The 57,671-nt window shown below is 54.2% G+C and carries 52 protein-coding genes and 1 pseudogene (1 of these 53 cut by a window edge); 17 read left to right on the top strand and 36 right to left on the bottom strand.

What is annotated here, in order from left to right:
• The 3 genes from lysS to ACQKLP_RS02095 form a co-directional block, all read left to right on the top strand.
• Positions 1-403, top strand: partial view of a lysine--tRNA ligase gene (gene lysS, locus ACQKLP_RS02105; protein WP_427319600.1) — the end only. 1,136 nt of this gene lie to the left of the window's left edge; only the last 403 of its 1,539 coding nucleotides appear in the window; its start codon lies beyond the left edge, outside the window; it ends in the stop codon at positions 401-403.
• A 148-nt stretch (positions 404-551) separates the two neighbouring features.
• Positions 552-932 carry a hypothetical protein gene (locus tag ACQKLP_RS02100; protein ID WP_427319598.1) on the top strand — a complete coding sequence of 127 codons (381 nt, stop codon included), beginning with the start codon at positions 552-554 and terminating at the stop codon, positions 930-932.
• Between the two features lie 230 nt (positions 933-1,162).
• Entirely contained in the window at positions 1,163-3,289 is a 2,127-nt protein-coding gene (locus ACQKLP_RS02095) for a S9 family peptidase (RefSeq protein ID WP_427319596.1), read from the top strand.
• A 640-nt stretch (positions 3,290-3,929) separates the two neighbouring features.
• On the opposite strand, the gene ACQKLP_RS02090 is transcribed toward ACQKLP_RS02095, so the two are convergent.
• The 6 genes from ACQKLP_RS02090 to ACQKLP_RS02065 all read right to left on the bottom strand — a co-directional run bounded on the left by ACQKLP_RS02090 (position 3,930) and on the right by ACQKLP_RS02065 (position 8,947).
• Positions 3,930-4,268 (bottom strand): tRNA-binding protein, encoded by a 339-nt coding sequence (locus ACQKLP_RS02090; protein WP_427319594.1) that lies wholly within the window; start codon positions 4,266-4,268, stop codon positions 3,930-3,932.
• A 250-nt stretch (positions 4,269-4,518) separates the two neighbouring features.
• Positions 4,519-5,508 (bottom strand): potassium channel beta subunit family protein, encoded by a 990-nt coding sequence (locus ACQKLP_RS02085; RefSeq protein WP_427319592.1) that lies wholly within the window; start codon positions 5,506-5,508, stop codon positions 4,519-4,521.
• A 200-nt stretch (positions 5,509-5,708) separates the two neighbouring features.
• Complete coding sequence (gene lptC / locus ACQKLP_RS02080) at positions 5,709-6,263, bottom strand: LPS export ABC transporter periplasmic protein LptC (RefSeq protein ID WP_427319590.1); 555 nt, start codon at positions 6,261-6,263, stop codon at positions 5,709-5,711.
• 4 nt (positions 6,264-6,267) lie between these two features.
• The gene (locus tag ACQKLP_RS02075; RefSeq protein ID WP_427319588.1) at positions 6,268-7,425 is read right to left on the bottom strand and encodes a hypothetical protein; all 1,158 of its coding nucleotides are present in this window, start codon (positions 7,423-7,425) and stop codon (positions 6,268-6,270) included.
• Between the two features lie 133 nt (positions 7,426-7,558).
• On the bottom strand, positions 7,559-8,302 hold the full coding sequence (locus ACQKLP_RS02070) for a type III pantothenate kinase (protein ID WP_427319586.1): 744 nt from the start codon (positions 8,300-8,302) through the stop codon (positions 7,559-7,561).
• A gap of 9 nt (positions 8,303-8,311) precedes the next feature.
• Entirely contained in the window at positions 8,312-8,947 is a 636-nt protein-coding gene (locus tag ACQKLP_RS02065) for an LON peptidase substrate-binding domain-containing protein (protein WP_427319584.1), read from the bottom strand.
• Positions 8,948-9,081: 134 nt separating this feature from the next.
• On the opposite strand from ACQKLP_RS02065, the gene meaB reads away from it, so the two are divergent.
• From meaB to ACQKLP_RS02050, 3 genes are all read left to right on the top strand, one after another.
• Positions 9,082-9,981, top strand: coding sequence for a methylmalonyl Co-A mutase-associated GTPase MeaB (gene meaB / locus ACQKLP_RS02060; protein WP_427319582.1), 900 nt, complete (start codon positions 9,082-9,084; stop codon positions 9,979-9,981).
• Between the two features lie 175 nt (positions 9,982-10,156).
• Positions 10,157-10,483 (top strand): DMT family transporter, encoded by a 327-nt coding sequence (locus tag ACQKLP_RS02055; protein WP_427319580.1) that lies wholly within the window; start codon positions 10,157-10,159, stop codon positions 10,481-10,483.
• Positions 10,484-10,908: 425 nt separating this feature from the next.
• Positions 10,909-11,520, top strand: coding sequence for a MarR family winged helix-turn-helix transcriptional regulator (locus ACQKLP_RS02050; protein WP_427319578.1), 612 nt, complete (start codon positions 10,909-10,911; stop codon positions 11,518-11,520).
• A 9-nt stretch (positions 11,521-11,529) separates the two neighbouring features.
• Here ACQKLP_RS02050 and ACQKLP_RS02045 read toward each other — a convergent pair whose 3' ends face one another.
• From ACQKLP_RS02045 to ACQKLP_RS01975, 15 genes are all read right to left on the bottom strand, one after another.
• Entirely contained in the window at positions 11,530-11,745 is a 216-nt protein-coding gene (locus ACQKLP_RS02045; protein WP_427319576.1) for a hypothetical protein, read from the bottom strand.
• A gap of 50 nt (positions 11,746-11,795) precedes the next feature.
• On the bottom strand, positions 11,796-12,362 hold the full coding sequence (locus ACQKLP_RS02040) for a DUF420 domain-containing protein (RefSeq protein WP_427319574.1): 567 nt from the start codon (positions 12,360-12,362) through the stop codon (positions 11,796-11,798).
• Positions 12,363-12,377: 15 nt separating this feature from the next.
• Positions 12,378-13,025, bottom strand: coding sequence for an SCO family protein (locus ACQKLP_RS02035; protein WP_427319572.1), 648 nt, complete (start codon positions 13,023-13,025; stop codon positions 12,378-12,380).
• Between the two features lie 169 nt (positions 13,026-13,194).
• Entirely contained in the window at positions 13,195-13,587 is a 393-nt protein-coding gene (locus tag ACQKLP_RS02030; RefSeq protein WP_427319570.1) for a cytochrome C oxidase subunit IV family protein, read from the bottom strand.
• A 56-nt stretch (positions 13,588-13,643) separates the two neighbouring features.
• On the bottom strand, positions 13,644-14,321 hold the full coding sequence (locus ACQKLP_RS02025; RefSeq protein ID WP_341842388.1) for a cytochrome c oxidase subunit 3: 678 nt from the start codon (positions 14,319-14,321) through the stop codon (positions 13,644-13,646).
• A gap of 54 nt (positions 14,322-14,375) precedes the next feature.
• Positions 14,376-14,939 (bottom strand): cytochrome c oxidase subunit 3, encoded by a 564-nt coding sequence (locus ACQKLP_RS02020; RefSeq protein WP_126245825.1) that lies wholly within the window; start codon positions 14,937-14,939, stop codon positions 14,376-14,378.
• Between the two features lie 4 nt (positions 14,940-14,943).
• A complete protein-coding gene (gene cyoE / locus ACQKLP_RS02015; protein WP_427319567.1) occupies positions 14,944-15,825 on the bottom strand; it encodes a heme o synthase in 882 nt (293 codons plus the stop codon).
• An 86-nt stretch (positions 15,826-15,911) separates the two neighbouring features.
• Entirely contained in the window at positions 15,912-17,744 is a 1,833-nt protein-coding gene (locus ACQKLP_RS02010; protein ID WP_427319565.1) for a cytochrome c oxidase subunit I, read from the bottom strand.
• A gap of 97 nt (positions 17,745-17,841) precedes the next feature.
• On the bottom strand, positions 17,842-18,882 hold the full coding sequence (locus tag ACQKLP_RS02005) for a cytochrome c oxidase subunit II (protein ID WP_427319563.1): 1,041 nt from the start codon (positions 18,880-18,882) through the stop codon (positions 17,842-17,844).
• Between the two features lie 65 nt (positions 18,883-18,947).
• Complete coding sequence (locus ACQKLP_RS02000; RefSeq protein ID WP_427319561.1) at positions 18,948-20,147, bottom strand: quinol:cytochrome C oxidoreductase; 1,200 nt, start codon at positions 20,145-20,147, stop codon at positions 18,948-18,950.
• 46 nt (positions 20,148-20,193) lie between these two features.
• The gene (locus ACQKLP_RS01995; RefSeq protein WP_341842384.1) at positions 20,194-20,835 is read right to left on the bottom strand and encodes a cytochrome c; all 642 of its coding nucleotides are present in this window, start codon (positions 20,833-20,835) and stop codon (positions 20,194-20,196) included.
• Positions 20,836-20,942: 107 nt separating this feature from the next.
• Entirely contained in the window at positions 20,943-21,515 is a 573-nt protein-coding gene (locus ACQKLP_RS01990) for a DUF3341 domain-containing protein (RefSeq protein ID WP_341842383.1), read from the bottom strand.
• 41 nt (positions 21,516-21,556) lie between these two features.
• Complete coding sequence (gene nrfD, locus ACQKLP_RS01985; protein WP_427319559.1) at positions 21,557-22,993, bottom strand: NrfD/PsrC family molybdoenzyme membrane anchor subunit; 1,437 nt, start codon at positions 22,991-22,993, stop codon at positions 21,557-21,559.
• A 121-nt stretch (positions 22,994-23,114) separates the two neighbouring features.
• The gene (locus ACQKLP_RS01980) at positions 23,115-26,222 is read right to left on the bottom strand and encodes a TAT-variant-translocated molybdopterin oxidoreductase (RefSeq protein ID WP_427319557.1); all 3,108 of its coding nucleotides are present in this window, start codon (positions 26,220-26,222) and stop codon (positions 23,115-23,117) included.
• Between the two features lie 64 nt (positions 26,223-26,286).
• The gene (locus ACQKLP_RS01975) at positions 26,287-27,528 is read right to left on the bottom strand and encodes a c-type cytochrome (RefSeq protein ID WP_427319555.1); all 1,242 of its coding nucleotides are present in this window, start codon (positions 27,526-27,528) and stop codon (positions 26,287-26,289) included.
• 565 nt (positions 27,529-28,093) lie between these two features.
• Here ACQKLP_RS01975 and purN point away from each other — a divergent pair.
• Together purN and ACQKLP_RS01965 are read left to right on the top strand one after the other, a co-directional pair.
• A complete protein-coding gene (purN, locus tag ACQKLP_RS01970; protein ID WP_427319553.1) occupies positions 28,094-28,657 on the top strand; it encodes a phosphoribosylglycinamide formyltransferase in 564 nt (187 codons plus the stop codon).
• A 52-nt stretch (positions 28,658-28,709) separates the two neighbouring features.
• Entirely contained in the window at positions 28,710-29,363 is a 654-nt protein-coding gene (locus tag ACQKLP_RS01965; protein WP_427319551.1) for a hypothetical protein, read from the top strand.
• On the opposite strand, the gene ACQKLP_RS01960 is transcribed toward ACQKLP_RS01965, so the two are convergent.
• From ACQKLP_RS01960 to ACQKLP_RS01950, 3 genes are all read right to left on the bottom strand, one after another.
• Positions 29,364-31,613: a TonB-dependent receptor gene (locus ACQKLP_RS01960; protein ID WP_427319549.1), complete on the bottom strand. Its 2,250-nt coding sequence runs from the start codon at positions 31,611-31,613 to the stop codon at positions 29,364-29,366.
• 177 nt (positions 31,614-31,790) lie between these two features.
• Positions 31,791-33,023 (bottom strand): GTP-binding protein, encoded by a 1,233-nt coding sequence (locus tag ACQKLP_RS01955; protein WP_427319547.1) that lies wholly within the window; start codon positions 33,021-33,023, stop codon positions 31,791-31,793.
• A gap of 489 nt (positions 33,024-33,512) precedes the next feature.
• Positions 33,513-33,926, bottom strand: a complete 414-nt coding sequence (locus ACQKLP_RS01950; RefSeq protein WP_427319545.1) for a MerC domain-containing protein — start codon at positions 33,924-33,926, stop codon at positions 33,513-33,515.
• A gap of 150 nt (positions 33,927-34,076) precedes the next feature.
• Between ACQKLP_RS01950 and ACQKLP_RS01945 the strand changes: the two genes are divergently transcribed.
• The 5 genes from ACQKLP_RS01945 (at position 34,077) to ACQKLP_RS01925 (ending at position 37,758) form a co-directional block, all read left to right on the top strand.
• Positions 34,077-34,718: an ABC transporter ATP-binding protein gene (locus ACQKLP_RS01945; RefSeq protein ID WP_427319543.1), complete on the top strand. Its 642-nt coding sequence runs from the start codon at positions 34,077-34,079 to the stop codon at positions 34,716-34,718.
• Positions 34,715-36,061: an ABC transporter permease gene (locus tag ACQKLP_RS01940; RefSeq protein WP_427319541.1), complete on the top strand. Its 1,347-nt coding sequence runs from the start codon at positions 34,715-34,717 to the stop codon at positions 36,059-36,061. The genes ACQKLP_RS01945 and ACQKLP_RS01940 overlap by 4 nt, the downstream gene beginning before the upstream one ends.
• On the top strand, positions 36,054-36,623 hold the full coding sequence (locus ACQKLP_RS01935) for a hypothetical protein (protein WP_427319539.1): 570 nt from the start codon (positions 36,054-36,056) through the stop codon (positions 36,621-36,623). The genes ACQKLP_RS01940 and ACQKLP_RS01935 overlap by 8 nt, the downstream gene beginning before the upstream one ends.
• Before the next feature lie 68 nt (positions 36,624-36,691).
• On the top strand, positions 36,692-37,318 hold the full coding sequence (locus tag ACQKLP_RS01930) for an SCO family protein (protein ID WP_427319537.1): 627 nt from the start codon (positions 36,692-36,694) through the stop codon (positions 37,316-37,318).
• An 11-nt stretch (positions 37,319-37,329) separates the two neighbouring features.
• A complete protein-coding gene (locus ACQKLP_RS01925) occupies positions 37,330-37,758 on the top strand; it encodes a Fur family transcriptional regulator (protein WP_427319535.1) in 429 nt (142 codons plus the stop codon).
• A gap of 65 nt (positions 37,759-37,823) precedes the next feature.
• Here the strand turns inward: ACQKLP_RS01925 and ACQKLP_RS01920 are convergent, their stop codons facing one another.
• From ACQKLP_RS01920 to ACQKLP_RS01905, 4 genes and pseudogenes are all read right to left on the bottom strand, one after another.
• Positions 37,824-39,548 carry a M3 family oligoendopeptidase gene (locus ACQKLP_RS01920; RefSeq protein ID WP_427319533.1) on the bottom strand — a complete coding sequence of 575 codons (1,725 nt, stop codon included), beginning with the start codon at positions 39,546-39,548 and terminating at the stop codon, positions 37,824-37,826.
• A gap of 131 nt (positions 39,549-39,679) precedes the next feature.
• Positions 39,680-40,171, bottom strand: coding sequence for a DUF5606 domain-containing protein (locus ACQKLP_RS01915; protein ID WP_427324351.1), 492 nt, complete (start codon positions 40,169-40,171; stop codon positions 39,680-39,682).
• A 9-nt stretch (positions 40,172-40,180) separates the two neighbouring features.
• Positions 40,181-40,315: pseudogene (locus ACQKLP_RS01910) on the bottom strand (DUF5606 domain-containing protein); the annotation flags it as partial.
• Between the two features lie 90 nt (positions 40,316-40,405).
• A complete protein-coding gene (locus tag ACQKLP_RS01905; RefSeq protein ID WP_427319531.1) occupies positions 40,406-42,076 on the bottom strand; it encodes a lamin tail domain-containing protein in 1,671 nt (556 codons plus the stop codon).
• A gap of 99 nt (positions 42,077-42,175) precedes the next feature.
• Between ACQKLP_RS01905 and ACQKLP_RS01900 the strand changes: the two genes are divergently transcribed.
• Both ACQKLP_RS01900 and ACQKLP_RS01895 read left to right on the top strand, forming a co-directional pair.
• The gene (locus tag ACQKLP_RS01900; protein ID WP_427319529.1) at positions 42,176-43,165 is read left to right on the top strand and encodes an aspartate-semialdehyde dehydrogenase; all 990 of its coding nucleotides are present in this window, start codon (positions 42,176-42,178) and stop codon (positions 43,163-43,165) included.
• Positions 43,166-43,645: 480 nt separating this feature from the next.
• Positions 43,646-43,897: a hypothetical protein gene (locus ACQKLP_RS01895; protein WP_341842368.1), complete on the top strand. Its 252-nt coding sequence runs from the start codon at positions 43,646-43,648 to the stop codon at positions 43,895-43,897.
• A gap of 94 nt (positions 43,898-43,991) precedes the next feature.
• On the opposite strand, the gene ACQKLP_RS01890 is transcribed toward ACQKLP_RS01895, so the two are convergent.
• The 4 genes from ACQKLP_RS01890 to uvrB form a co-directional block, all read right to left on the bottom strand.
• Positions 43,992-44,654 carry a DUF2461 domain-containing protein gene (locus ACQKLP_RS01890; protein ID WP_126245847.1) on the bottom strand — a complete coding sequence of 221 codons (663 nt, stop codon included), beginning with the start codon at positions 44,652-44,654 and terminating at the stop codon, positions 43,992-43,994.
• Between the two features lie 174 nt (positions 44,655-44,828).
• Positions 44,829-45,878: a porin gene (locus ACQKLP_RS01885; protein ID WP_427319526.1), complete on the bottom strand. Its 1,050-nt coding sequence runs from the start codon at positions 45,876-45,878 to the stop codon at positions 44,829-44,831.
• Between the two features lie 211 nt (positions 45,879-46,089).
• Positions 46,090-47,487, bottom strand: a complete 1,398-nt coding sequence (locus tag ACQKLP_RS01880) for an ammonium transporter (protein ID WP_427319524.1) — start codon at positions 47,485-47,487, stop codon at positions 46,090-46,092.
• A 415-nt stretch (positions 47,488-47,902) separates the two neighbouring features.
• Entirely contained in the window at positions 47,903-49,951 is a 2,049-nt protein-coding gene (gene uvrB, locus ACQKLP_RS01875) for an excinuclease ABC subunit UvrB (RefSeq protein ID WP_427319522.1), read from the bottom strand.
• A 92-nt stretch (positions 49,952-50,043) separates the two neighbouring features.
• Between uvrB and ACQKLP_RS01870 the strand changes: the two genes are divergently transcribed.
• Positions 50,044-50,841: a S1/P1 nuclease gene (locus ACQKLP_RS01870; RefSeq protein WP_427319520.1), complete on the top strand. Its 798-nt coding sequence runs from the start codon at positions 50,044-50,046 to the stop codon at positions 50,839-50,841.
• Positions 50,842-50,914: 73 nt separating this feature from the next.
• On the opposite strand, the gene ACQKLP_RS01865 is transcribed toward ACQKLP_RS01870, so the two are convergent.
• Positions 50,915-51,838, bottom strand: coding sequence for a PfkB family carbohydrate kinase (locus ACQKLP_RS01865; RefSeq protein WP_427319518.1), 924 nt, complete (start codon positions 51,836-51,838; stop codon positions 50,915-50,917).
• Between the two features lie 224 nt (positions 51,839-52,062).
• Here ACQKLP_RS01865 and ACQKLP_RS01860 point away from each other — a divergent pair, with 224 nt between their 5' ends.
• Positions 52,063-52,563 (top strand): hypothetical protein, encoded by a 501-nt coding sequence (locus tag ACQKLP_RS01860; RefSeq protein ID WP_427319516.1) that lies wholly within the window; start codon positions 52,063-52,065, stop codon positions 52,561-52,563.
• Between the two features lie 183 nt (positions 52,564-52,746).
• Here the strand turns inward: ACQKLP_RS01860 and ACQKLP_RS01855 are convergent, their stop codons facing one another.
• The 3 genes from ACQKLP_RS01855 to ACQKLP_RS01845 all read right to left on the bottom strand — a co-directional run.
• On the bottom strand, positions 52,747-54,717 hold the full coding sequence (locus ACQKLP_RS01855) for an OmpA family protein (RefSeq protein WP_427319514.1): 1,971 nt from the start codon (positions 54,715-54,717) through the stop codon (positions 52,747-52,749).
• A gap of 66 nt (positions 54,718-54,783) precedes the next feature.
• Positions 54,784-55,794 carry a PorP/SprF family type IX secretion system membrane protein gene (locus ACQKLP_RS01850; RefSeq protein WP_427319512.1) on the bottom strand — a complete coding sequence of 337 codons (1,011 nt, stop codon included), beginning with the start codon at positions 55,792-55,794 and terminating at the stop codon, positions 54,784-54,786.
• A gap of 94 nt (positions 55,795-55,888) precedes the next feature.
• Positions 55,889-57,671, bottom strand: a 1,783-nt coding sequence (locus tag ACQKLP_RS01845; protein WP_427319510.1) for a gliding motility-associated C-terminal domain-containing protein, incomplete at its 5' end; no start/stop codon positions are given.

Below are 57,671 nucleotides of genomic sequence, written 5' to 3'. Positions count from 1 at the left end.
CGAGAAATGCGAGCACCATTACGTGCAGCCCACTTTCATCACCGATTACCCCGTCGAAATGAGCCCCCTGACCAAGCGCCACCGCAGCAAAGCAGGCGTGGTAGAGCGTTTCGAACTGATCTGCAACGGCAAGGAAATCGCCAACGCCTACTCCGAGCTCAACGACCCCATCGATCAGCGGCAGCGTTTCGAAGACCAGGTAGCCCTCATGGAACGTGGAGACGATGAAGCCATGTACATCGACTACGACTTCCTCCGCGCCCTCGAATACGGCATGCCCCCCACTTCCGGGATCGGTATCGGCATCGACCGTTTGACGATGCTCATGACCAACCAGCCTTCCATCCAGGACGTGCTGTTCTTCCCGCAGATGCGGCCGGAAAAGGTGCAATCCGCAGAATAACGGAATGATTTTCAATAGCGAGCCCGGCACCTGTGGTGCCGGGCTCTTTTTTATCGTGGAAATCCCCCCAAAGCGGGAAAAGGATGTCAGCAGGTGCGTTCGTTGAACAAAAGCCGGGCGGCATCGTTAAGTTGTAAACCCTTTGCTCATGCGTATCCATATACCCACGTTCGTAGCCGTAGTCGTATTCGCGCTTGTCTGGATTTTCTTCGGCATCGCCCATCTCGTCAATGCAAAAGCCCTCAGTCCGCTGGTGGCCCGCATTCCCGGAGGCGTTTTCTGGATCTATTTCACCGGGGCCGCCATGATCCTCGCCGGTTTCGCCATCATCCTCAACAAATGGGCGAAAGCCGCCTGTTACTTCCTGGCGCTCATGCTTTTCATCTTCATCCTCGTCATCCACCTCCCTTCACTCGTTCGCGGAGATTTTGCCGCGCCCGTCAACATCCTCAAAGACCTGGGCTTCATCGCCGCATCCATCGTCATCGGCAATATCCGGGACCATATCAGGCAACTGGGCCAGCTGTAGACATAACCGGCCCGTTGCCTGACGACCATATCCTATGAAAAACCATACGGTAAGGTACGCGCCAGGCCCACGCCACTGCAGCTCCGTTTCACGGACGCGCGGTTCTGCCGCATGACCGGTCGTTTTCTGTAAACCGCCGGTATAATTGATTGTCATAATTGATAATTGATCTTTATTTTCGCTCCACTCCGGGAATTCCGGATTTGAACCTGTCAAAAATTATGAGAAATATGCATAAGTCCATTCCGGCATGGACAGCCGGCCTGTGCATCATGGCCGCTTTGCCAACTTTCGCCCAGGAGAAAAAAACGTTAAGTTTCGACCAGATCTTCACCAAACCCGTTTCCATCACCGAACCGCTGCCCGGCGTAAGAGGCTGGGCCGATAAAGCGCATTACATCGAAATGCGCAATGGCAAGCAGGTAGCTGTTGACGTGAAATCCGGCACCGCAACGCCTTACACGCCGCCACCCGCCACCGGCAGCACCGTGAGCGTGAAGGAAAACGACATCTACCTCCAGCGGCCGGACGGCAGCGCGCCCATCCGCCTCACCACCACCGAAGCGGAAGAAAAGAACCCCACCCTTTCGCCCGACGAAAAATACGTCGCCTTCACGCGCAACAACAACCTGTTCGCCATCGAAGTGGCCACGCAGAAAGAAATACAATACACTACCGACGGGTCTGACGTGATCTACAACGGCTGGGCTTCCTGGGTGTATTATGAAGAGATCCTCGGCCGCCCGTCGCGCTACCGCGCTTTCTGGTGGAGCCCTGACAGCCGGAAGATCGCGTTCATGCGGTTCGACGATTCCCGCGTGCCCGTGTTCCCCATCTACAGCGAAAAAGGCCAGCACGGCTACCTGGAGAACACCCGCTATCCCAAAGCCGGCGATCCCAACCCGGAAGTTCGCCTCGCCATCGTTCCCGTAACCGGCGGCAACATCACCTGGGCCGATTTCAACGAGAAAGACGACCAGTATTTCGGCCAGCCCTTCTGGACGCCCGACGGCAGCACCCTCTGGGCCCAGTGGATGCCCCGCGAACAGAACCAGCTCTTCCTCTACGCCATCGACTCCCAGACCGGGGCCAAGAAAGTGGTGTACCAGGAACAGCAGAAAACCTGGATCGACTGGTTTACCGATATTTATTTCCTGGCCAACAGCAAAGGTTTCATCGTGAAAAGCGACCGCTCCGGCTGGGACCACCTTTACCTGCATAACATGGACGGCAGCCTGAACAAACAGCTGACTTCCGGTAACTGGCGGGTGAAAGACCTGCTGCAGATCAACGAAAAGAAAGGCGCCATTTACTTTACGGCCCGGAAAGAAGCTACTACCCGGTACGACCTTTACAAAGCCGATCTGAAAGGCGGAACGCCCCGGCGCCTCACTTTCGGCGAGTTCAGCCACGATGTGAAGCTGGCGCCCGAGGGCGACTGGTTCGTGACTACCTACAGCAACCTGAACACCCCTCCGCGGATGGCCCTCGTGTCCGACAAAGGCAAGGTAGCCCGCGAACTGGGGAACGCCCGCGGAGCAACGTACGACAGCTACAAACTCGCACCCACCGAGCTGAAAACCTACAAAACCCGCGATGGCCTGGAACTGCCCATCACCATTATCTGGCCCTTCAATATGGAGCCCGGTAAAAAATATCCCGTGCTGATCTCCATTTACGGCGGTCCGGACGCTGGAACGATCTATGATACCTACCGGCCCAATATGCCGGGACAATGGTTTGCGCAGGAAGGGCTCATCCAGGTGGTGATAGACAACCGCGCGGCGGGGCACCTCGGCAAAGTGGGCATGAACTACATCCACCGCCAGCTCGGCAAATACGAAATCGAAGATTATATGGACGCCGCCCGCTGGCTGGCCACCCAGCCCGGTGTGGACGCTTCCCGTATGGGCATTACCGGCGGCAGCTTCGGCGGGTATATGACCTGTATGGCGCTGACCTATGGGGCAGACGTGTTCACCCACGGTATCGCGAATTTCAGCGTTACCGACTGGCAGCTGTATGACAGCCACTATACCGAGCGGTATATGGACCTTCCGAAAGACAATAAAGAAGGCTACAAGATAACTTCTGTAATGACCCATGCAGAGAAGTACAAAGGCTTGCTGCGGGTGGTGCATGGTACGATGGACGATAACGTGCATTTGCAGAACTCGGTCCAGCTGGTGGATAAGTTCGAAGACCTCGGGAAGCATTTCGAGTTTATGGTGTACCCTGGCGAGCGTCATGGCTGGGGCGGGCCGAAAGCGACGCATTCCCGCAACGAAAACTACCGTTTCTATTACCAGAACCTGCTGCAGAAGCCGCTGCCTGATTTTTTCAAGGGCACGAATTGATGCGCGGGCGATAAACGCACGAAAAATGGCCGTCCTTTACCGGGACGGCCATTTTTCTTTATAGGCGATGAAACGGGACAACCACGGCTGTTTATCCGTAAGCTGGCGTTCAAAATCAAATAGTGGGAAAGTGTAGAAGGAAGAAGGTTCCGTTGAGGTAGGGGCAAAAAAACAGGGCTGCAAGAATACAGCCCCGAAAAATTTTAACCATATCTTTATTGAAAAACCTGTTACAAATTTCCATAATTTAGAAACAACTCCCATCTGCAAACTAGCGAACGCTATATTTTTTCCAGTAAACGTATAGAAAATCCCCCTGAACGATGAGAGCAGTGAGCGAAAACCCCCTGCATCGTACAACCAGCGTATACTATGCAAATATCAATCAGTGATTATTTATATATGATGTTATAACGGCGAATTTGCCCGGAATGGCGCGTGGGGAAAAGAAAAAAGGCGGTAAGAATACCGCCCTTGTAATAATTTTAACCATATCCTATGAAAAACCTAAGTCAAAGATAAGGCGGTTCTTTACCATCGCAAGTTCATTTCCGTGAACGCATGGTTTTAGTTCGTGAAGCGCGAAAAACCGTCTTTTTCTTATCATATTATTAATTTTCTCATATTAATATTTTCATTACTATGCAATCCTGTGGCCATTCTTGACAGGGCGGTCTGGCTGCAGCAGCACGATTTCCTTCCCATCGCCTACAACGCCCAGCACGAGGCATTCCGAGAAGAAATTGGCGATTTGTTTCACGGGGAAATTCACGACGGCCACCACTTGTTTCCCGACAAGTTCATCTGGCTGGTAAAGCACGGTAATCTGGGCGGAGGATTTGCGGACCCCGATCACAGGGCCAAAGTCGACTTCGAGCTGGTAAGCGGGATTGCGCGCTTTTTCGAAAACTTTTGCGGAGAGGACGGTGCCTACATGTATATGCACCTTTTCGAAATCATTCCAGGTGATGGTTTCCATGATTTGAAATTTGAAGAACGGGTTGAATGACTAAAAAAGGGAAGTTAACGGCTTTGGGGCGAAATCAAAAAAAATTGGGCGGTAAGAATACCGCCCACAATATTTTTAACCATATCCTATGAAAAACCAATACAAATATACTGGAGTCCCACATTGCAGGATACGGCATTTGGTAAACGCAAGATTTTGCCTCGTGAACGTATAGAAATAATGTCTATTAACATCAATTTAACGCACTCCCGATCACCCATTAATGCCTGATGGCCATCGGTGCATTTTCCATGATGGCGTCGATTTCCTTCATGATTTCGGGCGTAAGTTGCTGATATACATCGATCGCCTTGAGGGTTTCGGTCAATTGCGCCTCTTTCGTAGCTCCCAGGATGGTGCTCGACACGTTCGGGTTGCGGATCGTCCAGGCCACGGCGAACGTTGCCAGGCTGGTACCCAGCTCCTTAGCCACCTTTTCCAGCTTCACCACCTTGGCGATGTTCGCCTCCAGCAGGTTGCGGTTCCGCAGCCACTCGTAGCCCTCCAGGCTCAGCCGGGAGCCCTCGGGCACCCCGTTGTTATATTTCCCGGTCAGGATCCCCGACGCCAGCGGACTAAAGATCGTCGTCCCCAGTCCCACACCGCTGAAAACCGGCAGATACTCCAGCTCGATCTTTTCGCGGCGGAACAGGTTGTATTCCGGCTGCTCCACCACCGGCGCGATGAGGTTATACTGGCGCGCCACCATGTGCGCTTCCATGATCTCGGCGGCCGTCCACTCGGAAGTGCCCCAATACAGGATTTTCCCCTGCTGGATGAGGTTGGTCATCGTCCACACCACTTCCTCGATGGGCACGTTCCGGTCTGGCCGGTGGCAGTAGTACAGATCGAGGTAATCGAGCTGCATGCGCTGCAGGGCTTCGTGGCAGGCTTCCATGAGGTGCTTGCGGCTCAGGCCGGTCTGGTTAGGCTTGTTATTGGCCCCGCGCCAGCCGAAAAACGCCTTGCTCGACACGATGATCGATGTCCGGTCCCAGTTCTTGCTCTTCAACACACGGCCCATCATCTTTTCGGATTCGCCGAGGGCATACACCTCTGCATTGTCGAAGAAGTTGATGCCGTTATCGTACGCCAGCCCCATGAGGCGGTCGCTGGCCGAATCGTCTACCTGGCCGTGGAAAGTAACCCAGCTGCCGAAAGACAGTGCGCTGATCTGGAGGCCGGATTTGCCTAGTCTTCTGTATTCCATATTGAAAGATTTTAACGGTTTGCTTGAAGGGGTTAAAATAATACTTTGGCATGGTTGTTGGATCAATAGGCGCAGGAAATTTTAGGTTAAAAATAGCGTTTGATCTTTCCAGATCGTACACAAACAAACAATTAGGTTAAAGCAAAAGAACCCGGTCGCCTGACCGGGTTCTTTTGTTATGGTATCTTTCGAAACTTCGTTTATTCGAGGATGAAGGAGCTGTCTTGCGGAACGAACGTCCCGTTCGCTTTCAGGAACTCCGTGCGCGACAGGTCTTGCGTAGCACGGATGCCGCTTGCATAGATCGTATCGGTGATGGTGGAGATGCGGCAGAAACGGTCTGTCATGAACATCGCCGTTTTGGAATCGAAGCGGAGGTCTTTACAATCGAGCCGCTGTGCGGTGGTGAGACTGATGAATACCACGGAATCGCGGAGATAGATGTCGTTCGTCCCTTCGTCCAGCCGTCCGAAATTAGCCGTCAGGATGCTTTCTTTCCTGCCTACGCTGTCGTAGAATATTACCTGCAATCCTTTCGGGAAATCGGTGTGTGGGGGGTGCGTCACGTAGCGTTCCATGTATTTGCTGGTGAGCACGCCTTTAACGGTGGCCGACTGGCTGAGGATGGTTTCTACGTCGAACGCCTGCTCAACGCCGAGTTTCTTGGTATCGAAGGCGGCAACGGCGTTCATATCGTTTTCGCAGCCGCTGAAGGCCATGATCGCGAGGGCTCCGTATGCGAGTAAGCGTTTCAAGCGGTTAGTCGTATTTGGCTTTGAGGAACCAGCGGTCGCTGAGGGTGAAGCCGATGGTCAGGCGGTACGACGTTTCGCGGAGCTGGTCCACGTTTCCGCGGGAGCCCACTTCGAAAGCGGCGTTGATCATCGTGAACTGGTTCATGGCGGGCATGATCCTTCTTACCGGGAAACCTGCGCCGATGGAGAACCCGAGGGTGTTCATGTCCATTCCTGCCAGTTTCACGTTGTCTTTACCGAAGTAACCGCCGAGGCGATACGTTACTTTGTTCCAGTATCCGGAGAAAGATTGAGCATTGGGGACGAACTGACCGCCGAAGGCCATGCGCCAGCTGTCTTGCGTGGAATCTATCGCGCCGTAGTTCCTGAAATTGCTCCATTTGGAAGTCGTGTAATCGATACCGAAGGAGAATTTATCGGTTTTGGACAGCATGATGCCGCCGCCGATGGACTGGGGATAGATGATATCGCCACGGTCGCCGCTGGTGTACTTCACGGTGTCGCGGGTATCGTATTCCTGGGACGAAGCGTCGTACAGGAGGGTTTCCTGGAGGCGTTCGCGTTTGGCGGAAAGTTTCTGTTCGAGGTTGCCGCTGACGCCGAACTGGAGGTTCAGGTCTTTCCCGAGCTTGATGTTTTGCTGGAGGCCCAGTGTGTAGAAGAAGGAACCGTAGCTGGTACGCTTCATGTCCCTGGACGGAACGATGGAGCTTTGCGGATCGTCTACGTTAGAGGGGAAGAGGACTTTGGTGCTGTTGGTGACGTTCCCGAAGATGTAACCTACGTTCACACCTACGCTGAATCCGCCGAAACCGATACCGGAGCCTACATAAGCCTGGTAAATGCCGCCGCTGCCTTCGAACTGGTTAACGGAAGCTACTTTCAGCGTGTCGAAGAAAGTTCGGTCTTCCGGAACGCCAATGTTGTAGGCAACTTTGGTGAGGGGGCGGATCCCGAGGTTGAGGCCCCACTTCGGGCCGAGCGGCATGCCCAGCTGGAGGTAGCTCAATGTTCCGTACCCGGCGCTGGACGCCGCGTCTCTCGAAGTGAGCCGGCGGGCGCCGCCGTGAACGCCCACGTCGAACGTTACGAGCTGCAGGCGGGAGTAACTGGCGGGATTGACGAAGTTGATGGACTGGGCATCGCCATATGCCTGTGCCACGCCTCCCATGCCGAGGTTGACTGCGTTCTCGGAACGCGAAATCTCGCCAAGGCCGAATCGGGAGTACGGTGAATTATCCTGGGCGTCAGCATTTTTTGCCGATAGCACTGCTACGCCTAACAGGCAAAAGAAGCTAGCTTTTGTCCAATACATTGAGTTCAGCGATTGAATTTAAACCTTTATACATTAAATACGGGCTTGCAAATATCTTATTTTTAAGGCGGGAAGCAAAAAATTCCAAATTCCCCCCTGTTAAAAGCGCGTTAAAGTTCCCGTACCTGGCGGCATACAGCGAAATCATGCCGTCTACCTCCGCCAGTGCGCCTTCCAGCACTCCGCTGAGGATATTTTGACGGGTATTATATCCAATAAAACTATAATGCGCTTCGGCGGGAACGAGCGGCAATTTATCCGTAAAAGCGTGCAGGGCGCGGAACCGCATGTCGATCCCCGGGCTGATGCCCCCTCCCAGGAATTCGCCGTGTTTGTTGATGAAATTGTAGGTGATGGCCGATCCGGTACCGATCACGAGATTATGCTGGCCGGGAAACATTTCCCAGGCCCCTGCGGCCAGCGCGATCCGGTCTACGCCCAGGGTTTCGGGCTTTTCGTACACGATCCGGACGGGCATCGGCGTATCGCAGCGCAGGCGGATGAAGCGCGTTCCGCTTTGCAGCAGCGATTCCAGCGCCGGCGGATGTTCGATCACCGACGACAGCACCGCCGCGCGGGGGCGCCGTTCCTTCAGCAGCTTCTCTACTTCCGGCAGTAACGTTTCTTCGCTGAAAAACCGCTCTTCCTGCAGTTCTCCGCCTTGCATAATGCCACACTTCAACCGGGTATTGCCCAGGTCGAAACAAAAAATCGGGCCGATCATGGCGCCAAGTTAAAAATTATCTACGGATAAATTCCGGAAGTGACCGTTCAGTTTCACCCGGTCTTTGAGCCGCTCCATCTCCGTCATGAGGGGAATCACCTTGTTGAGGTGGCGTTTGAGGTACTCCAGGCGCTGCATTTCCTGGAAAAGATGGAGCATTTCGTATTCTTCTTCCAGCGAAAGCCCCGCATGGTGCGCGATGTCGTATGCCCGCAACCGGTGGTCTTCTACCGGGAACTGCTTCGAGACCTGCAGGATATGGTGCAGCTCGCGCACCGCCGCCAGCACCTGCTCGCGGAGCGTATCGCTCGTACGGTCGTGATTGTCGGGGTAATTGACGATGGCGCCGGCATACAGTTTTTCGGGCACTTCGCGGATGATCTCGAGGATGCGGAACACCTTGATGCCGCGGGTCCGCACGTCCATCTCGCCGTTGTCGTACGTTTTTTCCACCCGCGAAATTTCCACGAGCGTACCGTACTCGTTCACTTTCTGGTCGATCACCGCGGGGATGCCGAAGGGTTTGCCTTCGCGGATGCATTCTTCCGCCAGCTGTTTGTACCGCGGTTCAAAAATATGCAGGTTGAGCATCTCGCCGGGATAAACGACTATGCCGAGGGGAAATATGGGTATGAAGTTCGTCATGTTCGCGCGTAGGTTCTTCGTTGTTTTAAGTTACGAATTTTGAACGAAAAATAATGGCGGTCCGCCTCCGGCGGATGGGAGGAAAGAAAAGGAGGCATCTTCCCGAAAAGAAAAAACATCTATACATTTGTTGCATGTCTGCGTTACTTGACCGGCTCCTTTCGGGAGACCTGAGGGCCCTGGCCCGGAGCATCTCCCTGGTGGAGAACGAAGCCCCGGGATACGAACAGCTGCTGGAGTCGCTCCCGGCGCGCGCAGGCACCCGCGTGGTCGGCATCACGGGGCCTCCCGGCGCCGGTAAAAGCACGCTGGTGAACGCCCTCATTTCCGCCATCCTCCGCCGCGGGCAGCGTGTAGCCGTCATCGCGGTAGACCCTTCGTCGCCCTTCAACTTCGGCGCATTGCTCGGCGATCGCATCCGCATGGCCAACCACTTTTCCGACCCCGACGTATACATCCGGTCTATGGCGAGCCGGGGCGCTTTGGGCGGCCTCAGCCCGAAGATCCTCGAAGTGGCGGACATCATCAAGGCCGCGGGGTTCGATTACCTGTTCATCGAAACGGTGGGCGTGGGACAGAGCGAAGTGGAGATCGCCGGTATCGCGGATACGACCGTGGTGGTGGTGGTGCCCGAAGCGGGAGACGAGATCCAGACCATGAAAGCCGGGCTCATGGAGATCGCGGCGATTTTCGCGGTGAACAAGGCAGACCGACCGAAGGCCGACGAGTTCGTCCGCAACCTGCGGCTGCTGGCGCATTCGCGCGCAACGGCCGGCTGGGAAACGCCTGTGATCAAAACGGTGGCGTTGCGGGACGAAGGGGTCGGCGAGCTCATGAAAGCGCTCGATGCCCATCGCGATCACATTCATGACAATGCCGGCCGCAAATCATTGCTGCTCGCTGAAAAGGCTTGGCAACTTATCCAGTATAAGAGAATGCGGGAGGTGGACAGGCAGGCCTTGCTGGCGGAGATCCGCGCGCAGATGGACGAGCCGGGGTTCAACATCTACCGCATCGTTCGCCGCTATAGCTGAAAAAATCCTATCTTTGCGGCAATCAACGTAAGCGCAGAGATGTTTACCCAAACGAGAGTTTTCCGTCTTTTCTTCACTTACGCCGTATTCAACTACGGCGGCTGATCCTGCGCGCAACCCTTTCTCATCAACATTTTCGACATATTTCTGATCATCTAAAACAAAAGCTTTTGTTATGGCTTGGTTATTTCTTGTGCTGGGCGGTCTGTTCGAGATCGGCTTTACCATTTCGCTGAAGTATTCAGAGAATTTTTCGAAGCTCTGGCCTTCGGTTTCTTTCGTGATTTGTATTTCGCTGAGCTTTTTCCTGCTCAACAAAGCGATCAACGGCGGCTTGCCGATCGGTACCGCATACGCAGTGTGGACGGGCATCGGCGCCGCAGGAACGGCCATTGCGGGGATGCTGTTCTTCAAGGAGCCGGCCACCGCGATGCGGCTGGTGTTCCTCGTCATGCTGATCGGCTCCATCATCGGGTTGAAATTCGTATCCGACGCACATTGATCAAAGAGGCCTCCGGGCCTCTTTTTTTGTCGTGAATTGCTGATGAATAGGTTGTAAATTAGCGACGCATCACACACACGTTACAACGGCCATCGTGCAGGAGGTCAGAAAAAATTTCCAGGGAAATATGTTGTAGAATGAGCCACCACGGCTTCGGGTAAGTTTTTTTTCAACCAGATAGATATATCAAATTAAGCAGATGCAATTTTGCTGAGGGGAGATCGCGGCGGGTGCGGCACGAAATACCCCAGGCCTGGGCGTATTACACAATTTTGTTTGCCTCACTCCGTTTATCAAAAAGCCTGTGAATCACCATGAAAGTGTGATATTCACGGTCTAAATCTTTCGTACATTACGCCCCCCGTGCAAACCCGTTAGAAGAAACAATTAGGAACAAGCAAAACTACTGCGTTACAAACAACACCATGCGAAAGGAATCCACCTTCAACCCGGAGCACCAGGCCACCAATACCGCCAGTAAAGTGGTCGCCGCACTGGAAAGACTCTCAGAAGCTTTCCGTGTATTGCTTTGGCAGGAAGCGAAACAGTACGGGATCAGTCCAATTCAGGTCCAAATCCTGACCTATCTCCTTCATTACCCGGAAAAGCTGAAGACCGTCACCCATCTCGCCGCGCATTTCAATATGACGAAGGCAACGATCAGCGATGCGATCAAGACCATCGAATCCAAAGGCTTTGTCAAAAGGAAAGAAGATAAAGAAGACAGCCGCAGCCATACGCTGCATTTGACCCGCGAAGGCAAAACGGTTGCCCGCCGGGTAGAGCGGTTTGCGGAACCGATGCAGGAATCGGTGGAAGATATGTCGGCCGAAAAACAGGCGGGCATGCTGGAACAGTTGCTGGGCCTTATACAGGATCTCAACCGTAACCTCATCATCACGCCGCAGCGGATGTGCTACAACTGCAGATTTTACGAAAAGAAAGGGAAATTACATTATTGCCACCTCGTGAATGCCATTCTGAAGGCGGCGGATCTGCGGGTAGATTGCCCGGAATTCAGGAAACCAGCCATTTAGGGGCGCGCTTTATTGCGCCCGCTGGCTCCTCCACCAGCGGATGCCCAGGAACAAGCCCAGCGCCAGCGGCGCGGCGGCCAGCATCAAGATACCGTTGTTCAGGCCTTTGGCAGGCCCTTCACCCAACTGCTGCGCGGTTTTCGTGCAGAGGGAACATTGCGCCATCAATTGGCCGGCTGGCAGCAGCATGGCTACCGTCATCATCAGGTAGAATATCTTTTTCACGCTCCGAAATTAGGCATTTTTAATGCGCCTGGGCCTGATTTATGTCAGGCTCAGGCGTAATACGGCGAAATCATCATGTACACCACCACACCTGTAATGGCCACGTAAAACCAGATCGGCCAGGTGATCCGCGCTATGCGGCGATGTTTCGGCCAGTCGGACTGGAACCCTCTCAGCAAGGTGAACAGCACCAGCGGAACGATCACCACTGCCAGCACGATGTGGGTGAGCAGCAGGAAGTAGTACACATACCGCACGCCGCCTATCGCGGTGATCTCCGCCGCGTCTACCACCCCATTGTGGTCCATATCGCCGAATTTGGTGGATTCGGTGAGGAAGTGATAGGTGACGTAGGAAAGGAGGAATATTACAGACAGGCCCACAGCGGTGAGGTTCGCCCATTTGTGGGCCGTTTTCCGGCCGTTCTTGATAAAAAAGAGGCTCGCCAGCAGCAACACCGCCGTGGCGGAATTGAGGACGGCGTGGAAGAAGGGCATCACCTTTACGTCGAACCCTACCTGCACGTTCGGCTGCGGGAGCACGAACAAAATGGCCACCGCCACGGGGATGACGATAGAAATGATGGTGATGATGATATTGAGATTCTTGTTCTTCATGTTCACTGAGAAGTTTTAGTTGCCGGAAGAGAACAGGCGCTTCAGGAGGCCGGGCCTCTTTTTGTCTTTGGCGATATGCAATACGGCGATATCGTTCACCATTTTGCGGACGGAAACGGTGTCCATCCCATTGTAATACCCGCGGATGAAGCGGTCTTTATCGATCAGCACGAATTTTTCGGCGTGGATGAAATCATCCGGCCCGCCATCGCCCTGAACGGCATTCACGAAGAATTCGTGGCGGGCGAGGTCGTAGATCTCTTTTTTATCGCCGGTGAGGAGCCACCAGTTGCGGGGGTCGATGTTACGGCTGTCTGCATAATGCTTGAGCGTGGGCACCGAGTCGCGCACGGGGTCTACCGAAAGGGAGATGATCTGCAGGAGCGTATCGTTTTTGGCGTAGGAGTCCTGCACCCGCTTGAGGTTCTTCATAAGGGTGGGGCAAACGGTGGGGCAGCTGGTGAAGAAGAAGCTCACGACGAGCACTTTTCCTTTGAGCTGTTCCAGGTTCACGTTTTCGCCGAGCTGATTGGTGAGGGTGAAATTTTTGACCTGGTGGAAGACGGTATCGTAGGATGTTTGTCCGTCTTTCACGATGGTGTCTACCCTTTCTGCGATGAGAAACGGCGGCACTTCCACTACATTCTTGCCGTAGTGGTCCACGATCAGGTAACCCGTGAGGGGTACGAGGATGGCCAGTGCTACGCCGAGTATTGCTTTCCTGTTGATAACCGTAAGATTTAGGTGTTTATAAAAGCGAAAAATGTAAAAGCGTTGCTGTATTACGGCATCACTTTTACATTTTCCGGGAGTATCGAATTACGAATCGTAATTAGTGATGGTTGCCACCACCGTGCGCCGGGGCCACTTTTTCGGCGGGGACCGGAGCGCTGGGGGCGTTTCTGCGCATGTGTTTCCAGCTGTCGCCGTCCGCGAGGAAGGCGATGATGAACCAGATGAACAATGTCAGCGGCATGAGAACGGTCCATACCAGGTTCTTGATTTCATGACCAAGGTGCATGAACTCGGAAACGATATAATACGCCTTGAATACGGTCAGGATGATGAAGAGGGCGTTCAGCCAGATTCTGTCGGGGAAGCCGGTCTCAAGATGCAGGAATGCAAATCCTACTTCCACCATGGTGATGATCAGGAGGATCCAGAACGTTTTCCAGATTTTCTTGATGGAAGCTTGCCTCTCGGCTGCGTTATGCGTATGCGCCATATCTAAATTTCTTTTCTCTTTACAAAAATACGATCAGTCAATAAACTTCGGGCTGATTACAGCAGGTAGAAGCAGGTGAATACGAATACCCAAACCAGGTCTACAAAGTGCCAGTACAGGCCCACTTTCTCTACCATTTCGTAATGGCCGCGGTGCTCGTAGGTACCTTTCAGCACGTTGATCAGGACGATGATGTTGAGGACAACGCCCGAGGTTACGTGGAGGCCGTGGAAGCCGGTGATGGTGAAGAAGAAGTCGGTGAAGTTGGTGGAAATAGCCGCCGTTCCGTCTGCGTTCGGGAAGGGGTTGCTGCCCCACCAGGCGCCAACTTCGTGCAGGTGCATCCATTCCCAGGCCTGGCAGCTAAGGAACATGATACCACCGATGATGGTGAGGGAGAGCCATTTCACCACGGCTTTCCTGTCCATATAATGGCCCGCATTCACAGCCAGTACCATGGTAACGGACGACATGATCAGGATGAAGGTCATCAAGCTCACGAATACCAGCGGCATATCCGCATGGCCCATGAAGGGGAATGAGTGGAACACGACGTTGGGATCAGGCCAGGCTTCAGCCATGAAACGTTGCGTGCCGTAAGCGATCAGCAATGCGCCAAACGTGAAGGCATCGGAAATGAGGAAATACCACATCATCAGTTTGCCATAGCTCACGTTGAAGGGAGAAGACCCTCCGCTCCACCATTTTTTCTTCGCTGTTACTGCGTTATCCATTGTACGAATTGTGAATTTTATTGGTTCTAAACAGTATCTTTTTTTCTATTCTTTTTATCTGGCCAGGCTGAAAAATACCAGCAGGTAAATCCAGAGGGCGTCCACGAAATGCCAGTAGGTGGATGCTACTTCGATGGGCACGGTGCTGTAGGTGCGCACCCGGGTCCTGAAGGCCCGGAAGAACATCACCAGGAGCACCGCTACACCGCCGAGCACGTGCAGCACGTGCGTGCCAACGATCACGTAGATGAAGGAGGCCGAAACGGTGCTGTCGAGCGCCAGGCCGTGGTTCTTCATGTCCGCGAAGCCGATGAACTGGCAAACGGCGAATGCTACGCCGAGCAGTGCCGTGAGCGTGATGAGCTGTTTGTAAGCGCCCATGTTGCGCGCTTTGAACTGGCGGCCGGCCAGGTAAATGGTGCCGCTGCTCAGCAGGATCAGTACGGTAGACACGTAAAAGATCGCCGGCAGGTTGAAACTGAGCCAGTTGGCCTGCGAGCGTTTTACCACGTAAGCGCTCGTGAACCCGATGAACATCATGGTGATGCTGGCCATCGCGATCCACATAGAATACTTATGCGGGTGTATCTTGTTTTTAGGTGCGTTCATTGTAATCATCTCCTCACAGTTTTACTTTATCGAACAACAATGCCAGCAATATCACTGCCAGGTAAATATACGAACCGAACATCAGTTTCCGTGCCGAAGGAACGTCTGCCTTACGGTACAGCTCGATGGCCTTCCACAGGTACCAGCCGCCGATGAGGATGGCTACGATCGCGGAGATGTAGCCCGTGAGCCCCAGCAGGTACGGTGCAATGCCAGCGGGTATCAGCAGCAGGGTCCACATCGCCGCCTGCAGGGCGATCATCTTGCCCGGCCCGTCTTCACGGGGCATCAGGCGGAAACCTGCACGCGTGTAATCCTTGTGCGCTACCCAGGCGATCGCCCAGAAGTGCGGAAACTGCCAGAGGAACTGGATCGCGAAGAGCGACCAACCGCCGATTGACAGGGCATTGTCTCCCGCCGCCCAGCCGATCAGCATCGGCAAAGCCCCGGGCACAGCGCCTACCAGTACCGCCAGCGAGTTCCATTTCTTCCAGGGTGTGTATACGAAACCGTACAACAACAGGGAAAAGAAACTCAATCCAGCGGCCAGCCAGTTGAACGAAAACCCCAGGATGGCAACGCCTGCAGCGCCCGTGAGCACGCAAAGCAGCCAGGCCTCGGCAACGGTCACCCTGCCGCCGGGCAGCGGCCTTACAGCCGTGCGCGCCATCAGTTTGTCCGTCTCCCGTTCCAGGATCTGGTTGATGATATTGGCGGAGCCTGATACCAGGATGCCGCCGGCAAATAACAAAAGAACTTTAATCAAACTGAATTCCACGCCAGGCACCAGCAAATAGGCGACCACGCAGGCGAAAACTACCATGAAGGTCAGCGTAAACTTCATCATCATGAAGTAATCCTTCACCCTGCTTGCAATGGCGTATGATAAAGACAACTTTATGGAATTTTCTTGCAACATAATAAACTACACTGTTTCTGTTCCACCATCCTGCTGCGGCAGGGATGCCCCTGCCGGCATCTTTAGTGTCCGGACTCGTCGGGAGATACCGGAACCGTTTGCGGGATGAAATCTTTTCCGTCCTTGCTGTAATCGTATGCCCAGCGGTGAACTTCCGGGATCTCGCCGGGCCAGTTGCCGTGGCCGGGGTTGATCGGGGTGGTCCATTCCAGGGTGGTAGCGTTCCACGGGTTAGGCGTGGTCAGCTTGCGGCCCTTGAAGATGCTGTAGAAGAAGTTGAATACGAAGAGCAGTTGCGTAGCGAACACGATGATCACCACGAAGGAGATGAACATGTTCAACCCGTTGAAACTGTTGAAGGAAGCCCAGTTGCTATAGTCGAAGTAACGGCGGGGCATGCCTGCCATACCTTCGTAGTGCATGGGCCAGAAGATCAGGTAAGCACCAACCAGGGTGATCCAGAAGTGGATGAAACCGAGGGTTTGGTTCATATAGCGGCCGTACATTTTCGGGAACCAGTGGTAAATACCGGCGAACATACCGAAGAATGCGGATACACCCATTACGATGTGGAAGTGCGCGATTACGAAGTAAGTATCGTGCAGGTGGATGTCGATAGCGGAGTTACCCAGCCAGATACCTGTCAGACCACCGGAGATGAAGGTGCTCACGAAACCGATGGAGAACAGCGACGCCGGCGTGAAGCGGATGTTACCGCGCCAGATCGTCGTGATCCAGTTAAATACTTTAATGGCCGAAGGTACCGCGATCAGCAGCGTCAACAGTACGAAGAACGCGCCGAGGAAGGGGTTCAGACCGGTCACGAACATGTGGTGCGCCCATACGAGGAACGCCAGGATCGTGATCGCGAACATGGAGCCCACCATCGCCAGGTAACCGAAGATCGGCTTGCGGGAATTCACCGCGAGGATCTCAGATACCATACCCATCGCAGGGAGGATAATGATGTATACTTCAGGGTGGCCCAGGAACCAGAACAAGTGCTGGTAGAGGATCGCAGAACCACCTTCGTTCGGCAGTACTTTACCCGCAACGAACAGCTCGGAAAGGTAGAAGCTGGTACCGCCATGGCGATCGAACAGCAACAGTACGAAACCGGAGAGCAGCACGGGGAACGACAGCACGCCCAGAACGGCGGTGAAGAAGAAGCCCCAGATCGTCAGCGGCATCTTGGTCATGCTCATACCTTTGGTACGCATGTTCAGGATGGTCGAGATATAGTTCAGGCTACCCAGCAGGGAAGACACTACGAATATTGCCATAGACACCAGCCAGAGGTCCATACCGATCTTGGAACCGATCGATGCGTCGCCCAGGGCGCTCAACGGAGGGTAGGAAGTCCAGCCGCCGGAAGCGGGGCCGGTCTGCACGAACAGGGACGACATCATGATCACGCTCGCCAGGAAGAAGAACCAGTAGCTCAGCATGTTCATGAAAGGGGAAGCCATGTCGCGTGCACCTACCTGCAGGGGAATGAGCAGGTTGGAGAAGGTACCGGAAAGACCGGCGGTCAATACGAAGAACACGAGGATGGTACCGTGCATCGTTACCAGGGCGTAGTACGCCTCGGCAGTGATACGGCCGCCCTCGGCCCAATGGCCGAGAATGCTTTCCAGCCAGGGGAACGTAGCGTCCGGGTAACCCAGCTGCAGACGGAACAATACGGAAAAGAACGCACCAATGATGGCCCAGATGATACCCGTGATCAGGAATTGCTTCGCGATCATCTTGTGGTCCATGCTGAAAACGTACTTCGAGATGAAGGTCTCTTCATGGTGGTGATCATGCCCGTCATGGCCATTACCATGCCCATGGTCCGCTGCGTGGCCGTGATGATGTAAATCCTGACTGTGCAATGTTGCTTCGTTACTCATAATAAGTTCTGTTTATGATCAGCCGGTAAACGGGGCGGGCTCGCCGGCTATTTCCTTAAATTTTTTACGCTTCTAGTATCTCTTTCTCTGCGATTGATTATTTACCAAGCGCCGCTACGGCTTTCGTAGAATCGGCGGGCGCTGCAGGTGCCGCGGGCGTTTCGGGGGCGGGATGCGCTACCGAATACTGCGTTACCTGTTTAGCTAACCATGCGTCATATTCTTCCTGTGTTTCCACGATGATGTTGGCTTTCATGGAATAGTGACCGCTGCCGCACATCTGATCGCAGGCCAGTTCGTACACAAAGTCCGGGTTGCCGGTACGCTTGCGGTACTCTGCCGTAGTGATCGTCGGGGTAAACCACAGGGTGGTCGGGATACCCGGAACGGCGTCCATTTTCAGACGGAAGTGAGGCAGACCTACGTCGTGCACCACATCGCGGGAACCGATGATCAGCTTCACCGGTTTACCTACCACAACGTGCAGTTCCGGAGCGATGATATCGTCTGTATTCAGTTTATCGGCCCAATCCTGACCCACAGGATTGTTGGATTCGTTCGTGAGCTTGAAGTTGCGGCGGCCGAGCTGTCCATCCTTACCGGGGTAACGGATGATCCAGTTAAACTGCTTGCCGGTCACTTCCACCACCATAGCCCCTTTCGGCGCATCGGAAGTCATTTTCAGCCAGTGGCGGATACCGAAGGCAACCAGCACCGTGAGCACGATGGCCGGGATTACCGTCCAGATCACTTCCAGTTTGTTGTTATGCGGAAAGAACAGTGCTTTACGGCCGTCTTTCTCCTGGTATTTCCAGGCGAAAACGAACAGGGCGATCTGCGTCAGTACGAACACGATCATCGTGATGATGAAAGTTACCTTGATAAGGCTGTCCACTCCCACACCATGATCGGAAGCCGGTTCGGCCAGCATGCGGCCTTCCAGCAAATCATGGCACCACCATACGCCGATCAGGCCCAGCACCAGGAAAACGATCATCAGGAAACCGTTGATACGGTTAGACTGCTCGCGCGCTTTCTTTTCACCTTTCAGAATGGACACATATTCGCTTGCTTTCGCGATCTGGAAGATCACGACGAATATGAGAACAACTACTATAACTGCTAAATATCCTGACATTGCTATTGAATAATAATTAAGTTATCTAATGCTAAACGTTGTTTGTATTACCATTACGCCACGCATCAGGTGTGGTGCACGATACTTTCTTTCAGGTAAGGATGGTTCTTCGCCGTCAGCGGCGCTTTGGCCAGCTGCTGCGCCGTCAGGTAAATGATCAGCCCTACGAAGCCCAGTCCCAGGCCCAGTTCGTACCAGGGGAAGTACAGGTGCTTCACAGTTGCCGGCATTACCATCTGGAAGAAGTCGAGCCAGTGACCGAAGATGATCAGTCCACCCATGAAAGCCACCAGTGTATAGTTACGTTTGGAATTCCGTTTCATCAGGATCAGCAGCGGGCAGATGAAGTTGATGATGAGGTTCAGGAAGAATACGGGCCTGAACTCACCCCATACGCGCGGCTTGAAGTAAATGGTTTCCTCGGGCATGTTCGCATACCAGATGAGCATATACTGGGAGAACCAGAGGTATGTCCAGAATACGCTGAACGCGAACATGAACTTGCCAAGGTCGTGCAGGTGCTCTTCGTTCACCATTTCCAGGTAACCTTTGCTCTTCAGGTACACTACGAACAGTGCGATGAGCGACAGGCCGGAAACCCAGGTGCTGGCGAAAGTGTACCAGCTGTACATGGTGGAGAACCAGTGTGCGTCGATGCTCATGAGCCAGATCCACGGCGTGGTGGAGCCCATGCTCAGCGCGTATACCACGGCGAAGAGGCCGCACCATACGGTACCTTTCCAGATCAGTGCCTTACGGCCGTCCTGGTCCAGCAACATCTTGTCTTCCGCGAGCGACATGCGGCGCAGTTTCACCGTAAGCAGGCTCCAGAGGGCCAGGGTGATCACCGTCATGGTCGATACGAAACCGGCGTTGAGGAACGGGGATTTGAACTCCAGTACCTTGTCGCCATGAGGATGCAGCCAGTGGTAAATGTGGCCTTTGTTACCGAAGATGAGGAAGCCCAGTACTACCAGCACGATCACGCTCAGCACAGGCACGGCCATGGAGATGGCTTCGGGTACGCGGCGGAACGCCATTTGCCAGCCACCGTGTGCGAGTGTGGTCACACAGATGAAAAAGGTGCTGGCCAGGACCACCATCAGGAAGAAGGTGCTGTTCTGCAACAGGCCTGCCCAGAAACGGGTGGGCCCGTGCTCGCCGTTGAGTGCAAATATTCCGATCAACAAAGTCAGCAAGCCAATGCCCAAAAGCACGAAGCTGGTCGTTTTTAATCTTGCTGGTACTACAAATTGGTCCTTCATTACTGTTGTATATTAAAATACGAAGTTGAAATGCGATTTAATCTTATTAATGAGCTGCTGCTACCGCCGGTGCCGCCGCTGTTGCCGAATCGGCCGCGGGTGCCGCTTCCGGAGCTGCCGCTGCGGGCGCTTTGCCGCCGTTCTGCATGTTCTTGATATAGCCTACCACTTTCCAGCGCTGCTCGATATCGAGCTGGCTGGCGTAGCTGCCCATGGCGTTGAAACCGTACGTGATCACGTGGAAGATACGGCCCTCGGAATAACCCATTACCTTACCGGTCAGCATGGCCGCCGGGGCCAGGGGGTAAGGCCCGTCGCCGCCTTTGTACAGCGGCCCGTTGCCGTCCAGCTTCTGGCCGTGGCAAACACCGCAGTAAATATCATACAGGCGCTTCCCTTCATCCAGACCCGCTTTGTCCAGCACCAGGGGGTTTCTCACCAGGTTCGCCTGCGCAGTATCTTCCGCTTTCAGGTGATAAGGCAGCATGGCGCCGCGTTTCACCGTTCCTTCCACCGGCTTCATGCTCGCAAGGCGGGCGCTGTAGAACTCGTATGCACGGGATTCGTACATATCGGGCACATAAATCTTGCCGGGATTTCTATGGTGCGGCCCCTTGTTCCCGCAGGATGCCAGGAAGGCGCCCCCTGCTAAGGCTGCTACAATCAGTATGTTGGAAGTCCTTTTCATCCGATATTTATTGTCTTTTCAGTTGCTGGACAGATACCTTCCGGCTCCGTCCTCCTTTATAATGTCAATAACTGATCTTTCTATTCGATTCGTATCCGCCCAAACGATTATTTGGCGAATACCTTGTCTTCCCTGTCGAAGCGACCCAGCCACCAGCCGGCTTCAGCCGTCTGCTCGTTGATCTCCTTCGCGCCCACGCTGCTGAGGAAGCCTTTCACCTCTTCGGCACTCGTCTTGTCAGACAGCTCGATCGCCATTACGAACAGATCGTCCGTTTGACGGGGGTGGAAAATGTGCTTCTTTACGAACGGGGCCATCTGACACAGGTACATGAATGTCATCACCATACCCACCGCGGAGAACAGTACCGTCAGCTCGAAAGTGATGGGAATGAACGCCGGTAAGGGGAAGTGCGGCTTGCCACCGATATTCATCGGCCAGTCGGTCGTAAATACCCAGCTCATGAAAGACAGCGCCGTCGTTGTACCGCAAAGCGCGTAAATGAAGCCGGCCGTGTGCAGGCTCGTCTCTCTCAGGCCCATCGCATGGTCCAGGCCATGGATCGGGAACGGGGTGTACACGTCATGTATCTTGTAACCGGCCTGGCGTACTTTCTTTACCGCCGGAAACAACACCGCCTCATCATCAAAACTGCCTACAACAAATTTCTTAACAGCCATATGGATAATTATTCTGTATTCCGTTAATCTTAATTCAATTCTTAGTGGTGCGCTGTGTGATCGTGCGCAAATTTCTCAACGCTCTGCTCTTCGTATACGTCCATCTTCTCCTTGAAGTTCTGGCCGGATGTTTTCAGGATCGACTTGATCTCCGCAACGGCGATAACCGGGAAGTACTTGGCGAACAGGAAATAGCAGGTGAAGAACAGGCCGAACGTACCCAGGTAGAAACCAACTTCCGGCCAGGACGGGCGGTAGTAGCTCCAGGAAGAGGGCAGGTAATCGCGGTACAGCGAAGTACAGATGATCACGAAACGCTCGAACCACATACCGATGTTCACGATGATGGACATGATGAAGGTAACCATGATGTTCCTTCTCATCTTGCGGAACCAGAACACCTGCGGGGAGATTACGTTACAGGTCATCATGATCCAGTAAGACCATCCCAGCGGGCCGGCAGCGCGGAACTTGTAGAAGGTGTCGAATTCATATTGAACGCCGGAGTACCATGCCATGAACAGCTCGGTCAGGTAGGCAACACCTACGATGGAGCCGGTCAGTACGATCACCTTGTTCATCGCTTCGATGTGGCCAAGGGTGATGTAATCTTCCAGTCCGAGTATTTTACGGGTGATGATCAGCAGGGTCTGTACCATCGCGAAGCCGGAGAAGATCGCACCCGCAACGAAGTAGGGCGGGAAGATCGTGGTGTGCCAGCCGGGGATCACGGAGGTAGCAAAGTCGAAAGATACGATGGTGTGTACGGAAAGTACCAGCGGGGTGCTCAGACCGGCGAGTACCAGAGAGAGCGATTCGTGACGCTGCCAGTGCTTGGTGGAACCGGTCCAGCCGAAGGAAGCAACACCATACAGGAGTTTCCGCAGTTTGGTTTTGGCGCGGTCACGCACTGTCGCGAAGTCGGGCAGCAGACCGGAGTACCAGAACAGGAGGGAAACGGTGAAGTAAGTAGAGATCGCGAACACGTCCCACAGCAGGGGCGAGTTGAAGTTTACCCACAGCGGGCCGCGGGTGTTGGGGTAAGGAAGTACGAAGAAGGCCATCCAAACACGGCCCATGTGCCAGATCGGGAACTGGCCCGCGCACATTACCGCAAAGATGGTCATCGCTTCCGCCGCGCGGTTCACCCCTGTACGCCAGCCCTGGCGGAACAGGAGGAGGATGGCGGAGATCAGCGTACCGGCGTGACCGATACCTACCCACCATACGAAGTTGGTGATGTCCCAACCCCAACCGATGGTCTTGTTCAGGTTCCACACACCTGTACCGAAGTAAACCTCCCAGAATACGGAGAATACACCGAACAGCAGCAGGGCAATGGAGATGAATAAACCTATATACCACAGTTTACCAGGCTTGGCTTCAATAGGACTGATAATGTCCTCCGTTACCTGGTGATAATCCTTAACCCCATCTACTAAAGGTTCTCTCAGTGTGGATTCGTACTTCAAATGCATAGTATTTCGAGCTTTGCTCGCCCCGGATCGCTCCGGGGCTATGTTGTTTCAAAACTTAAAACAGATTCTTAACTAGTTCTATCGTTCTTGTTCCTTCCCCTTTCGGGTTGAAACGCTATCATTAGTGATGAGCTTTCTCTTCAGCTTTCGCATCGTGCCCGGCGGCTACCGGAGCGGCATCCTTGTTACGGATTTTCGCCAGGTAGTTGATGGAGGGCAGTACGTGCGTTTCTTCCAGTACGTAGTACATACGGTCGGTCTGCTCTTCGTTACGAACTTTGTAGATACGGCTTTCCTTGTCGTTCACGTTGCCGAATACGATAGCGCCGCTGGAGCAAGCCTGTTGGCAGGCAGTTTTCGCTTCGCCGTCTTTCATCGGGCGGCCTGCTTTCTTCGCGGCCAGTTTCGCGTCTTGCAGACGCTGAACGCAGAAGGAGCATTTTTCCATCGTACCGCGGGAACGAACTACCACGTCGGGGTTCAGTACCATGCGGGTGAGGGCGTCGTTCATATCGGCAGTATCGTGCAGGTTGCCTTCGAAGCTGTCTGCACCGTTCCAGTCTCTCCAGTTGAAGCGGCGAACTTTGTACGGACAGTTGTTCGCGCAGTAACGGGTACCGATGCAACGGTTATAAGCCATCTGGTTGATACCTTCGGAAGAGTGGTTGGTAGCGGCTACCGGGCAAACGTTCTCGCAGGGTGCGTTGTCGCAGTGCTGGCAGAGCATGGGCTGGAACACCACCTCGGGGTTGTTTTCGTCGCCGGCGAAGTAGCGGTCGATACGCAGCCAGTGCATTTCGTGCGCCAGGATCACCTGTTCCTTACCTACTACGGATACGTTATTCTCTGCAGTACAAGCTACCACGCAGGCGCCGCAACCGAAGCAGGAGTTCAGGTCGATGGACATGCCCCACTTGATACCGGGATATTCGAACTTGGTGCCGCCGGTGTACAGGGTACCTTCGTTACGGAAATCTTCACCATATGTTTCGAACAGGTGCTGGCGATCGTGGTTCACTTCTTTCGGGTTCTTGATGAACTCCTCGAGCGTGGTTTCCTTGATGATCGGGCGGCCTTCGTAGCTGTTGTGGGTCTGGGTAAGACCTACCGCGTATTTGGCGCCGGTTGCTTCTGCTTTGGCTTCGTTGGAGAAGTAATCGAAAGTCTGGCCGTTGAAGGATACGAATTGGTAAGCGTTCTTACCCACTTCGCCGGCAGCCTTACCGATGAATTCTTTTTTGCCGCGGCCGTAACCTACTGCGATAGCGATCGTATCTTCCTGGATACCAGGCACGATCAGCAGGGGCAGTTCAACGGTTTTGCCTTTGGCGGTGATTTTCAGAACTTTCTTTTCGGCGTTGATTTCGTAATCGTCGCCCAGTTCCATATTGAAAGTTTTCGCGAGCTTGTTGGATACGCAGGCGTAGTTGTCCCACGTAGAGCGCGTGATCGGGTCGGGCATTTCCTGGAGCCATGGGTTGTTGGCTTCCTTACCGTTACCGATGGCCACTTTTTCGTACATCACCAGTTCGAGGCCGGAGGTTTTCGGCGCACCGATTTTGGCAGCGGCGGCAGCAACGTCGGCTACGAAAGAAGCACCACCCAGCGCAGGGGCCGTTGAGGGCTCGATGAGACCGTCTTGCAGGGTTTTGTCCCATGCAGCCTGTGAGCCCAGGCGGGTGATCCATTCATTTTTCAGGTAATCTACCCATGCGGTGGTGTTGCCGGTCCAGGTCAGCAGGCTGTCCTGGAAAGCACGGGTTTTGAACAGCGGGGCGATGGTCGGTTGGATGAAGCCATAGTAACCGCTCTTCGGCTCGGCATCACCCCAGCTTTCGAGGTAGTGATGGTCGGGCATGATGTATTTGCAAAGCTCGGTGGTTTCGTCGTAACGGTCGTTGAACGAGATCGTTACAGCGGTTTTCTTCACACCGTCCCTGAATTTGGCTGCGTCGAAGTAATCGTAAGCGGGGTTCACGCCGTAAACGATCAGGGCGCCGATGGAACCTGCGTTCAGGTCGGCGACCAGCTGCTGCATATCGCTGTCGATACCTTGCTTGTAATTAACGGGAGAAGCCCAGTCGATGGTGGTTCCGTTGGAACCGGCCAGGTTGTTGATGGCGTTTACCAGGATCTGAACGTTCACATCGTTGGAGCCAGACACTACGATCGATTTGCCGGGGTTGGCCTGGATGGCTTTGGCGGCTTTGGCGATGCCTTCTTTCAGGCGGGTGTTGGCGATAGCGGGAGCGGAAACGGCACCACCGAGGGCAGCCAGCAGCGCCTGGGCTACTACGCCTGCTTCGGAGGGGCGGTGGGTGAAGCGCTCGTCGGCGTTGGCGCCGGTGAGGCTCATCATGCTCTCGAAATGGAAGTGCTTGCTCATTTCGGGGCTTTTCTGGTTGATCTTGCGGCCTTCACCGTATTGAACGGAGAATTCTGCAGGGTTCAGCCAGGTACCGAGGAAGTCGGCGCCCAGGCTCACTACTACTTTCGCGTTTTCGAAGTGGTAGGAGGGGATGGCACGTTTACCGTAGGAAGCCTCGTTGGCGAGGAGCATACCGGAATAGGAAACGGCATCATATGTTACATGGCGGCTTCCGGGATATTTCGCCAGGAATTCACCGATGAGCTTTTTGGTGGAGGGGCTTATGATAGAGGAGGTGAGCAGCGCTACGGATTTGCCGGAAATGGCGGCGGCGATCTGCTTGTCCAGCTCGGAATATTGCATTTCCTTGATGCGGGCTGCCAGGTCTGCGTCGCCGTTCATTTGGTTGATACCGGGGAAGCGGAGGCGGGCCACATCATATAAAGAAAGAACGGAAGCCTGTACACGGGCGGTGGTGGAACCTTTCGTGATCGCCGACATATCGTTGCCTTCGATCTTGATGGGGCGGCCCTCACGGGTTTTCACCACCAGGGGAACGTACTCACCGTCTACAGTATAAGCGGAAGCATAATAGTTGGGAACACCGGGGGTGATATCTTCCGGTTTGTTTACGTAGGGGATCGCCTTCTTAACCGGGATATCGCAGCTGGCCGCGATGGTAGCGGCGGCAGTGGTAAACCCGAGGTATTTCAGGAAGTCCCGGCGAGGGGTGGTCCCACCCAGGAAACTATCGCTCTCTTCAAACGGCAGGTCTTCCCTGAATTCGTTTTTCACAGTCTCCTGATGCGAAGTGGTATTGTGCAACTCCTCCAAGCCTTTCCAATACTTTTTTTGCTCCATGTGATTATTTATATCGCGTTACGATTTGAAAAATTTGTCTGGTCTGATTTCTCTGATCTATTGATTAGTAGTGGCACTTCTGGCACTCGGTACCGCCCAGCATTTCTACGGTCACACTGTCAACCTTGCCTGCTTTCACATCATTGTGCAGCTTTTCGAAGATGCTGTAGTAGTTGTTCTCGGCAAACTGCACTTTGGTGGTACGGTGGCAGTTTACGCACCAGCCCATAGACAGGTCGGCGAACTGCTTCACTTCGTCCATCTCCTGGATATCGCCGTGGCAGGTCTGGCACTGTACCTTGCCTGCGTTCACGTGCTGGGAGTGGTTGAAGTAAACGTGGTCGGGCAGGCTGTGGATTTTCTTCCATTCGATGGGCTGGCCCGGTTTGGTATAGCGGCCAGCGTCTTTATCCCATCCAACGTGGTCGAACAGTTTCTGGATCTCAGCCGTACCGTTCACTTTCTTGCCTTCAGCCGTGTAAAGGTCAGCACCGGTGTATTCGGTAATGGCCTTGTGGCAGTTCATACACACGTTCTCCGAAGGGATCATGGCATGCTTGCTCTTTTCAGCGGAAGAGTGGCAGTAAAGACAGTTGATCTGATTGATACCCGCGTGCACCTTGTGGGAGTAGAAGATGGGTTGCTCCGGCATGTAACCGTCCTGGCGGCCCAGGCCGATAGCGCCCTGGATGGTATAGTAACCGCCAACGATGAAGAGCAATACGATGCAGAGGGCGATGTAAACTTTGTTTTTGTAGAAGGGAACAGGTTCTGCGGTAGCATGGCCTTCTTTTTCGGAAGCCAGCTTGTTCAGATTGCTGTTGATCTGCATGAGGATCACCGCTACGATCGCGAGGATCAGGGTGATGATGCCGAACAGCAGGCTGTTGTTACCGGAATCCTTTTCCGCTCCTGCAGCAGCCGTACCCGCACCGGCAGCTCCCTTATCGCCACCAACCGGCTTCGACTCCTCCTGCGCGATGAACGCGAGGATATTGTCGATATCACCATCGGTGAGGGCCGGGAAGGCCGTCATCGGAAGCTTGTTATAGGAGTTGAAGAGATCAACGGCATACTTGTCGCCGGACGCAATTACAGAAGCGGAATTGCGGATCCACTTGTGAAGCAGCGCCTTATCGGCCCACCTGCTCTCAACACCTGCGAGCGCAGGGCCTGTCAGTTTTTTGTGCACATTGTGACAGGAAGCACAATTCTGCTGAAATAGCGTCTTACCTGCACCAGGATCTGCTGCCCGCGCGATGGAGAAGGAACTAACCAGCCCCGCGCATAGGATAAGAACACTCACAAATTGCTTACGCAAACGAATGGAAACACGACGATACACAGCCTATTTAGTTTAGATTTGACCTAAGGTTTCTTAAAAGTGCCAGCAAAAATAAGACAGAATGTTGACAATTTACCAACAAACGAAAAAAAATTGTCCTTGTTTTGCAAGCTGTTTTTATATAACATCCGCGAAAGATGATTCCGCTGAAATTATCTACTGTGGCTGATTTCGGCTCTCCCTTCACCCCCCGGCGCATACACGCCGGCCGCAATACCTGATAAAAATCATATTTACCATCTACGGAGATACTGCCGATCGCAGTGATACTTTTTTTGCTTGGAGTTTTCAACCAGACTGTCGGATAGTGCCTCACGGGAAGTTGTTCCGAACCGGATATAAGATACTTCAACCTACAACAAGATACGTATATAGTTGGTTGCATCGCCATGATTTTGCGCATTCCCGTCACCTGATTTCCATCAGTCTCCGCCCCCATGGCCCGGGCTTCTCCTAAAATTATGGAAATTTACCGTTACCGGAAATGGTTATCTGCCTATTTTTGTGCCTTAATTTATATACAAGCTTGAAAAACATCGCCATTTTCGCCTCCGGCGCCGGCTCAAACGCCCAGAAGATCATCGATCACCTCAAAGGCAACCCCGCCATCCGCGTGGCCGCCATCGTTTCCAACAAACCGGACGCCGGGGTCCTCCTCATCGCCGAAGCCGAAAACATCCCTTCATATATAATAGATAAGGAAGCATTCCTCCGGGGAGATTATTATGTTAAGTTGATGCAGGAACTGGAGATCGACCTCATCGTCCTCGCCGGCTTCCTCTGGAAAGTGCCCGCCAACCTCGTCCAGGCATTCCCCGACAAAATCATTAACATCCATCCCGCACTCCTCCCCAAATACGGTGGCAAAGGCATGTACGGCCACTTCGTCCACGAAGCCGTCATCGCCGCCGGCGAGCCCGAATCCGGTATCACCATCCACTTCGTCAACGAAAAATACGACGACGGCGCCACCATCCTCCAGGAAAAATGCACCATCACACCAGCCGATACCCCCGAAAGCCTCGCCAAAAAAGTACAGGCGCTCGAACATAAATGGTTCCCCGTTATTGTGGAACGATTATTGACCTGATTCCCAAAGGCGGGCGTCACCACCCGCCTCCCCCTTACAACCCGGCAGCCATATGAAAAGGATCCTTACCATTATCCTCCTTGCAACAGCAGCTCAAACCGCCCTTGCGCAGGAAGAACCCTTCCGCAAACGGACCTACATCAAGGTAAACCCCACCACCATCATCAATGAGCTGGACCTCTACCTCGAACAGGACCTCTCCGAAACCCTGAGCCTCGAGCTCGGCGTTTCCGGTATATACACCGATTACCCGGACTACGTCTTCTTCAAAAGGATCAATATCGGGAAAGAAAATCCCGGCATCTCTACCGAACAGTTCGTGGAAGGCCGCGGCGTCGGCTTCAGGGCCGGCCTCAAATGGTACCTCGTCCGCCGCAACACCGCTATCCGCATGGCCGGCACCTACTTCGAGCCCGTTCTCCTTTATAAAAAGGTATTCTATCCAAATGAAAAGGTCACGCTCAACAGCGCGACCTATGAAAATTCTGCGGATAAAAACGTCTACGGCCTCCAGCTCCTGCTCGGCCGCCAGATGCACCGCGGCAAATTCATCCTCGATCCCTATCTCGGCGTCGGCGTTCGCGGGAAAGTCTACACCGCCACCACCCACCGTATCGAAGGAGGGGCCGTGGTCCCCCAGGCAGACGAAGCCAGGAAATACCTCCCCAGCCTACACCTCGGTATCAAAGTCGGCCTCGCCCTCTGATTATTGCCGCGTGAACCGCACCCCCAGGAATCCACGGATACCCTGGTTCGGGGCAAATACGTATGCGGGGTCGAAAGTCAGGTTATAAGGATCAACGCTCCCGTCGGCGTTATAACCCGGCCGCTTATCGAAAGGGTCATGCGCATGCGCGATACTGTTCTTCGGCGGCAGGAAATTCAGCAGATTCTTCACCCCTCCGTAAATCTCCCACTCCTTCCCCAACTTCTTCGTCAACTGTACGTTCTGAATACTCCATACCGGCGACTCGGCCGGCCGCGGATCGTTCGGTTGCACCGGCAACAACATCGGCCCGTATATATTACCGGTATAATCGACCGTCAAACCCGCTTTTTTGAACGCATAACTCACCGTCCACGTCCCGGTAAACCGCTCCGTAAGCATGGGCCTCGTTTTCACCCCGCGGTCCTTTTCATAAACGTCCATCACCGTAGCCCCCGCCATGATCTTCAGCGGGAACGCGAACGCCAGGTCGGCATTGAGACTGAATCCCTCAGACACCGCATACCCGTTCAGATTGTCATATAATATGGAGTCGGGCCGGGAATAGTCGGGCATGATCCGGTTCGAGAAGTGCGTGTAGAAAGCTGTCGCATCCAGCCCCAAAAAGGCGCTTCCCAACGGTATTTTCTTCGTGTAGTTCAAATTGACGTTCCAGCTCCGCTCAGGTTTCAGCTCCGACTGGATCACCACTTCGCGGGCGCCGCTCAGCGCGGCATGGTCTTCCGTGAACACAGACACCACCCTGTAGCCCGTTCCCGCATTCAGCCGGAACACGTTCCGGTAGTTCGGCGTCCATTTATAAGCGAGGCGGGGCGTAACGATATTGCCGTGAAGGGAATTGTAATCGTACCGCATGCCCAGCAACAGGTTGTGCGCCGTAGCCAGCTTGATCTCGTCCTGCACGAACACGCCGGGCAGGAAAGTCCGCTGGGGCTTGTTGACGTCCTTATCCGTAGTAGCCACCGTATTGTCGTCATAGAACGTGTACCGGAACGGCAAGCCCGCCAGTAGCGTGTGTTTCCCTATTTCCTTGTCCCAGGTCAGCTGCGCGAACGCGATGGTCTGCTTCGCGAGGAACCAGGTGGCGCCATACACGGAATTCTGGTCGTGGTAGTTGAACGAGCCCTGCAGCATGAGGCGCGGCCGGGTCGGCAGCTGGTATTGCCCCAGCACTTCGACGCGACTGGTATATATGCTCTCACCGTACACGCTGTCTGTTCCGCGCCAGCGTTTTTCCCACTGGGTTTGTCCGCCCCAGCGGTCTTCGTAAAAATATCTGGCCGCCAGCGAAGCCACCCGGTCGTTTTTCCGTGTGAAGCTCCATTTATTGAAAACGCTGATCCGGTGTTGCTGGGTAACGTCGGTGAAGCCGTCGCCGTTATGGTCTGCGGGGTCCTGGTAATTGAAGTAATTCAGCCCCAGGAGCGACTGTGCCCGTGATCCGGCTTTAAACCGCCAGCCCATGTCCACGTTGTATTCCTGCCAGGAAGTGGCCATCACGTCGGCCGAAAGGACCGGCGCCGTGGCGGGCGATTTGGTGATGATGTTGATCAATCCGGCCACCGCTTCGGAACCATAGAGCGTCGAGGCCGGGCCTTTCACCACTTCCACCCGTTCCACAAGGCTGTTCGGGATGCCGGACAAGCCGTAGACGGTAGACAGGGCGCTGACGATGGGCATCCCGTCGATCATGACCATGGTGTACGGCCCTTCGAGCCCGTTGATGTGGATATCGCCCGTGTTGCAGACGTTGCAGTTCAGCTGCGGGCGCACGCCGTTTACATTCTGGAGCGCGTCGAAGATGCTGGGTGTGGGATTTTTCCGGAAGAAGACGGGGGAATAGACTTCCACGGGTACCGGGCTTTCCATTTTGGTTACCGGCCGGAGGGTGCCGCTGACCACTACTTCCCCGAGATTGCTGGCAGAAGGTTCCAGCCTGATCAGCACGCTGGTAGTGCCTGTGGGCTTGATGGTGACGGTTTGTCTGGAAGTGAGGTACCCTACCGCGCTCACTTGCAGCTCATGTTTGCCAGCGGGAACGTTGGGAATAATGAATTGACCGGTTTCGTCGGTCACGACGCCGGTTTTGAGATCTTTAAATCCGACGGTGGCGAACGGGACGGGGCTTTCGCCTGCGGAAACGGTGCCTTTCAGGCGGCCCTGGCCGTGAGCGGCGAGTGTTGCCGCAGCAAATAGTAAGGTTGAAATCGTGCGTAGCATTGCTGCCATGAGGTTGTAGGTTGTTTGTGAGACAAATTTAAAAACAGAATCGACATTTGTCTAAATTAATTTTTAGACTAGGCTAAATAATGGGGATTAGGAAAGAAGCCGCCGCCCGTGAAAATAATCGAGGACAAGTTGGGCGGCGGCGTTGGGGTTTCGCAGGAACTAATTACCTAAACATTATCAGAAAGCGGGAAATGGATCGTTGAAAGGCCGGCCAAGTTTCCAGCCCGTTATTTCTTCGTTGTTGCACAGGCAACCGTCGAGCAGGACGGAAATGGCGTGCGGGTCGATGTCCTGGCCGATGATGACGATTTCGTTGTAACGGTCGGCGAACAGTGGATGCCATCGTTCGCGGATGATCTGTTCGGATGCGGGATCGAGCTCCCAATGCTTTTCCGGGATAGCGCACCACCACACGCCGGCGCGGTCGGCCATGAGCGAGCGGCCCGCCTGGCTCCAGTTTATAGCCACGTCTGGCCTGGAAGCCAGCCACAGCAAACCTTTCGAGCGAATAACGCCCTGCGGCCAGCGATGCTGGACCATTTCCCAAAACCTTTCCGGATGGAACGGTGCACGGCTGCGATACACGAACGACCGGATCCCATATTCTTCCGTTTCCGGCACATGTTCTTTTTCCAGCTCGGCGATCCAGCCGGCGGATTGGGAGGTTTCATCGAAGTCGAACAGCCGGGTATGCAGCACTTCGCGGAGCGGCACCTCGCCCTTCACCGCTTCTACGATCCTGGCTTTGGCGTTGAGTTTGCGCAGAAGGGATTTCAGTGCGCCCTTCTGCTCTCCGGTCACGAGGTCGCATTTGTTGAGAACGATGACGTTGGCGAATTCAATCTGATCGGTTAGCAGGTTCACGATGGTGCGTTCGTCGGCCGCTTCCGTCAAACCTTTTTCGTTGAGCAGTTCCCGGCTGGAATAGTCGTGATGGAAATTGTAAGCATCCACGACGGTAACGAGTGTATCGAGCCGCGACACGGCGCGGAGATCGATGCCTTGCTGATCGTCTTGCCAGGTAAAGGTTTGCGCTACCGGCAGCGGTTCGGAGATGCCGCTGGGTTCGATGAGCAGGTAATCGAACCGTTGTTCCGCCGCGAGGCGTTGCACTTCGGCGAGAAGATCTTCCCGAAGGGTGCAGCAGATGCATCCGTTCGACATTTCCACCAGTTTTTCTTCTGTCTGATGGAGGGAAGCGGCGTTCCGGACGAGCTGCGCATCGATGTTGACTTCGGCCATATCGTTCACGATAACGGCTACGCGCAGGCCTTCGCGATTGTGAAGGATGTGTTGGAGGAGCGATGTTTTCCCTGCGCCGAGGAATCCGCTGAGCACGGTGACGGGCAGTTGGGAGGGCGCCTTGCGGAAGTGGTCTCCTGTCAAGGCAAAAGTGGATGCTGCGGGCATATGGTCAGGTTAAATGGTGACGAAAAAACTTTCGAAAGTGGGAATGTTACATCCCACCGTACTAATGGTTGTCATCAACTCAATTCATCTACCCAGGAAATCATCGCATTTGTGATTTGATGGATGAATGATTCTATCTACAGTCCAGCGTTTCTTATAAAACCGTATCGCATTGTCATCCACTCCACTCAATTGTCAAACGAATGATCACTTTTGGATTTGCTGGATGAACGATTTAATATACAGGCCGGCGTTTTTTATAAAACCGTTTTGCCAATTGTCATCCGCTCAAATCATTTGTCAGACAAATGATCACTTTTGGATTTGTAGGAAGTACAATTTTTCTCTCAGCTTGCCTTTTGGGCGATAGCGGCATTTTGCAGACATCCTTTGTCATCCGCTCGGCCCGATTGTCAGACAATTGAACGCGCTTGCAAATTGATGGACGAGCGATTTCAACCGGAACTAAACGTTTCCTGGAAACCCGATCTATTCAGCTGCTACCGGGGCTGATTCCTTCACCCTGCATTTCCGGCAAAAACGGATGTTATCGACATGTGCCGCGATGAGCAATCCCGCGCCCAGGGCGATCGCACTCAGCTCCCAGGCTTCCGGGAACCAGAAATGCCCCGCCATCAGCAACGCAAATCCCACCACGAACAACACCGATGGCCGCACCCGGCGATGCTGGTATTTATACCCCCGGTACAACGCCAACAATCCAACAACGGGCGTGGCGCCCAGCAACAGGTACTCCAGCGGCTCGTAATGAAGCGCTACGCCGGCCAGCGGAAGAAACGCCGCCACCAGCGGCAACGCTACGCAATGCACCGCACAGGCCAGTGAGGCCCCGATGCCTAGCGCGTCCAGGCTCATTCTGTTCATCAGTCGATTATTGGGCATGGTGAGTTGGTTTTGTGGGCAACAAAGCTAAGGGTTATTTTGCAACATTGTTGCATTTAATCCAAAAATTAATGAAATTTGTATGCAGCGAACGCTATCTTAGCCGAATTCGACGTTCCATTTGCAACGTTGTTGCCAAAACAAATAGTGATGACAGATATGATGATCCAGACCAGCGAACTGGCATATACCTATCCGGGCGGGCGCCAGATCCGGTTCCCCGACCTGGCCTGCCGGAAAGGAGAAACCCTCCTGATCACCGGCCCTTCCGGCGCCGGAAAAACCACCCTGCTGCACCTCCTCGCAGGGCTCATCCAGCCCGCGGGCGGCACCGTCAATGTAGCCGGCACGCCCATCAGCTCGCTCAGCACCCCGAAAATGGACGCCTTCCGCGGCCAACATATCGGGATCATTTTCCAGCGGTCGCATTTTATCGGCTCGCTTTCCGTAGCAGACAATCTCCTGCTGCCGCTCCGCCTCACCGGCGCGGCCGCCGATCACAAACGCCTCGAAGCCGTAGCCGCCGATCTCCGGATCGATCATCTCCTGCACCAGCTTCCCGCACGCCTCAGCCAGGGCGAACAGCAACGCGCTTCCATCGCGCGGGCCGTATTGCCTTCGCCCAACGTCATCCTGGCCGATGAGCCCACCGCCAGTCTCGACGACCGTAACTGTGAAGCCGTGGCCCGCCTGCTTTCCGAACAGGCCGCCCGCCACAACGCGGCGCTGCTCATCGTTACGCACGACAACCGGCTGACATCCCTTTTCCCTCAACACATCCAACTGACATGATTTTCCGCATCGCCATACGCAACCTGCTTCACAAACCGCTTTACACCGCGCTCTGCTGGCTGCTGCTTTCCTGCAGCACCACCGTGCTCCTCGTGCTGTGGGCCCTCAACCGGCAGGCGCGCCAACAGCTCGAACAGCAGATCGACGGTATCGACCTCGTATTGGGCGCAAAGGGAAGTCCGCTCCAGCTGATCCTCAGCAGCGTCTATCATCTCGACAATCCCACCGGCAATATTTCCCTTACCGAAGCCGACCGTTTCATGCATCACCCGTTGGTGGAATCGGCAGTCCCCATTTCGCTGGGGGATTCGTACCACGGTTTCCGCATCATCGGCACCACGCAGGCCTATCTCGACAAATACAACGTAAAACCCACACAGGGAAAGGTTTTCGGGAAGTCGATGGAGGTGGTTGCAGGCGCCGAAGCCGCCCGGAAGGCTGGCTTGAAAGTGGGCAGCCGCTTCGCGGGGACGCATGGCCTCGGGAAAACGGGCCATGTGCATGAAGGGGAAGAATATCTCGTAAGCGGCATCCTGCCCGCCACCGGCCTGGCGGTCGATCAACTGCTGCTGACCCCGCTGGAAAGCGTGTGGGACATCCACGCGCCGCATCATGACGCAGCCGCGCACGATCATGCGGAAGGCGGCCATGAACACGATGCACACGCAACGCAACCAGGCACGTCGGAAGGTCACGATCCTCATGAACACGATGCGCATGATCATGAAGGCGCCGCAAAAGATCATGAGGATGCCGGCAGCCAGGAAAGCGCCATGATGCAAACACCCGACCCCCGCAAGCAGGTAACAGCGGTGCTGATCAAGTTCCGCAGTCCGATGGGGCAATTGCAGTTTCCACGGATGATCAATGAATACACGAACATGCAGGCCGCGGTGCCGGCAATAGAGATCAACCGGCTGCAATCGCTGCTGGGCACAGGCGCGAAGGTGTTGCGCGCGTTGGGCTGGCTGTTGGCCGGGCTCGCCGCATGCAGTATCTTTGTAACGCTGGTGCAGGGCACGCACGAGCGCCGCTACGAACTGGCCCTCATCCGGACCATGGGCGGCTCCCGCGGCAAACTGCTCGCCCTCGTTTTCGCCGAAGCGTTCCTGTTGGGACTGGCGGGCGTGGTAACGGGGATCGCGCTGAGCCGTGTGGCTTTGCTGCTGTTGCAACAGGAACTGTTTGCCGGCTATCATTTGAATTTTTCCGGCGCCATGCCGTTAACCGCTGCCGACGCCATAACCGCCGCAGCTATCGTCGGGGCCTGCCTGCTGGCCGCTTTGCTGCCTGCGGTGCGCGCTTTCCGGCTGAATATCGCTAAAACGCTTGCCAATGCTTAAAGTGGAGAAAATCGTCCTGGGCCTCGCCGCCTTCGCCCTCGTTTCCTGTTCAGACATTTCAAGGGTTTGCCGCCACGGCCTATCCGCCGCCCCCTGGATGCAGCGGATATTGTCTGCCAATGCCGCTTCCTCCGGCAGCCTGCCCATGTCTACCATCGACGTGGCGCCCCGCGACGAAGCGCCCCTCAAAGTGACCTGGAAACAACTGTCGGACGTCATCTTTACCCGCAAATACGACGAAAAGATGCAAATGCCCATGCTTTACCCTTCGTTCTCCCGCGCCATCAAGGCCCTGAACGGGAAAACGGTGGAGATTAGCGGGTACATGGTACCAATAGATCCGAAAGGTTCCATGTATGTGCTCAGCGCCAATCCCAACAGCTCTTGCTTCTTCTGCGGCGGCTCGGGACCAGAATCCGTCATGGCCCTGAACTTCAAGTCGAAAAAACCGGATTTCGAAACCGACGATTATATCAAAGTAAAAGGTGTATTGAGGCTCAACGAGAAAAACATTTACGAAATGTACTATAATCTCGACAACGCCGAAATCACCGGCAAATGACCTGGCTCAGGGCCCATCTGGGGAAACTGTGCTAACTTTGCAGATCAGACCAGGAGATAAAATTCGACATGTCCAAGAAGTTAATCATTTATACCGCATTTTTCGTGCTGCTGAGCGGCAGCTTCATGGCCTACTACGCCTTTATGATCAAAGAAAGCAGGGGCAGCTGGACCGGAAAGGAAAAGCTCCCGGTACTGGGCGCTCCCGGCCACACGGTGCAGGGCTTCAGCTTTACGGACCAGGACAGCAACCAGGTGACGCAAGACAACGTGAAAGGAAAGATCTATGTAGCCGAGTATTTCTTCACCACCTGCACCAACATCTGCCCGGTGATGAACAAAAACATGGAAAAAGTCTATGCGAAATATAAGGACAAGCCGAATTTCCTCATCCTGTCCCACACTTCCGACCCGGACTACGATTCCGTTCGCGTGCTGAAAGCTTATGCCGAACAGCATGGCGCGGACCCGAAGAACTGGCACTTCCTCACCGGCGACAAGCGCCAGCTCTACAAACTGGCCCGCGAAAGTTACCTGGTAGACGATGGTACCTTCACCGGGGAAGACGACTTCATCCACACGCAGTGGTTTGCGCTGGTAGACGGCGAGGGCCGCATCCGCGGACTGTATGAAGGCACGAAAGTAAAAGACGTTGACAAGCTGATAGCCGACATCGACCGGCTGATGCAAGAGTAAATTTTTGAACAATGCCTGCAAAACACAAAGAAATCATCGTGGAGTTGTTACGTTCCAGCAACCTGAGCGTAACCGATACCCGTGTGAAGATTTTGGAGCTCTTTTTGAAAAGCAACGGCGCCCTCGAACATGCCGATTTCGAAAAGCTCAGCGGCAAGAGCTTCGACCGGGTAACGATTTACCGCACCCTGCAAACCTTCCTCGACAAAGGGATCGTCCATAAAATCCCCACCACCGACACCAGCGTGCGCTATGCCATCTGCAAATCGGAGTGCCGGGAACACGAGCATCACGACCATCACGTACACTTCCGCTGCGAAGAATGTGGCAGCACCCAGTGCCTCGACGAAACCGACGTGCCGGCGATCACCCTCCCGCAGGGTTACGCCATGCATAATGTAGAAGTAGTGGTGAGCGGCGTTTGCAAATCCTGCCAATAATATTTTCGAACGCATAAAAAAAGGAGCGACTTTACCGGTCGCTCCTTTTTTATTTTCGGTCGTGCTTATTTTTTGGTGAGCAGATCGATTTCCGCCTGCACGAAATCCGCCAGTTCTTTCACGTAAGCCGGCGAGAAATCGAACCGGATGCCGGCCGCTTCGTACAGCTCGGGCAGGGTTTTGGTGTATCCCAGGCTCAGGGCTTTCATGTAGTTGTCCAGCGCCTGTTCCGGCTTTTCGCGGTATTGTTTCCACATGGCGATGGCACCCAGTTGCGCGATGCCGTACTCGATATAATAGAATGGCACTTCGAAAAGATGGAGCTGCCGTTGCCAATTGCTGGCACGGAAGTGCTCGAAGCCCGTCCAATCGATGTTCCCGGGTGTGAATTCATCGAGGATGCGCGTCCATGCAGCGGTCCGCTCTTCGGTCGTATGCGCGGGATTTTCGTAAATCCAGTGCTGGAACTTGTCGATCGTAGCGATCCAGGGGAAGATGACGATGGCGCGTTCGAGCTGTTGGAGTTTGGCGCGGCGCAGTTCTTCGGGATTATCGAAAAACAGGTGCCAATGGTCCATGGTAAACAGTTCCATGCTCATGCTCGCCACTTCGGCGATCTCCATCGGGTATTCCTTGAAAGCGCTGAGCGGGAGGTTGTGGCTAAGGAAAGAGTGAACGGCATGGCCGCCCTCGTGCACCATCGTGGTGAGGTCTTTCATCTGGCCGGCAGCATTCATGAAAATGAAGGGCACGCCGGTTTCCGCCAGCGGGCAGTTATATCCGCCGGGGGCTTTATTCTTGCGGCTGTCGAGATCGAGGCGCTGCATATCCTGCATCACTTCGAGGCATTCGCCGAAGAAGGGCCGCAGTTCCTTAAAGCACGCGATGGATTTGGAAATGAGCTCGTTACCGTCTTTGAAGGGCTCCAGTGGTTTGGTGCCTTCGGGCTCGGCGTCGCCGTCCCAGGGGCGGAGCGTATCGAGGCCCAGTTTCTGGCGCTGCCGTTCGAGCGCGCCGCCAACCAGCGGCAGGATGTGCTCGCGGATGGCCTCGTGGAACTGGAAGCAATCTTCTTTCGTGTATTCGAAACGGCCCAGTTCCTCGAATTTATAATCGCGGTAATTGGCGAAACCTGCGTTCTGCGCTACTTCGTGGCGTTTGCTGACGAGGGAGGAATAAAGGGCGTCGAGTTTTTCGCGGTCCTGCAGGCGGCGTTCGCCGGTTTTGGTGAAAACTTCCTCGCGCAGTTTGCGGTCGGGGTTTTCGAGGAACTTGGCGGCCTGTTGCAGGGTGTATTCCTGTCCATTCACTTCGATGGTCATCGCACCGGAGATGACGCCGTATTGTTGCGCCATGACGCTCAGTTCCGCCTGGATGGGAATATTCTTTTCGTTGAACAGTTTCACCTGCTTGCGCACGTTGCGCAGGTAGGGGAAGTATTGGGCGGGATCGAGGTCTGCGGTGAAGGGACTGTCGAGCAGCTTACGGTTGAGCGCGTCTGCATAGGGTTGCAGTTTGGGCTGGATTTCCATGCAGAAGTAGGTGAACGCTTCTTCGTATTCCTTGCTGGCGGTGTCTCTCGTCATGCGGATCTGGCGCCAGCAGGCGTCTTCACTGATCACGGCTTCGAGCTCGCTGATATCGGCCAGCCAGCGGGAAAGTTCTTCGCTGCTGTTGATGGGCCTTTGCTGGAGGGTTTCGAAGTATGGCTGCAGCGCGTCCCAGGTGGTTACGGCAAAATCTGCCGGGAGGAACTGCCTGGGCGGCGCTGTGATATGGGCATTGGGCATGAGTTGAATTTTAATTTGCGGTAAAATAGCAAAAAACGGGCTAAGCGGGCTTTACCTGACATATGGGCAAAAAAGAAACCAGGCCTCCTGCGGGGAGGGCCTGGTTTGCTGCCAGATATTTTGGAAACCGGTTATTCTTCGGTTTTCTTTTTACGGGTGGTTTTGGGCTTTTTCTCTTCGCCCTCGGCGCCTTCAGCGTCGGCAGCGGCCTTTTTAGGCGCGGCTTTCTTCTTCGGGGCCGGTTTTTCTTCACCTTCCGCACCTTCGGTTTCAGCAGCCGCTTTCTTGGCAGGCGCTTTCTTTTTCGGCTTGGCTTCTTCGGCGGGAGCGGCTTCAGCGGCAGGCGCTTCGGCAACTTCAGCGGTTTCTTCCGCTGCTTCGTCGAATTTCAGGAGGTCGTTTTTCTCGAGGATGGAGAACCATTTCACCATCTTCTTCATATCGCTCACGTAAACGCGGTCCTCATCGAACTCGGGGAATACGCTTTTGAAATAACCTTTGATCGTATTGTTATCGGCTTTCGCGTCCACCAGGGGGAACGACGCCGCTTTTTCCTGCATAGCCTTGAATACAGCCGACAGGTTTACATTATCGCCCGTAGTGAAAACTTCGATGCTTTCCAATGGGGTAAAATTATGTACCCGGGAAGATACAAAGCGGGTGCTTTTATCGTCCAGCGATCTTACAATAGCGCCATCCTGTTTGCTGGCAAGCAATTGGAATAAACCGCCTAATCCGGTTACTGCAACAATTTCTCTGTACTGCATGAATTCATTTTTAAAGAGCGGCAAATATAAAAAATTAACAGATGAAATCGCCCTGACAAATTTTCACCCCCTTTTCCGGCTGCCGGCCAATCAGTCGCGAAGCAATACCACGGCGAGTTTCCGGGATAATTGGCGCCCATTGCCGTTCCAGGCGGCGATTTTGATGGCATAACTGCCCTTTGGAAGGGGTAACCCATTGTCTGCCAGACCGTTCCAACTTATTTTGCCCTTATCGGCGGCGGAAATATTATTCGCCAGGTGGCGGACGGGCCGCCCCGCCGCATCAAATATCCGGACATCCAGCCGAAACCCCGGCGCAGGAAATTCCCAGTTGATCCAGGCGAGATCGTTTAGCCCGTCGTTGTCCGGACTGAAAGCCCCCGCTTCCAGGCTGCACCAGTTCCCTTCCGTTCCATCGCCCGCCCGGTGGGAATTCGCATACCCCGGCGTCCCAAAACCCGCTGTGGATGCGGCAGAGTGCCAGTTCGCAGGCGCCATCCCCGGCATATTGACGTCCAGCCGTTCAAACGTCACGCCTTTCGTTATCGCCAAACCGGGATCGTGCAGCTTCCTGTCCCACATCGCCTCGTCTACTAACCTGCCATCTATCGAAAAGAGGCCGATGCGGCCGGATTCTGCCGGCAAGGCCGGCACCGGGGCGGCTTCCACGCGGCCCAGGCAGGCATATTGCCGGCAAAGGGCTTCCGGGGCGGGACTTAGCGCCAGGTATTCTCCAGGGAACAGCAGCCAGGGCCGCCGCACCAAGGGCGAAGGCGCTTTCCAGCCGTCGTCTGCCCGCACCGCCCAGCGCAATTCCGCCAGCTCAACGGGGTACTGACCTTTATTATAGACTTCCAGGAAATCTTCCGTTCCCGCCTGCGGGTCGGGGAGAATTTCGGTGATGACGATGTTCTCGGGGAGGGAAGGCCGGCCGCACGGGACCGGACCGCTGCCGGGAATAGCGCGCCCGGTACAATCTTTCAGCCCGGATGCGCGGAGCTGGAACAGCGTGCCCCGGGGCATGGGATCCGCCAGTTCCAGTAAAACGGTTTGGTAAGACGGCCGTTCCGGAACGGCGGCGGTGATGCCGCGCTCCGATCTATACGCGGCGACCGCGGAAGCGGAGGCGCTGTCGACCGGCGCGGAAAAATGCAGACGGACGTGGAGGCTGTCGGCCGAAGAAGTACGGAGCAGCTCCGGTAACGGAGGTTCCGGAATCTGCGCCGCTACGGAATTGGCCCTGCCGGGCGTTCCGCCGGAGGGGTCGTTCGAAAACGCCCAATTCACGGCACCTGCGCAGGGGAATGCGGGGTCTTTCATTTCGAGGCTCCATCCGCCGGAAGATTTGAAGCTGCCGGAAAACGGCCGCATATCGACCGTCACGGCATGGACCACGCTTCCTGACGGGGATTCCAGGGAAAGGAGGTCTTCTTCATTATGAAGGGCAAAAAAACTCCCGGCGTCAACGACCGGTTGGAAAAGCGATGCGCCTTTCCGCGGGGCCACTACGACATAGCCGCCGGGCGCCAGCGAAAATGCGGGGAGCGTGGCTGAGCCGCCGTTGCCGCGCACTTTCCATCCGGCGAGGTTGATGGTGCGGGGAGACAGGTTCCTCAGTTCGATGAACTCGTATTCCGGCAGGGAAACCGGGGGCGAGGGGTCTGCCATGATCTCGTGGATAATGACGTCGTGCGGCAGTGGGAGCAACGAATCGCCGCATGGCGCGCACATCAGCGCGCAGGCACAAACAATGACATGCATAACTTACATTTTTAATGGGTCAACAATCTGGCCGAATATATCAAAATTGTCGTTTGATATATTAATTTTGGGGTCTCATTTTAATTCATAATCAAAATCATGAAAGTAGCCGTAGTAGGCGCCACCGGACTGGTAGGCACCAAAATGTTGCAAGTACTCGCGGAAAGGAATTTCCCTGTGACGGAACTGATCCCTGTCGCTTCCGAAAAATCTGTTGGTAAGGAAGTGATGTTCAAGGGTAAGCCGTACAAGGTGGTAACCGCTGATACGGCTATTGGAATGAAACCGAACGTAGCCATCTTCTCCGCCGGCGGCAGCACCTCCACCGAATGGGCGCCCAAATTCGCGGAAGCGGGCATCACGGTGATCGACAATTCCTCCGCCTGGCGTATGGACCCCACGAAGAAACTCGTGGTGCCCGAAGTGAACGCGGACGTGCTCACGCCCGAAGACAAGATCATTGCGAATCCTAACTGCTCCACCATCCAGATGGTGATCGTCCTCAAACCGCTCCATGCGAAATATGGTATCAACCGCGTGGTGGTATCTACATATCAGTCCGTGACCGGCACCGGCGTGAAAGCGGTAACGCAGCTCATGAACGAGCGCCAGGGCATTGCAGGTGAAAAAGCATACGCACACGAGATCGACCTGAACGTGATCCCCCAGATCGACGTGTTCCTCGACAACGGTTATACCAAAGAGGAAATGAAGATGGTGAAAGAAACGGTGAAGATCATGGGCGACGAAAAAGTGAAAGTAACCGCGACCACCGTGCGCATCCCCGTAATGGGCGGCCATAGCGAAAGCGTGAACATCGAGTTCGACAAAGACTTCGATCTCGCGGAAGTGCGCAACATCCTCGCGCAAACGCCGGGCGTGGTTGTGGTAGACGATCCTTCGAAAGCGCAATACCCGATGCCGAAAGACGCGCACGATAAAGACGAAGTTTTCGTAGGGCGGATCCGCAGGGACGAAACGCAGGCGAATACACTGAACCTCTGGATCGTTGCAGACAATCTTCGCAAAGGAGCGGCAACGAACGCTGTACAAATCGCGGAATACCTCAGCAGCAAAAACTGGCTGTAAGCATTCCTTGTTAAATAGTTATCCACAACGGCGCGGAAGGTCCCGCGCCGTTTATTTTTTTTGTTAATACTGCTATCCTCTTGCAGTTCAGGTCATTAACGAAAAAATATATTCTACCGGTTTTCATTCATTATCATTCAACTATACACATAACGCCGCCATGTGTCATTTATTCTCAATGTTTTGCGGCATTGAACATTTGGAATTTGCGTTTATTTATTTTAAATTCACTTCCCCGTCACACATACGACGAGGCATATACGAATACTAGCGACTCTATTGATAAAAACGCGCAATGCGTTGACTGTACCTGCTTTCATCATTTTTTGTTAATGCAATCTGGATTAAAAACTACACGGAAGTAGTATAGATTTGTGAGGGATATAATTCACCTTTGACATTACAATCCTATGCTAATAAATTCTTTATCTGTATTATCCATGAAAACTAAACTATCAAATTAAACACCCTCTTTGTCCTATGAAAACCAACGCAAACCGTGAACTTTTGTTAATGCACAAGTTCACCGAAGAATGGAGCACTAACTTTTCCTCGCAGGTTTCCCGCATCATGAACATCGTTGATCAGAAGGATACGATGGATGGCATCATGCCTATCATCGAAGTGGCGAATGTATATAACCAGCGTTTCGCGCAGACGAGGATCGACAAGGAAAATTTATTAAAGAACCGTAAATCGCGTCCGTTTGAGTTTTTGATACACAAGAATTGATTTACTGTCTTTATTATTTTGCTACAGCAGTCTAGTTGCCGGATGTCTAAGCAAGACTTCTCCGGTAACTAGCAGGGCGGGGAGGGTATTTGGATTAATCTTCCTGAGCGGTATTCAGGAACCCTATGAAAGGGAGCATCGTCGAGAACACACGAAGAATTTCACGGACGAGCGTAGGTTGGGTAGCCGCCTCGTCGGAGACATGAGTTGTAACCACCAGACTTTTTAATTTGAGATAAGCAATTGCGGGATTGTCTTCATGATACCCCTGCGGCGCGTTCTTCAACGAGTCGCCGTTCACTTTTCCAAACAGGCGGATAAAATCTTTCGCCCCAACGATCCGCTGAAATTCAGCGAAGTTATAATCTATTTCCTGGCGCACTTTTTTGAGCACGGGAGGCTCGGGCATCCACAGTCCGCCGCCGGCCATGCTATGTCCGCCAGGTTCCAGGTGGAAGTAAAACCCCGCCAACGGGCTCTTCTTTCCCCCTTTCGTGAAAGATGCGCCCATATTCACTTTGTAAGGCGTCTTGTCTTTCGAGAAACGTACGTCTTTAAATATCCGGAACACGCAATCCTTCACCACCAGCCCCTCCATGCCGGGGTCCAGCTTGGCCAGCCCGTCTATCAATTGCTGGACAAGACTTTCAAAATCTTCCTTCGCCTGGAGGTAAGCCGGCCTGTTTTCATCGAACCAGGCTTTGTTATTGTTCAGTTTCAGGTCTTTCAGGAACTTTAATGTGGAACGTTGCAGCATAATTGAGGCTCTTAATTGGAAGGGAAAAGATACAAAAAGCCGGGTTAAGCGGAAGTAAATTTTCTGCAGCCGTCCACCAGGGCGGAAATAGCAAAGGCCGGCTGAGAAACAGCCGGCCCCTAAGCATAACGGTTCGGTAAAACCTAATTTATATGAGCCTGTGATTAGGATTCCTTAAAACTTGTAAATAGCCGCCAGCAGCAGGTTCGCGGAATTGGCCTTGGGTACGTCGCCCTTGGAAAAGACGTCGTGCGAGCCATGGTCCAGCCGGAACTCGGGCACCAGCGTCAACCCGCCGATCTTGTACTGCCCGGAAAGCGTAACGGCCATGATGCTGCCGCCTTCGGGGTACTCCGTTTTGTCGCCGTACACTTTCAGGTTGTCTTTGTCGGAGAAATATTCCCCGCGCAGGGTAAGCCCGATCTTTTCGGAAGGGTCAAAGTTGAGGTAAAGCGCGGAGCCGTACCAGTTCGTATTCACACCGTTTTTATACATACTGTACGTACCGTTGTAGCCCAGCCCGAATTTGGGGGTCAGCTGATAAGTGATCACCGCGTCCAGCTGATCGTTGCGGGTCTGGAACGTGTCGCGGCCGCCAATGTAGTTCAGGTAGAACTTGAAAGGCACATCCGCCGGCGCAAAACCATATTGCGCACCGATGAACTTGATCCCACCCCAGGTAGCAGATTTAAAGTCGGTCGGATTGAACACACCTACCATAAAGCTGTGCGATCCGAACGTTAAATCCGCTTTCACCCCGGTGTGGAAGAAAGGGCCATAGGAAAACATATATGACATGCTGTAGTTGCGGTTCGCATAAGCATCTACCAGCTCATAACCCACATGCGTGCTGTACGAGCCCATGGAGAATTTCAGCCATTCGGTAGGCGCATACGAGATATACAGCTGCTTGATCGCGAGTCTTGTTTTTTCGTCGTTGTACGAAAAATCCTCCGCACGTTTGCCGAAACCGATATCGGCTACCATGCCAACGTTCTTGAAGGAGCTTTCGAGTTTCAGGGAGAGCATGTTCAGCTCGAAGGAATTGTGGGAATTGGTGAAGCTTGTCTTATTATCGGAAGTGTTCTTGTTGAAGTTGTATTTATAATATACATCGGCGGAACCAGACAGCTTGAAGCCGACAGGCAGGAGGCGGGTAGAATCCTGCGCATGGGCAGATACGATCGAAAAGACAGCCAGGAGCGCGAATAAACTTTTTCTCATCATTGGAATTTTAAAATTTGGTTAATAAAATGATAAAGGGTTCCGCTGCTTTGTTTGGGTGCTGATGCTGATGCTGATGCTCTGTGCCGTTTGGGGCAAACCACTCCCGGATCGCCCGTCGCCGTGGCATTTCAGCCAGGGCGACGAACAACATCCGGTTTTTCTGTCAAGAGAGAATTAAAAACTATAGCGATTGGATCAGATCGGTGTATTAACCGTGCTGGATGCCGGTTTCTTCTTCGGTGAGCGTGCCGTTGCTGCTCACGGTCATGAGATTGGGATGATACATTTCGTTGTGTTGGGTAACATCGAGGCCCAGTTCCTCTTCTTCGTCAGACACGCGGAGCGGGTGGATGAAGTTGATGAACTTGAAGATCGCCCAGGATACCGCGAAGCTGTAGCTCACTACCAGCAGCAGGCCGAGCAATTGTTTGTAGAAGAGGCTGAAGTTGCCATATGCCCAACCGCTTTCGGTGATGGCGGGGTTAACGGCCTGCGAAGCGAAAACGCCCGTCAGCAGCATACCTACCATACCGCCTACGCCATGGCAGGGGAATACGTCCAGCGTATCGTCGATAGAAGATTTGTTCTTGAAGTGTACCACCAGGTTGGAAACGATGGCCGCAACGAAACCGATGAACAGCGATTGCGGAACGCCAACATAACCTGCGGCAGGAGTGATCGCTACAAGACCAACCACTGCACCGATGCAGAAACCGAGCACCGAAGGTTTACGGCCGCGGATCACATCGAAGAAGATCCAGGAAAGGCCGGCAGCGGCGGTAGCTGTATTGGTAGCTGCGAATGCGGTAACGGCGAGGGAGTTGGCACCGAGGGAAGAACCGGCGTTGAAACCGAACCAGCCGAACCAGAGCAGGCCGGTGCCGAGCAGTACGAAAGGCACGTTGGCAGGGGTGAGCTCTTTTTTGGCGATATGGTCTTTCCGGCGGCGGAGCACCAAGGCGCCGGCGAGCGCCGCGCAACCTGCAGAGATGTGTACCACGGTACCACCGGCAAAGTCGAGTACGCCGAGCTTAAAGAGAATGCCTTCCGGATGCCAAGTCCAGTGTGCGATGGGCGCATACACCAGCAGGCTGAACAGTACCATAAAAAGCACGTATGAAGTGAAACGGATACGACCGGCCACAGCACCTACCACCAGCGCCGGAGTGATCACGGCGAACTTCAGCTGGAAAAGCGCGAAGAGCATCAGTGGAATTGTGGCACCGAGGGCCCAGGGCGCTCCGTCGGGCACGCCTTTAAAGAAGAAGAAAGTGGTAGGGTCGCCGATGATCCCGTTCTGGGAAGTGCCGAAGGCCAGGCTGAAGCCCGCCACAACCCAAATCACACTGATCAGGCCGGTGGCGATGAAGCTCTGCATCATGGTAGATATGATGTTCTTGCGATTCACCATCCCTCCGTAGAAAAAGGACAAACCAGGCGTCATCAAAAACACCAGGCAAGTTGCCACCAGTATCCAGGCAACATCTGCAGCATTATACTTGCTGGCGTCAGCAAAAGTTGTCGGGGTTGGTAAAAAAATGCCAATTACGGCAAGCCCGGCCAAAACGATAAAGGGCAGATAGTCCTGAAAAGATGTTTTCTTCATAGCGTATCATTTTAAAATTCTCAATAAAAGTAGGATGGCGATTTAAAACATCAAATAGAACGCCCTAAAAATGGAAAACATTGAAAAATGCAGGGTTTATGCGGCCAACAACGCAATCATATTAAAATACATTACTATATAATATTTGTTTTTACGATAATTTGAAGGGAGAAGTGAGGTTACAAATACAATATAACTATTTGATTTTAACGTATTTATATTCGTTTTTAGCGTGGGATTACGAAATTCTAACAAACGGGTACGAATGTGCTACTACAAAAATGCAAAAAACGCTACAATCCTTTATCTGTCAAGTTTTTAAATATAAAAACGGATTGTACTGTTTGTTGGAAAACCGTACAATCCGTAGATTCATATTATAAATAATTCTATGTTGATATATTTGTTTTAGCAACTAATTCCGCTTCATATTCTCCAGTTCCTGCTGCATGGCAAACATCTGGTCGCGGAGACGGGCCGCTTCCATAAAGTCCAAATCCTTCGCCGCCTTTTCCATATCCTTCTTCACCTTGGCAATACTCTTCTCCATCTGCGGAATACTTTGTACCGTATTGGCATTGAAGACTTTACCTTCATCCGCCACCACAGCCATCTCGTCGTGCACCGCATACGGCGACGATTCGTCGAAATGCCGGATCGCCAGTACAGACGTCTGCCCCATGATCTGTTCCTTCGACTTGCGGACCGTTCGCGGCGTAATCCCGTTCGCTTCGTTGTGCTTCCGCTGCTTCTCGCGCCGGCGGTCGGTTTCATCGATGGTACGCTGCATGCTTTCGGTAATCTTGTCGGCGTAGAAAATCACCTTCCCGTCTACGTTCCGCGCCGCACGGCCAGCCGTCTGCGTCAGGGAACGCTCATCGCGGAGGAAACCTTCCTTGTCGGCGTCCAGGATCGCTACGAGCGACACTTCCGGCAGATCGAGCCCTTCCCGCAACAGGTTCACCCCCACCAGCACATCAATATTCCCCAGGCGCAAGTCCCGCAGGATCTCCACACGCTCCAGCGTATCCACTTCACTATGGATATAACGGCTCTTAATATTAATACGATGCAGGTACTTGTCCATCTCCTCGGCCATCCTCTTGGTAAGCGTGGTCACCAGCACACGGTCGCCCTTCTGCACGGTTTTGTCGATCTCGTCCAGCAGGTCATCTACCTGGTTCTTGCTCGGCCGGATCTCGATCGGCGGGTCCAGCAGGCCGGTGGGACGAACGATCTGTTCCACCACCACGCCTTCCGTTTGCCGCAGTTCATAATCTCCGGGCGTGGCGCTCACGAAGATCGTCTGGTTCAATAACTGCTCGAACTCGTTGAAGTTCAACGGCCGGTTATCCAGCGCCGAAGGCAGCCGGAACCCGAAATCCACCAGCGTCAGCTTTCTCGACCGGTCGCCGCCGTACATACCGCTGATCTGCGGGATGGTTACGTGGCTTTCGTCTATCACGAGCAGGAAATCTTTCGGGAAGTAGTCCAGCAGGCAGAAGGGACGTGTCCCCGGCGTACGCCGGTCGAGGAACCGCGAGTAGTTCTCGATCCCCGCGCAATATCCCAGTTCGCGGATCATTTCCACGTCGTAATTCACGCGTTCGGCGAGGCGCTGCGCTTCGATGAGCTTTCCTTCCCGCTTGAAATATTCCACCTGGGCGTTCAATTCGTCCTGGATTTCGTGGAGGATCTGTATCATGGCGTCTTTCGGCGCGATGTAGAGGTTGGCGGGGAAGATGGCGGCCGTATCCATGGTACCGATGCGCTTGCCATTCTGCACGTCGAAGCTTTCGATTTCCTCGATCTCGTCCCCGAAGAAAGTGATGCGGTAACCATAATCCACATACGGAAGATTAATATCCACCGTATCGCCCTGCACCCGGAAGTTACCGCGGTTGAAATCGCCGGTGGTGCGGGAGTACAGGGCATTCACGAGCCCGTGCAGCATGGTGTTCCGCCCGAGCTTCTGCCCTTTGAAGATGCGGATGATCCCATTCTCGAAGTCGGTCGGGTTACCCATACCATATATACATGACACAGACGCCACCACGATAATATCCCTCCGGCCGGAAAGCAGGTTCGACGTGGCGCGGAGCCGCAGTTTGTCGAGCTCTTCGTTGATGGCGAGGTCTTTTTCGATATAGGTGTCGCTCACGGGCATATACGCTTCGGGCTGGTAATAATCGTAATAGCTCACGAAGTATTCTACCGCGTTGTCGGGGAAGAATTGTTTGAATTCGCCGTAAAGCTGGGCTACGAGGGTTTTATTGTGGGTCAGCACCAGTGTGGGCTTCTGTACGTTCTGGATCACGTTGGCCACGGTAAAGGTTTTCCCGGAACCGGTCACCCCCAGCAGCGTCTGGGCTCGTTCGCCGTCCTGCAACCCTTCGGTGAGCTGGGCAATGGCGGTGGGTTGATCGCCCGAGGGCTGATATGGTGCTTGTAATTTGAAAGGCATACATTTTTCCGGTTTAACTGTGGGTCAACGAATTTCGGTATTTATGGGGGAATGACGAACTTCGGCCTCAAAATTCGATAAATTCGATTGCAATGAAAAAGGTTTTATCCATATTGCTGCTCCTGGGTGCGCTCCTCTCCCTGCAGCCCGCCCAGGCCTGGGGGCCCACCGGCCACCGCGTGGTAGCCGAGATCGCGAGTTTCCGGCTCACCAACAAAGCCCGCCTCGCCATCCAGCAGATCATCGGCAACGAAAGCCTGGCCATGATCGCCAACTGGCCCGATTTCATCAAATCAGATACTACGGACGCCTACAAGCACACATCGCCCTGGCATTACCTCGACTTCCCCGGCCATTGCACCCGCGCGGAATTCAACCGCATCATGGCCGAAGCCAAAGGCGAAAACCTCTACAGTCAAACCGTAGCCATGATCGCCCAGCTGAAAAACCCCAAATCCACCCAGGCCCAGAAACGGTTCGCGCTCACTTTCCTCGTACATATGATCGGCGATATGCATATGCCGCTGCACGTGGGCCGCGACGAAGATATGGGCGGCAACAAGATCCAGGTGTCCTGGTTCGACCGCCCCACCAATCTCCACCGCGTATGGGACGAGCACCTGATCGATTTCCAGCAATACAGCTACACCGAATACGCCCATAACCTCCACCGCATCACTTCCGCCACCCGCGCCGCGGAAATCCGAAAAGGCAGCATCGCCGACTGGATGTGGGAATCGCACGTCCTCAGCGACAAAATCTACGACCGCACCTCCTCCGGCGACAAACTGAGCTACCGTTACAATTTCCTTTTCGTGGAAGACCTGAACGGCCAGCTGCTCAAAGGCGGCGTGCGCCTGGCGAAGGTCCTGAACGAAGTTTTCGCTTAATATATTAATACCGTGCAAAATAAAAGCGGTCCCGGCAAAGCCAGGACCGCTTTCTAATTATATCAAATTTCGTTTATACGAGATCGATGTCGAAGTTCACCAGCTGTACGAATTGTTCGAGGCGGGTGTGGATGTCTTCGCGGGAGATTTCGCGGAGCCTGGCGGCGCCGAATTTCTCCACGCAGAACGAGGCCATGGCAGAACCTACGATGATGGCGGTTTTCATGTTTTCGAAGGAGATGTCCTTCGTTTTGGCGAGGTGGCCCATGAACCCTCCGGCAAAGGTGTCTCCGGCGCCGGTGGGGTCGTACACATCCTCGAGCGGGAGTGCCGGCGCGAAGAATACGTGATTTTCATTGAAGAGCATCGCGCCGTGTTCCCCTTTCTTGATGATGAGGTATTTCGGGCCCATGGTGAGCACTTTCCGCGCGGCTTTCACGAGCGAATATTCGCCGGTGAGCTGGCGGGCTTCGCTGTCGTTGATCAGGAGCACGTCTACCATCTTGATGGTTTTGAGAAGGTCCTCCAGCGCCACGTCCATCCAGAAGTTCATCGTGTCCATGACGATGAGCTTGGGGCGGGGGCTCATTTGGTTGATCACGCTCATCTGCACCTGCGGGGTGAGGTTACCGAGGATGAGGAACTCGCTGCCCTGGTAGCTCGGCGGGATCACGGGCTGGAAATCGGCCAGCACGTTCAGGTCTGTTACGAGGGTATCGCGGGAGTTCATATCGAGGTGGTAACGGCCGGCCCAGTAAAAGGACTTTTCGTCTTTCTTCACCTGCACGCCATCGAGCGCAACGCCACGGGCGGAAAGGGCGTCCAGTTCTTCCTGCGGGAAATCCCCGCCGATCACCGACACCTGGTTGACAGGCTGAACGAAGTTGGATGCGGCCCAGGCAATATAGGAAGCGGAACCGCCGACGATTTTATCCGATTTACCGAACGGCGTTTCAATATCGTCGAACGCCATGGTACCTACTACGGTAAGAGACATGTGATGCTTGAATTAGAGGTTTAAAAACGGGTCAAATGTACTTCTTTCACCCATATTAATCCCTGATTTTCTTCCCGAAACCGCCGCAAACTGCCATTTCAAGGCGCATCGCCGCCCGCCCGGGCTGCTCCGGCTTCATTTCCCGCGGAGGATGTAACATTTGGCGGATGGCGGCCGTTTCACCCACGAAAGACACCAAACTTATTATATCTTTGACGGAAATCATGCAACTCATGTTCGAAAAACATATCTGGAAAGGACTGACTGCAGCCGCGATCATCGGCACTTCGCTGATCGCCTGCAAAAAAGACGATGCTCCCAAAAAGGTATTACGCTACCAGACCATCAACCTGCTCGACAAGAATAATGTCATCAACGGTTATATTACCCTGGCAGAAGCGACCGATTCCACTTTCCATATTTTAATGCAGATCAATAAATCGGAAATGGGCAAACGGTACAATTTCAACCTGTTCCGCGGCAACATCACTTCCGCTCCCACCGATACCCTGATCAAAGTGGCCTCCATCGAGAGCCAGACCACCGGCGCCGCCGTGCTGGGCCGCCAGCTCGATGTCAAGACCATCAAGGTAGACGAGTCCACCATCCGCAAATTCAATTACGACAGCATTATCGCCGTAAACGGTTTTGCCCGGATTTCCATGATCGGCTCCCAGGGCCAGGACTCGGCCATCGCGCTGGGCAACATCGGGAAGAACAAATAATCGTACAATTTTTAGTTGATAGATGGATGTAAGCTGTTCCGCGTCTGCGGGGCAGCTTTTTTCATTGCAATAATTCCCAAAAGCAAAGCCGGCCAAAAGGCCGGCTTCCAGGTCGTATATGAATAGGATATGGTTCCGGGCGGGAAGGAATTCCCATGCAGAACGATTTATACCGTATGGTTGTCAATTTCGTAGCACCTTGAATTCCGTTCGCCTGTTCAGTTGGCGGCCATCGGGATTGTCGGCCCCGTTGGGCAGCGTGTTGGGCGCCACGGGGCGCGATTCGCCGTAACCTTTGCTGACGATGCGATTGGTCTCGATGCCTTTGCTGATCAGGTAATCCACGCAAGACTTGGCGCGTGCGTTGGACAGTTTGAGGTTATAGGCGTCGGTGCCTTTGCTGTCGGTATGCGCGCCCAGCTCGATTTCCATTTTCGGGTTATCCAGCAGCAGGAAGTACAGCGAATCCAGGATCAGCTTCGATTCCGGCCGCAAGGTGGCTTTGTTGTAATCGTAGAAGATATCGTTCAGTACGATGGGCTTGTTGATCTCGAAGCGTTTCAGACAAACGGTGGGGTTCATCATGGAATCTACCATGGTGAGCTGTTCGGAGTTGAAATTGAAGTTTTTGGAGAAGTAGTTTTCCTTTTCGATGAGGACTTTATACTTCCTGTTCATTTCGATCTCGAACATGTAATTGCCGCCCATGCCGGTGGTCTGTGTTTCGAGGACGTTGCGCTGGGTACTGTCCAGCAATGTGATTTTAGCGCCTGCGAGGGGTTTATTGGTTTCGCAGTCAAGCACCATGCCGCCGGCCATTTTGGCCCTTCTTTTCACGGCGAAGATTTCGAGGCAGCAAACAGACTCCCTGTCGGAGCTGATAAAGCCTTTGTTAAGGGCTTTATCCGGAGAAAGGCCGGTGTAATATTGATCGTCTTTGGCGGAGTTGATGGGGTATCCCATGTTTTCGGGGGTGCTCCAGCCGCCGAAGTTGCCGGCGGACTTGGACATGAAGAAGTCCTGGCCACCGAAGCCTACGCGGCCGTTGGTGCTGAAGACGAGGGTTTGCTCGATGGGGTCGTAGAAGGGTGAACTTTCATCGCCGTCGGTATTGAGCGTGGCGCCGATGTGCTGGGGCGCGCTGAGGGTGCCGCCACTGCCGATGGTCGAGTACCAGATATCGAATCCGCCTTTGCCGCCTGAGCGGTCGGAAACGAAGAGGAAGTATTTACCGTCTGATGATACGGAGGGTTCTTTGGCACTATATCCCGGAACGTTGATGGAAGCGTCCAGGGGCTGGGGTTCCGTCCAGCCATTGCCGGTACGCGTACCGCGGTAGATGCTGGATTTCTTGTTGCCATCTTTGTTCGTCCAGCGGGTAACGAAGAGCGTGTTGCCGTCGGGCGTGATGGCCGCGGCGCCCTGTTCGATACCTTTATCTGTAGGGATCTGGACTTTCTCCCGGCTTTCCCAGCTCGCATTATCGCCCGTAGCCACATACAGCGTATTCACGAACGGGTTCGATTTTTTCGCCAGCAGCAGGGAATCCGGCCGCGACGAAGTAAAGTAGACCGTATTGTTGGAAACGGGTACGATCGCGTAGTTGGCGCCTCCCTGGTTGATATTCCCGGAAACCTTCACCACTTCATACCTCGGCGGATATTTCATTTCTTCGATCGCGAATTCGCAATTCTTGATTTCCACATCCGCTTTCTTCGAGAATTCGTTGTATTCCTTCTGACCGCGGCGGTAGGCAGACAGTTGCTCCCACGCGCGCTCGTAATCTTCTGCTTTCTTGGCGTTGGCACGGATGGTCAATCCATACCAGTAGCGCGCCTGCGGGAAAAGCGTAGAGTCGAACGTAACGGCTTCCGCGTAGTATTTTTCCGCATTCCCGAAGTCGTTGTACATCCGGTAAGATTCCGCCAGTTTATACACTACCTGTTCGTAATCTTTTAGTTTCTGTTCTTTTTTCTTGCCTCCTTTATCAATCTGGTACGGCTTGTATTGCCCGGGCTTGATGCTGAAGGTACCCAGCGCCTTGCTGTAGTATTGCGCGGCGGAGTAATAGTCTTTCTGTTCGAAATATTGGTCCGCCGTCCGTTTGAAGTCAGTAATGTACTGTGCCTGCAGGTTAGGGAGTAATCCTGTCAAAGCCAAAATACATATGAGTGTAAATCTTTTCATAATGCTCATTTGTGGTGATTGACCGGCCGGGTATTATAACCTGGGGCAGATGAAATATTCCGGTTGAAGGATGCGGCGTTTCCGGCCGATGAACGACAGCGATACTTCGAAAGCGTTGCTGCCGCTGGCGAGCTTGCGGAGGTTAGACGCGTTGGCATCGTAGCTGAGGCCGAGCGTGAAGTTTTTGTAATGGAACCCGGCGAAGGGGATCACCGCATCATTGAAGCGATAATTGGCGCCGACGAGCAGGTCGAAATCGAGATTCACGCGAATCTGGGAATATACACCAGCAACGGTTTCTTCCGCGTTGCCCTGGCGCATGTATAGTGCGTGGGGCGTGAGGCCGATCATTTCAGACACTTTGATGCGGGAGCCGCCATGCACGGTGTACCGGATGGGCAACGATTTCGTTTCGTCGTTTTCCGCCACGAAGGGGTCTTGCGGCTGGGTAAGGTGTGCTCCGGCGATGCCTATGAAGGGATTGAATTTGTGGTTGGGATTGCCGTCGAACAGCAACAGGCCCACGTTTGCGTCGAACACGGTAGACGAAGTGGCCCGCAGCGATTCGCCGGTGGGGATGTTCGGATCGAAGCCGCTCACCGGGTTGTACTGGCTGCCCATCTGGAATTTGGACTGGTCGATCCGCCGGCTGATCACACCCGCCTGAACGCCTGCCACGAGTTGCGTGGTTTGGTTCCGGCCCATTTTCACACCGCTGTACGAAACGGTAGCCATGGCGTTGAAGTAATTAAATCCTGCGGAGCCGGCTTTCATGTTGATGGCGGTGATGCCCAGGCCGAGGTTCTTGCCGGTGGGTGCGTCGAAAGAAACACCGCCGGTGGAGAACGGGTCCCCGAAGTTCGACCACTGGTTGCGATAGTTCCCGGTCAGCCGCCAATCGCCATCGATCACCCCCGCCATGGCCGGGTTGAGGAACAGCGGATACGCGTAGTACTGGGAAAAGTGAGGGTCTACCTGCGCTTTGGCCGTTTGCTGCAAACATCCGCATACAGCGAGTAATGCCACAAAAATTTTATTCTTCATAGGAACGTGTTTTTCGTTTTTGATAGCCGGAACGAAGCTTTCGACTTCGTTCCGGCAGTTTGATGTTTTTTGCTTTGCCTATGTTTTCGGAATACTATCTCACGATAGTGATGGTCCCGCGTTTATTCACGACCGTACCGTCTTGCAGCACTGCACGGAGCACGTAGTTGTATACGCCTACCGGCTGTTTCCTGCCGCTCATGGTGCCGTCCCATCCGCGTCCGCGGTCTTTCGACTCGAACACCAGTTGTCCCCACTGGTTGTACACCCTGAATTCCATCTGGCGGATGGTGGTGCCATACACGTAGAGGATATCGTTGGTGCCGTCGTTGTTCGGCGTAAACGCGTTCGGAACGAATACGAGGTTACCGGCCGGGTTGTCGGTGCTGCCACCGCCCTGGAACCATGCGCTGTTCTGACATTCGCTGGCCCCTACCGCCATTACCTGGAGGGTAACGGTCTGGTTCGGTTGCAGGCCTGTCACGGTATGCGTAGTGCCCAGGAGGCCGGAGCTCGGCTGCGTGAAGGTGGCGCCGCCATCGGTCGATACCCTGTAACCCAGTGCCCCTGCGATCGCATTCCAGCTGAAGGTTACCGAAGTAGCCGTTTTGTTGGAGATGGAAACCGTCGGTGCCGGAAGCACTGCGTATACGTTGATGGTCACCGGCGTGCGGGTTGCGCTTACACATCCGCTGGCGTTGCTGGCCGCTACATAGTAAGTGGTAGCTGCCGTGAGCGCCGGGGTCGTGAACACCGCTCCGGTGAAGATCGGCGTGCCGCCCGTTGCGGAGGTGAACCAGGTGAAGGTAGTGCCTGCCTGTGTTGAGGTAGCCCTGATTACGACCGTGCTGTCGGGGCAGATGGTATTGGCGTCCGCCGTTACCACCGGTACCACCGGTATGCCGCCCACTTCAGCCCTGGCAGTGGCTCTGCCTGCGCTGGTGCAGGAACCGCCGACTACCGCTTCAACATACACCGTGAGACTGCTGGTGAGCGCGCCTGTGGTGTAGCTGGCCATGGTGCCCGATTGCAGGAGGGTTCCGCCGGTTGCGGCGTCGTACCACCTGTAGGTCACGTTGGCCACAGGGTTCTGGATCGTGAAGGTGGCGGTTGCACCGGAACAGATATTCACCGTGCCGCCGTTCGCCAGTACCGGTACAGACGGTGCGTCTGCCGGGATGAAGATCACCTGGGCACGGCCATTGCTGGCGCAGCTGCCGCCCAACAGGCTCGCTTCAACGTATACCGTATCTCTTGCCGTCAGGCCTGCCGGCGTGGTGTAGCTGGCCCCAGTGAAGAGGAGGTTGCCGCCGCTTGGTGCATCATACCAGCGATACTGGTAATCGGTGCGGGCGTTCCTTACCCTTCCGGTGGCCCTGTCGCCACGGCATACTATTACTTCGCCTTCTACAGCCAGCGGCACATCAGGACCGGCGTTCACTGTTACGTTCACGCTGGTGCGCATGCTGCTCGCGCAATTGCCTGCGTTCACCGCTTCCACATAGAAGATGTCGTTTGCGGTCAGGGCCGGCGTAGTGAAGGAGGTACCGGTCGCCAGGAGGGTTCCGCCGGTGGCGGCGTCGTACCACCTGTAGGTCAGACCGGCCTGCGGGTTCGTTACATTGATGATGGCCGTATTGCCTACGCAAACCGTTTTCGCAGTAGCGTCTACCGTTACCACTGGCGGAGCCGGTGAGATGGTCACGGTTACGGCTGCTCTCGTTGCGCTGGCGCAGGTGCCGTTATCGGATTCTACATAGAACGATGTGGTGGCTGTAATGCCCGTCGGTGCATACGTGCTGCCGGTGAACAGGAGCGATCCGCCGTTGGCGGCGTCGTACCACCTGTAGGTAATTCCTGCCTGCGGAGATTGTACG

It is taken from the genome of Chitinophaga sp. NPDC101104, from assembly GCF_050277495.1.
Lineage (GTDB): Bacteria > Bacteroidota > Bacteroidia > Chitinophagales > Chitinophagaceae > Chitinophaga.
The sequence above is the reverse complement of the archived record's forward strand: the minus strand, read 5'-3'. Positions and strand labels throughout refer to the sequence as shown.

Coding starts and splice junctions, on each gene's coding strand:
- ACQKLP_RS02100 (WP_427319598.1), top strand. CDS start 552: ATGCGTATCCATATACCCACGTTCGTAGCCGTAGTCGTATTCGCGCTT.
- ACQKLP_RS02095 (WP_427319596.1), top strand. CDS start 1,163: ATGCATAAGTCCATTCCGGCATGGACAGCCGGCCTGTGCATCATGGCC.
- ACQKLP_RS02090 (WP_427319594.1), bottom strand. CDS start 4,268: ATGGAAACCATCACCTGGAATGATTTCGAAAAGGTGCATATACATGTA.
- ACQKLP_RS02085 (WP_427319592.1), bottom strand. CDS start 5,508: ATGGAATACAGAAGACTAGGCAAATCCGGCCTCCAGATCAGCGCACTG.
- ACQKLP_RS02070 (WP_427319586.1), bottom strand. CDS start 8,302: ATGATCGGCCCGATTTTTTGTTTCGACCTGGGCAATACCCGGTTGAAG.
- ACQKLP_RS02065 (WP_427319584.1), bottom strand. CDS start 8,947: ATGACGAACTTCATACCCATATTTCCCCTCGGCATAGTCGTTTATCCC.
- meaB (WP_427319582.1), top strand. CDS start 9,082: ATGTCTGCGTTACTTGACCGGCTCCTTTCGGGAGACCTGAGGGCCCTG.
- ACQKLP_RS02055 (WP_427319580.1), top strand. CDS start 10,157: ATGGCTTGGTTATTTCTTGTGCTGGGCGGTCTGTTCGAGATCGGCTTT.
- ACQKLP_RS02050 (WP_427319578.1), top strand. CDS start 10,909: ATGCGAAAGGAATCCACCTTCAACCCGGAGCACCAGGCCACCAATACC.
- ACQKLP_RS02040 (WP_427319574.1), bottom strand. CDS start 12,362: ATGAAGAACAAGAATCTCAATATCATCATCACCATCATTTCTATCGTC.
- ACQKLP_RS02030 (WP_427319570.1), bottom strand. CDS start 13,587: ATGGCGCATACGCATAACGCAGCCGAGAGGCAAGCTTCCATCAAGAAA.
- ACQKLP_RS02025 (WP_341842388.1), bottom strand. CDS start 14,321: ATGGATAACGCAGTAACAGCGAAGAAAAAATGGTGGAGCGGAGGGTCT.
- ACQKLP_RS02020 (WP_126245825.1), bottom strand. CDS start 14,939: ATGATTACAATGAACGCACCTAAAAACAAGATACACCCGCATAAGTAT.
- ACQKLP_RS02010 (WP_427319565.1), bottom strand. CDS start 17,744: ATGAGTAACGAAGCAACATTGCACAGTCAGGATTTACATCATCACGGC.
- ACQKLP_RS02005 (WP_427319563.1), bottom strand. CDS start 18,882: ATGTCAGGATATTTAGCAGTTATAGTAGTTGTTCTCATATTCGTCGTG.
- ACQKLP_RS02000 (WP_427319561.1), bottom strand. CDS start 20,147: ATGAAGGACCAATTTGTAGTACCAGCAAGATTAAAAACGACCAGCTTC.
- ACQKLP_RS01995 (WP_341842384.1), bottom strand. CDS start 20,835: ATGAAAAGGACTTCCAACATACTGATTGTAGCAGCCTTAGCAGGGGGC.
- ACQKLP_RS01990 (WP_341842383.1), bottom strand. CDS start 21,515: ATGGCTGTTAAGAAATTTGTTGTAGGCAGTTTTGATGATGAGGCGGTG.
- nrfD (WP_427319559.1), bottom strand. CDS start 22,993: ATGCATTTGAAGTACGAATCCACACTGAGAGAACCTTTAGTAGATGGG.
- ACQKLP_RS01980 (WP_427319557.1), bottom strand. CDS start 26,222: ATGGAGCAAAAAAAGTATTGGAAAGGCTTGGAGGAGTTGCACAATACC.
- ACQKLP_RS01965 (WP_427319551.1), top strand. CDS start 28,710: ATGAAAAGGATCCTTACCATTATCCTCCTTGCAACAGCAGCTCAAACC.
- ACQKLP_RS01960 (WP_427319549.1), bottom strand. CDS start 31,613: ATGGCAGCAATGCTACGCACGATTTCAACCTTACTATTTGCTGCGGCA.
- ACQKLP_RS01955 (WP_427319547.1), bottom strand. CDS start 33,023: ATGCCCGCAGCATCCACTTTTGCCTTGACAGGAGACCACTTCCGCAAG.
- ACQKLP_RS01950 (WP_427319545.1), bottom strand. CDS start 33,926: ATGCCCAATAATCGACTGATGAACAGAATGAGCCTGGACGCGCTAGGC.
- ACQKLP_RS01945 (WP_427319543.1), top strand. CDS start 34,077: ATGACAGATATGATGATCCAGACCAGCGAACTGGCATATACCTATCCG.
- ACQKLP_RS01940 (WP_427319541.1), top strand. CDS start 34,715: ATGATTTTCCGCATCGCCATACGCAACCTGCTTCACAAACCGCTTTAC.
- ACQKLP_RS01935 (WP_427319539.1), top strand. CDS start 36,054: ATGCTTAAAGTGGAGAAAATCGTCCTGGGCCTCGCCGCCTTCGCCCTC.
- ACQKLP_RS01930 (WP_427319537.1), top strand. CDS start 36,692: ATGTCCAAGAAGTTAATCATTTATACCGCATTTTTCGTGCTGCTGAGC.
- ACQKLP_RS01925 (WP_427319535.1), top strand. CDS start 37,330: ATGCCTGCAAAACACAAAGAAATCATCGTGGAGTTGTTACGTTCCAGC.
- ACQKLP_RS01920 (WP_427319533.1), bottom strand. CDS start 39,548: ATGCCCAATGCCCATATCACAGCGCCGCCCAGGCAGTTCCTCCCGGCA.
- ACQKLP_RS01905 (WP_427319531.1), bottom strand. CDS start 42,076: ATGCATGTCATTGTTTGTGCCTGCGCGCTGATGTGCGCGCCATGCGGC.
- ACQKLP_RS01900 (WP_427319529.1), top strand. CDS start 42,176: ATGAAAGTAGCCGTAGTAGGCGCCACCGGACTGGTAGGCACCAAAATG.
- ACQKLP_RS01895 (WP_341842368.1), top strand. CDS start 43,646: ATGAAAACCAACGCAAACCGTGAACTTTTGTTAATGCACAAGTTCACC.
- ACQKLP_RS01890 (WP_126245847.1), bottom strand. CDS start 44,654: ATGCTGCAACGTTCCACATTAAAGTTCCTGAAAGACCTGAAACTGAAC.
- ACQKLP_RS01885 (WP_427319526.1), bottom strand. CDS start 45,878: ATGAGAAAAAGTTTATTCGCGCTCCTGGCTGTCTTTTCGATCGTATCT.
- ACQKLP_RS01880 (WP_427319524.1), bottom strand. CDS start 47,487: ATGAAGAAAACATCTTTTCAGGACTATCTGCCCTTTATCGTTTTGGCC.
- uvrB (WP_427319522.1), bottom strand. CDS start 49,951: ATGCCTTTCAAATTACAAGCACCATATCAGCCCTCGGGCGATCAACCC.
- ACQKLP_RS01870 (WP_427319520.1), top strand. CDS start 50,044: ATGAAAAAGGTTTTATCCATATTGCTGCTCCTGGGTGCGCTCCTCTCC.
- ACQKLP_RS01865 (WP_427319518.1), bottom strand. CDS start 51,838: ATGTCTCTTACCGTAGTAGGTACCATGGCGTTCGACGATATTGAAACG.
- ACQKLP_RS01860 (WP_427319516.1), top strand. CDS start 52,063: ATGCAACTCATGTTCGAAAAACATATCTGGAAAGGACTGACTGCAGCC.
- ACQKLP_RS01850 (WP_427319512.1), bottom strand. CDS start 55,794: ATGAAGAATAAAATTTTTGTGGCATTACTCGCTGTATGCGGATGTTTG.